We start from the raw sequence: 56460 nt of genomic DNA, 5'->3' as shown, positions 1-56460 counted from the left end.
CGGGCCGAGCACGTCGCGCATCCAGTTCAGACGGTCGATCACGCTCTGGTCGTTGGCGCCCATGCGCAGGATCTTCGCCATCTGCTCGCTGAGGTTGGTGAAGGCGCGGTTGCCGTAAGTTTTGTTCTCGACGATGTGCATAAACATCGACGCGGAGGTGACGCCCGCCATCGACCCCACGCAGTCGTGCTCGTGGCACGGCGAGAAGGTGATCTCCCCGGAGGCCGCCAGCCGTGCCGCCTCTTCCAGATCCCTGGCTAAACCTTCAAACACCAGCGCCCCGGTGACCGCCCCTTTCATCGCCCCGCACATGTTCTCCCATGCCACCGGCGGACCGGCGTGCAGGATAGTGGTGCGGGTCATGCCTGGCACGACATTGATCGCCTGGTCATAACCCACCAGAACCGGGTGGGACTGAATAATGCGCTCAAGGGCAACCTTGTTAGCCGCGGCGATCTTCTCCGCCAGCGATTTTTCAGCCAGCTGATCGAGGGCTTCAACGACCTGCATATTGCCCTGCCCCGGCGGGGTCCAGTCGAGATGAGTGACCGGAACGTGCTGCTTCTTGAGATCGTCGCTGAACAGGGCGATGCCGACGTTAATCACATTCAGCGGCTGGTTAAATAAGGTGGTCATCAGGCTTTCTCTCCTTTGAAGACAAATTCACGTGCCAGTAATCCGGTGTTGGTGCTGCTGCTGGCCCAGATGACGCCCGCGTCGGTGAGCAGCTGGCACTGCTGCGCCAGAGACTGGGGATCCTGGTCGGTGCCAAGCACATAGCCGAGGATGACCAGCGGTCGGTTATCGGCTTTCGCGATCGCCTGCGCCTCCTGGATCGCCTCGATCATCACCCCTACCGGATCGTCATGCGATCCAAAGCCGAGGACGAAATCCATCACGATCACGCCTACCTCCGGATCGCGCGCCTCCTGCAACAGGCGGCTGATGCGGTTGGTCGGGTCGATCATCGGGTGCGGTTTGCCGTTGGTGAAATCGTCATCGCCGAAATCGAGGAAGGTATGGGCCTGGCTGACGTTGATGTCCTTCAGGCGTTTCGCCGGGTCCGGCTGGATGTTGCTCCAGACGTCGTCATATTTTTCCAGCGCGGCGAACATCGCTTCGTCGCACAGGGTACCGCCGCAGAACAGGCCGCGAATGTACTTCTGCTGCGGGGTCAGGTGGGCGCGCACCTCTTCAATCAGCGGCCAGTTGAGCGGGTGCAGATCGAGGGACTCTTTTTTGATCCCGGTGAGCAGCACCGCCTTCAGTGCCGCCTCTTTGGTACCGCGGGCAAACACTAATCCCGCTTCATCGGCTGGGGGTTCATTGCGGCCGAGGAAACAGACTACGACCGGTTTGCGGCAGGCACGGGCGCGGGCCAGCACCTTTTCCGCCACCGCAGGCGCAGGCGGTTTGGAGATCAGGGCGATGACCTGGGTGGCGTCGTCCGCTTCCAGCATGGCGATAGCATCCAGCATCATCAGGCCGCCGATTTTTTCGCTCAGGTCGCGACCCCCTGTGCCGATCAGCTGGGAGATGCCACCCCCGAACTCGTGGATGCGCGCGCTCAGCTCCTGGCTGCCGGTGCCGGAGGCGCCGACGATGCCAATCGACCCGCGACGGACCGCGTTGGCGAAGCAGAGCCCTGCCCCGTTAATGATGGCGGTACCGCAGTCCGGCCCCATCATCAGCAGCCCTTTTTCATGGGCCAGCTGCTTGAGCGCCAGCTCATCGTCGAGGGAGACGTTATCCGAGAAGAGCATTACGTTGAGGTTGTTCTCCAGCGCCTGGCGCGCCTCGCGGGCGGCAAAGGTGCCGTTGACCGAGATCACCGCCAGGTTGGCGTCCGGGCGGTGGGTTTTGGCGCTGGCGAGCGTGGCGTAGCGCGATTCGTGTGAGCCTGCGCTCTCTTTGCGGGTAAACAGGGCTTCGATGGCGGCCAGGGTGTCGTCGTTGGCGGCCTCGCCTTTAATGACGATCATCAGATCGCCGTTTTTGGCGTCTTCTAATTCCGGCGTCAGCAGGCCGAGATTTTTTAATACGCCTTTATTCATTTCGGTGGCCATAGCAACAAAAGCCTGCTCCACGCCGGGCAATTTGTTGGCTTTGGTGGAAACCGACATCAGCGAAACAGAATCAAAATAAGTGTTCTTTTTTATCACGATTTTGGTGGGCATTACGTCCTCCTGAATGCGGGCAAAAGGGGGCCACATCACGCCCGAAGGCATGACGGGAAGAGCTATTTTTATTTCAGGCCAGCGCGAAACGGCTAGCCGGGAGTATCAGGCGCCGGCGGCGATCAGCAGCTCGGCAATTTCGCTGAAGCCTTTTTCCCGCGCCAGTTCGAGGGGGGATTTGCCGTATTTGTCGGTCATATGCGGGTTGGCGCCGTGGTCGAGCAGTAGCTTCACGATCGCCTGCTGGCGAGGGCCGCCGTCATTTAACACAATGGCTTCGAGCAGCGGGGTCCAGCCGACAAAGTTGGTGTGGTTAACGTTGATGTCGGTGCGGGCCAGCAGCTCCTGCACCACCTCCAGATGCCCTTTCTCGCTGGCCGGGGTGATCCCCACCCCGCCAAAACGGGTCAGCCTGTCGAGATCCGGGTTGGCCGGTAGCACAAGACGCAGCAGGGTAAGATCGTTGGTCAGGCAGCTAATCAGGAACGGGTTGAAACAGGTCTGATCCTGCTGGTCGATATTTGCGCCAGCGGCAATCAGCCGCTCCACGCAGGAATAGTGTTTATTCAGGCTGGCGATAATAATGGCGGTTCTTTTCTGCCGGTTGGTGGCATTTATATCCACCCCTTTTTCCAGACAGGCGTTTAATGCCGCGACATTCCCCTGCTCGGCGGCTAACAGAAATTCAGTAACGAGTTCATTGCTGGACATATCCACACTCCGGGTTTTCCTTTCTGATGGAGTGAGCATAGCAATGGCCTGGTCAGAAAAGAATCCGCTTAAAAATGATTCATCGACAGCGAATTCATTGTTGAGTTAAATTTAACAGTCCGGTCAAAACGTGCGTCTGTGCAACCTTTTCCTTATGTTTTACCGCTTTTTAGGCCCTTAAGCTGCATTCTGCTTATGTTTACGCAGGCCTTGCGCTGCGCGGCTCGCAGCAAATTAGCAGAACTGTGACCGGCTTCAAATGAGTTGTAACCGCGTTGTTAAAATATGTTCAAAACTGATGGGTGCCGGGAGCCATAATATGAATTCCATCTTTACCGAAGAGAACCTGCTGGCGTTTACTACCGCGGCCCGCTTCAGCAGCTTCAGCAAAGCGGCTACCGAGCTGGGGGTCACCACCTCGGCCATCAGTTACACCATCAAGCGGATGGAGACCGGCCTCGACGTGGTGCTGTTTGTGCGTAACACCCGCAGCATTGAACTCACCGAATCGGGCTTTTACTTTTACCGTAAGGCGGTAGACCTGCTGAATGACTTCCACGCCATCAAGCGCGGGATAGATACCATCTCCCAGGGCATTGAGACCCGGGTGCGGATCTGCATCAACCAGCTGCTCTATACGCCGCGCCACACCGCCCGCCTGTTGCAGGTATTAAAGAAACAGTTCCCCACCTGTCAGATCACCGTCACCACCGAGGTGTATAACGGCGTCTGGGATTCGATCATCAATAATCAGGCGAACATCGCTATTGGCGCGCCGGATACCCTGCTGGACGGCGGGGGGATCGATTACACCGAGATTGGCGCGATCCGCTGGGTGTTTGCCATCGCCCCGGACCACCCGCTGGCCCTGGCTCCGGAGCCGCTGGCCGAGAGCCAGTTGCGCCTGTATCCCAACATTATGGTCGAAGACACGGCCCATACCATTAACAAGAAAGTGGGCTGGCTGCTGCACGGCCAGGAGGCGATCCTGGTGCCGGATTTTAATACTAAATGCCAGTGTCAGATTCTGGGCGAAGGGATCGGTTTTTTACCGGAACATATGGCGAGAGAGGCAGTCGAGGCGGGGCTGCTGGTAACGCGGCGCATTAATAACCCGCGCCAGGACTCGCGCATGCTGCTTGCCACGCAGCATGCGGCAACCGGTCTGGTCACCCGTTGGATCAAACAGCAGTTTGCGCCCCAGGGGGTGCTGACCGGGATCTACAGCGATTTACTGTGGCGGGATTAGCTGCGGCTTTGCACCCAAAACGCATGGATAAGGCCGGGGATGTAGCCCAGCAGCGTCAGGATGACGTTGAGGATAAAGGCCCAGCCAAACCCTTTGCCCAGCAGCACGCCAAGCGGGGGAAGCAGGATGGTAATTACGATACGCCAGAAACCCATAGATTCTCCATACAAGCAGTCAGGTCATTGTTAAAAAAGAGATTTTAACTTTAAGGGTAGCGAGTCTACGCACGGCTGCCAGCATTGGCGTGAAGTTTTACCCTCTTTTACCCTCTTTACACAGGTTTAGGCTGGCGATTAAGGGGTAATCCGCCCGCCGCGCTGTACCCCGGCCTGCGCCTGGGCTAAGCTCGGAATTCATCCATCATAAGGAGGTAACTATGTTTTCTGTTGGCGATCTCGTACAGCCGCGCATGGGCGGACCAAAACTTAAAGTCATCGAAGTGCATGAAGATCAGATTGTGGCGGTGCGGGCAGGTAACGAACAGGGAGATAAATACACCCTGAAAGCAGCGGATGTGGCGCTGTATAAAGAAGATGGCGATTTCGGCGTCTGCTAAGCGCCGGTGCTGCCGGGCGGCGTGAATCCGCCCGGTCTGCGCGCATTAAATCAGGAAATCATCCAGTGATTTACCCTCTGCCAGCGCTAGGGAGATCGGCTTCGGCGTACGGCCCTGGCCGGTCCAGGTTTTTTCAGTGCCATCGAGATCGGTATAGCGATATTTTGCAGCACGCGGTTTGCGCTTTTTCGGCTGCGCGCTGGCGCTCAGCAGCTCGGAACCCAGCAGGTCTTCTGCCGAAATACCGTCAGCTTTCATCATCTCCAGCAGAGCGCTAATTTTTTGCTGCTGCTCGGCACGTTGCTGTTCGATCTCAGCCTGCTCATTACGTTTTTCTTCCGTGACAATACGCAGCTTTTCGAGCATATCTTCCAGCACGTCCAGAGAGAATTCACGCGCCATCGCGCGAAGTGAACGGATATTATTAAGATTATGTAACATTGAAGTCATGTAATATGAAAACCTTTTCAAAGTCGTCTGAATAATCAATACCGGCTCATGGTAATTCATTTGTTTATAAACATCCAGACGATACCGCACGAAAATATAATTCAGGTCAAACAACAGGGAATTAAGAATATATAATGACGGTTATTTTCAGTTTTAATGATTTATTCAGGACCGCAGTTTAATCATTATTTATTACCACTGTGCTATTACCGGCATCAGTGGCTGAGCCGCCGCGGCGCGAAACGAATATTCATTCATCTGCATCGCATAAAACCAAATCATCAATCTCAGAGCTTTACGCTGCACAACATCATTTTAACAACATAACCGCCTTGCGACATGGACGTTTTTCCTTACCTGAACACAGGTCATGCCAGATGCGGAAAAACGCTACATTAAGTCGTTGTTTTAAAATACAAAAACAGAGAGTAACAAAGAAAATAACGCAGCACTGGCAAAACCGGTTCGTTTAGAGAATTTTACGGACAAAACGCCAGTAAATAAAAATTTATCGCTAATTGAGAGTTTCAATGTAGAGAGATACGCTATACACGAAAAACAAAGCAAACTAAAGCACTATCCCAACCCGCTTTAGCCTCGTTATCGTATCATCTTCAGGAGTCAGAACATGTTCTCACGGCAGTCTCGCCTGCGCCACGCTGTAGCGGACACATTTGCAATGGTGGTCTACTGTTCGGTGGTGAACATGCTGATTGAAATATTCCTCTCCGGAATGACCTTTGAGCAGTCACTTTCTTCACGTCTGGTCGCCGTGCCGGTGAACATCCTTATTGCATGGCCGTACGGTTTCTACCGCGATGCGGTGATGCGTTTTGCCCGCCGCTATTCATCTACCGTCTGGATGAAAAATCTGGCGGACGTGGTGGCCTATGTCACCTTCCAGTCGCCGGTATATGTCGCCATTTTATTAACGGTGGGCGCAGACTGGCACCAGATCGCCGCTGCTGTAAGCTCGAATATTGTGGTGTCGATGATGATGGGCGCCGTCTACGGCTATTTCCTCGACTACTGCCGACGTCTGTTTAAAGTGAGCCAGTACCAGCAGGTCAAGGCCTGAAACACGGCGACTGGCGAAAGCCAGTCGCGTCGTTATTGCGAGTCGCCAAACAGGCCTTTCAGAAAGCGTTCCAGCGCCATGCGGGAACTGAAACCATGCGGAATACCATAATGTTCCTGATTATTGCCCCCTAAATAGAGCGGGAACTGCTGGTAATGGTCGCTGGTTTTCATCTCTGAAGCAGGCTCCGCGAAGGAAAGACTTCTCTCTTTCAACGTCGGATGAATGATCAGCGCAGTGCGCCCCATGCGGGCTTCCCGGTTCACATAAACATAATTATCGCCACGACGATAACCGTATGCTTTTTGTGTTACCACATCCACCGTAAATCCCGCTTTTTCAAGTTCGCGCGCAACCTCATCGGGTCGTAAATACATATTCTTTCCTCGTTATCATTTCCTGCCGGGCAACCTTACCGTATTCAGCATTAGCAGTGCTTTCAGAAAAATCCATAAACGGCCTGATAAGCCGTGACCAGCTTCAGATATTAAAAAGGTGGTCTAAACTGTTTATTACCGCAAATTCAAGGGAGAATTGTATGTTTAGCCGATCAAACCGAAACGATGTTGAGGACGATGCTCAGGATATCCATAACGATGTCAGGAAATTAGCGGATACGCTGGAAAGCGTTTTGAAATCCTGGGGATCGGATGCGAAGGGCGAAGCGGAAGATGCGAGACGTAAGGCGCGGTCGCTACTGCGCGAAACCCGTGCGCGTCTTAATGGATGCTCCACCAGCAAACAGTCTGCCTGCGATGCCATAAACTGTGCGAACACCTTTATTCGCGAGAGACCCATGTGTGCGGTAGGTACCGTCGCCGCCGTCGGGATCTTCATCGGTGCGCTGCTCGCCCTGCGTAAGTAACGCCCGGCTCCAAACTGTGCTCTTCTACCCCAATGCCCTGCGGTGTTGGGGTTTTTCATTTTTATAAGCCATAGCCCCCCTTCCCGTAGCAGTTGTTACCGGCAGCAAATACGCTTGAATTTCCCATATCTTGTGTGGTTGAAAGTTTAGATAACTACATCTAGTATTCCTTTTAGCAAGACAGACTCCTGGTGACGCGTTCAATCGCGTTGAACTCCCATTTTAAATGGAAATACGAATCATGCGCATTATTATTTACACTCGTGACAACTGTGTGCAGTGCCATGCCACCAAACGCGCCATGGAGAGCCGGGGCGTGAGCTTCGAACTGGTGAATGTGGATCAGGTTGCCGACGCGGCAGAGAGGCTTAAAGCCCAGGGGTTCCGCCAGTTGCCGGTGGTGGTCGCCGGGGAGATGAGCTGGTCGGGGTTCCGTCCGGATCTGATTAACCGGCTGCCGCAGGCTGCACAGGCCGCCCGGGCATGAGCCTGCTCGTCTACTTCTCCAGCAGCTCGGAGAACACGCACCGCTTTATCGTGCGCCTCGGACTGCCCGCCGTGCGGATCCCGCTGAACGAGCGGGAGCGCATCCAGGTGGACGAGCCCTTTATCCTGGTGGTGCCCAGCTACGGCGGCGGCGGAACCGCCAGGGCGGTACCGCGCCAGGCGATCCGCTTTCTCAACGATCCCCATAACCGGGGGCTTATCCGCGGGGTGATCGCCGCCGGCAACCGTAATTTCGGCGATGCCTTCTGCCGGGCCGGGGATGTCATCTCACAAAAGTGCGGCGTGCCGTACCTCTATCGCTTTGAGCTGATGGGGACACAGCAGGACGTCGACAACGTGCGTAAAGGAGTAAACGAATTTTGGCAACGACAACCGCAGAACGCGTGATGCAGGGATCGCAGGATTTCCATGCCCTGAACGCTATGCTGAACCTGTACGATGGTGACGGGAAGATCCAGTTCAGCAAAGATCATGAGGCGGTGGACGCCTTTTTTAACGCCCATGTCCGCCCCAACAGCATGACCTTTGCCAGCCCGCAGGCGCGTCTGGACTACCTGCTCAGGGAAGGTTACTACGACCCACGGGTGCTGGCGCGCTATGAGAGCAGCTTTGTGCTGGCGCTCTTTGCCCATGCCCATGCCAGCGGTTTTCGTTTCCAGACCTTCCTCGGCGCCTGGAAGTTTTACACCAGCTATACGTTGAAAACTTTCGACGGAAAGTGCTATCTGGAGAGCTTTGAGGATCGGGTGGTAATGGTCGCCCTGACCCTGGCCCAGGGAGATGAAACGCTGGCACGCCAGCTGACGGACGAGATCCTTTCCGGGCGTTTCCAGCCCGCCACGCCTACCTTCCTCAACGGCGGCAAGGCGCAGCGCGGGGAGCTGGTCTCCTGTTTCCTGCTGCGTATTGAAGACAACATGGAGTCGATTGGCCGGGCGGTCAATTCGGCGCTACAACTTTCCAAACGCGGCGGCGGCGTGGCCTTTTTACTCTCGAACCTGCGGGAAGCGGGGGCGCCCATCAAGCGCATCGAGAACCAGTCCTCCGGGGTGATCCCGGTGATGAAGATGCTGGAAGATGCCTTCTCCTACGCCAACCAGCTCGGCGCGCGCCAGGGGGCCGGGGCGGTCTATCTTCATGCCCATCACCCGGACATCATGCGTTTTCTTGATACCAAACGCGAAAACGCCGACGAAAAAATTCGCATCAAAACCCTCTCCCTGGGGGTGGTGATCCCGGATATCACCTTCCGGCTGGCAAAAGAGAATGCCGATATGGCGCTCTTCTCCCCTTACGACGTGGAGCGCATCTACGGTAAGCCGTTTGGCGATGTGGCGGTGAGCGAGCTGTATGACGAGATGGTGGCAGATACGCGGATCCGCAAAAAAACCCTCAACGCCCGGGAGTTCTTCCAGCGGCTGGCCGAGATCCAGTTTGAGTCCGGTTATCCCTACATCATGTACGAGGACACGGTCAACCGCGCCAGCCCCATTGCCGGGCGCATCAATATGAGCAACCTCTGCTCGGAGATTTTGCAGGTTAACAGCCCTTCAACCTATGACGAGAACCTGGACTACGCCCGTATCGGGCACGATATCTCCTGCAATCTGGGCTCGCTGAATATTGCCCATACTATGGACTCGCCGGACTTTGGCCGCACCGTTGAGACCGCGGTGCGCGGCCTGTCGGCGGTGTCGGAGATGAGCCACATCCGCAGCGTGCCGTCGGTGGAGGCCGGCAATGCCGCCTCGCACGCCATTGGGCTGGGGCAGATGAATCTGCACGGCTATCTGGCGCGGGAGGGCATTGCCTATGGCAGCCCGGAGGGGCTGGATTTCACCAACCTCTACTTCTACACCATCACCTGGCACGCGCTGAACACCTCAATGATGCTGGCCCGTGAAAAAGGGCAGCGATTCGCCGGTTTTGAGCAGTCGCGTTACGCCAGCGGAGAGTACTTTAACCTGTACCTCAGCGGCGACTGGCAGCCAAAAACGGAAAAAGTGCGGGCGCTGTTTGCCCGCGCCGGGGTCCGCCTGCCAACGCGGGCGATGTGGCAACAGCTGCGCGACGACGTGATGCGCTACGGCATCTACAACCAGAATCTGCAGGCGGTACCGCCTACCGGGTCGATCTCGTACATCAACCATGCCACCTCAAGCATTCACCCGATTGTGTCGAAAATCGAGATCCGCAAAGAGGGGAAAACCGGGCGCGTCTACTACCCTGCCCCGTTTATGACGAATGAGAATCTGGATCTTTATCAGGATGCCTATGAAATCGGCCCGGAAAAAATTATCGATACCTACGCCGAGGCGACAAAACATGTCGATCAGGGGCTGTCGCTGACGCTCTTCTTCCCGGACACCGCCACCACCCGCGACATCAACAAAGCGCAGATCTATGCGTGGAAGAAAGGGATCAAGACCCTGTACTACATTCGCCTGCGCCAGCTTGCGCTGGAAGGCACCGAAACAGAAGGCTGCGTGTCCTGCGCGCTGTAAGGAGAGAGCATGAAACTGTCCCGGGTTCACGCCATTAACTGGAACAAGATTGAAGATGACAAAGATCTGGAGGTATGGAACCGCCTGACCAGTAACTTCTGGCTACCGGAAAAGGTGCCGCTGTCGAACGACGTTCCGGCGTGGCAGACCTTAAGCCAAGAAGAGCAGCAGCTCACTATCCGCGTCTTTACCGGCCTGACGCTGCTCGACACGGTGCAGAATACGGTGGGCGCACCGGCGCTGATTGACGATGCGCTGACCCCGCACGAAGAGGCGGTGATGTCGAATATCAGCTTTATGGAGGCGGTGCATGCCCGCTCCTACAGCTCCATTTTCTCGACGCTTTGTCAGACCAAAGATGTGGATGCCGCGTACCGCTGGAGCGAAGAGAGCGTTACGTTGCAGCGTAAAGCCCAGCGGGTACTGGAACATTACCGCGCCGACGAACCGCTGAAGAAGAAGATCGCCAGTGTCTTTCTGGAGTCGTTTCTCTTCTACTCCGGTTTCTGGCTGCCGATGTACTGGTCGAGCCGGGGCAAGCTCACCAATACTGCGGATCTGATTCGGCTAATCATCCGGGATGAGGCCGTACATGGATATTATATTGGCTATAAGTATCAGAAAGGGCTGGAGAAAGTTAGCGAGGCCGAACGCGAGGCGTTGAAAGGTTTTGCGCTGGATCTGCTGATGGATCTGTATGATAACGAGCTGAACTATACCGACGAGCTCTATGCCGGAACGGGCTGGGAGGAGGATGTGAAAGCGTTCCTCTGTTACAACGCCAACAAAGCGCTGATGAACCTCGGCTACGAGGCGCTCTTCCCGCCGGAAATGGCGGAGGTAAACCCGGCGATCCTCGCCGCGCTCTCGCCGAATGGTGACGAAAACCATGATTTTTTCTCCGGGTCGGGATCGTCCTATGTCATGGGAAAAACGGTGGAGACAGAAGACCTGGACTGGGATTTTTAAGTGAAATAAATCGGTTTTCAATGCGAAATATATCACTTAATGTCTGACAAATATCTCTTCGTGATCTACGCTGTAATTCTCCGGTCATATTCGCCTGAATCACATCGATTCAGGCGAAATTTCCCATCCGCACGGTAAAAATCTCAAAAAAATTCATTTCCCGCTCAGCCCTTATCTCATGGGAAATTGAGCGATATTGCCTGCGTGCAAACCACGGCAAAATTCATGCCACAAGCGCCGCAAGGGTTGTCTCAGATTCTGAGTATGTTAGGGTATGGCCTGCTTATTATTTCACTGGTAACGCTATCGATTTAAATAAATAACGGGACATTCTTTATTGCATGGCAATTAAATTAGAAGTTAAAAACCTCTACAAAGTATTTGGCGAGCACCCGCAGAGGGCTTTCAAATATATTGAAAAAGGTCTCTCAAAAGAACAAATTCTGGAAAAAACCGGGCTATCGCTTGGCGTTAAAGACGCCAGTCTGGCCATTGAAGAAGGCGAGATATTTGTCATCATGGGATTATCCGGTTCGGGTAAATCCACTATGGTTCGCCTTCTCAATCGCCTGATTGAACCCACCCGCGGACAGGTGCTGATTGACGGCGTCGATATCGCCAAAATATCAGACGCCGAGCTCCGCGAGGTGCGCAGAAAAAAGATCGCGATGGTGTTTCAGTCGTTCGCCCTGATGCCGCATATGACGGTGTTAAATAACACTGCTTTCGGCATGGAATTAGCCGGCATACCGGCCAATGAGCGCCAGGAAAAAGCGCTGGATGCGCTGCGTCAGGTGGGGCTGGAAAATTACGCCCACGCATATCCGGATGAACTTTCCGGCGGGATGCGCCAGCGCGTGGGATTAGCCCGCGCATTAGCGATCAACCCCGATATATTATTAATGGACGAAGCCTTCTCGGCCCTCGATCCATTAATTCGTACCGAGATGCAGGACGAGCTGGTAAAACTGCAATCCCGACATCAGCGCACCATTGTCTTTATTTCCCATGACCTCGATGAAGCCATGCGAATTGGCGATCGTATTGCCATTATGCAAAATGGCGAAGTGGTGCAGGTGGGAACGCCGGACGAAATTCTGAATAATCCGGCAAATGATTATGTCCGCACCTTCTTCCGTGGCGTGGATATTAGCCAGGTATTTAGCGCCAAAGATATTGCCCGCCGCACGCCAAACGGCATTATCCGTAAAACACCAGGGTTTGGCCCGCGTTCGGCGCTGAAGCTGCTGCAGGATGAAGACCGGGAATACGGTTATCTGGTTGAACGCGGGAATAAATTTGTCGGTGTTGTCTCCATCGACTCCCTGAAAACCGCCCTTGGCGAAGGTCAGGGGATCGATGCGGCGTTAATCGACGCGCCACTTGCCGTGGACGCGGAAACGCCGCTCAGCGAGTTGCTCTCCCACGTTGGCCAGGCCCCCTGTGCGGTGCCGGTAATTGGAGACGAACAACAGTACGTCGGCATCATTTCAAAACGCATGCTGCTGCAGGCTTTAGATCGCGAGGGGGCAAACAATGGCTGATCAATCTAACCCGTGGGGTACTACAGAGGCGGCGGACAGCGCGGCGCAATCTGCTGACGCGTGGGGTTCTTCTACGCCAGCGCCCACCGACGGCGGTGGCGCTGACTGGCTGACCAGCGCTCCGGCGCCGGAACCAGAACATTTCAATATTATGGATCCGTTCCATAAAACCTTGATCCCGCTCGACCGCTGGGTGACGGAGGGGATCGACTGGGTGGTGACCCACTTCCGCCCTGTGTTCCAGGGGATCCGCGTCCCGGTGGACTACATCCTCAACGGCTTCCAGCAGCTGATGCTGGGGATGCCCGCTCCGGTCGCCATCGTGCTTTTCTCGCTGATTGCCTGGCAGTTTGGCAGCGCGGGAATGGGGATCGCCACGCTGATCTCGCTCATCGCCATCGGCGCCATTGGCGCGTGGTCCCAGGCGATGATCACCCTGGCGCTGGTGCTGACCGCCCTGCTCTTCTGCGTGGTGATCGGCCTGCCGATGGGGATCTGGCTGGCGCGCAGCCCGCGGGCGGCGAAAATTATCCGCCCGCTGCTGGATGCGATGCAGACCACCCCGGCGTTTGTCTACCTGGTGCCTATCGTGATGCTGTTCGGCATCGGCAACGTGCCGGGCGTGGTGGTGACCATTATCTTCGCCCTGCCGCCGATTGTGCGTCTGACCATTCTGGGCATCAACCAGGTCCCGGCGGATCTGATCGAAGCCTCGCGTTCGTTTGGCGCCAGTCCGCGTCAGATGCTGTTTAAAGTTCAGCTGCCGCTGGCGATGCCCACCATTATGGCGGGCGTAAACCAGACCCTGATGCTGGCCCTGTCGATGGTGGTGATCGCCTCGATGATCGCCGTGGGCGGTCTGGGTCAGATGGTGCTGCGCGGGATTGGTCGTCTCGATATGGGGCTGGCCACCGTCGGTGGCGTCGGGATCGTGATCCTCGCCATTATCCTTGACCGCCTGACCCAGGCTGTCGGTCGTGATGCACGCAGTCGCGGCAACCGTCGCTGGTATACCACCGGCCCTGTCGGGTTGCTTACCCGCCCATTCACAACGTCTAAATAAGGAACAACGATGCGACATAGCGTACTTTTTGCCACAGCGTTTGCCACCCTTGCCTCTACCAGCGCATTCGCTGCCGACCTGCCGGGCACCGGTATTACCGTGCAACCGGTCCAGAGCACCATCTCCGAAGAGTCATTCCAGACCGGGCTGGTCAGCCGGGCGCTGGAGAAGCTGGGCTATACGGTTAATAAACCCAGCGAAGTGGATTACAACGTCGGCTATACCTCCATTGCCTCGGGGGATGCCACCTTTACCGCCGTCAACTGGCAGCCGCTGCATGACGACATGTACACCGCCGCGGGCGGCGACAAAAAGTTCTACCGTGAAGGGACCTTTGTCTCCGGTGCGGCTCAGGGTTACCTGATCGACAAGAAAACCGCCGACCAGTACCACATCACCAATATTGAGCAGCTGAAAGATCCGAAGATTGCGAAGCTGTTCGATACCAACGGGGACGGCAAAGCCGACATGATGGGCTGCTCGCCGGGCTGGGGCTGCGAAGCGGTGATTAACCACCAGAACAAAGCCTTCGACCTGGCGAAAACCGTGGACGTCAGTCACGGGAATTACTCGGCGATGATGGCGGACACCATTGCCCGCTTTAAAGAGGGTAAGCCGGTCATCTATTACACCTGGACGCCATACTGGGTGAGCGACGTGCTGAAGCCGGGTAAAGATGTGGTCTGGTTGCAGGTGCCGTTCTCCTCCCTGCCCGGCGAGCAGAAGGATATCGACACCAAACTGCCTAACGGCATGAACTACGGCTTCCCGGTGAATACCATGCACATTGTGGCCAACAAAGCCTGGGCTGAGAAAAACCCGGCGGCGGCGAAGCTGTTCTCGGTCATGAAGCTGCCGCTGGCGGACATCAACGCCCAGAACGCGATGATGCATGCCGGCAAGTCATCTGAGGCCGATGTACAGGGCCATATCGATGGCTGGATCAAAGCCCACCAGCAGCAGTTTGATGCATGGGTAAATGAAGCCCTGGCGGCACAGAAGTAACGCTACTCTGCTCCCCTCTTCCGGAGAGGGGAGCAGACCGCACGATCCATCACTCAACAACTCCCCGCCTCCTCACTTCATCCGTTATTATGGTTTACGAGAAAATAATCACTTAACTAATGATTTCGAAACCAAATGACAAAAACAACTCAAGGGCTTAGCCCCGCGCTTATTCTGCTGATGTCAGTGGCAACCGGTCTGGCGGTCGCCAGCAATTACTATGCGCAACCCCTGCTGGAAACCATCGCCCGCAACTTCTCGCTCTCGGCAAGCTCGGCCGGTTTTATCGTTACCGCCGCCCAGCTGGGGTACGCCGTTGGTCTGCTGTTCCTCGTCCCGCTGGGGGATATGTTTGAACGCCGGGCGATGATTGTCTCTATGACGCTGCTGGCCGCGGGCGGGATGTTGATCACCGCCTCCAGCCAGTCGCTGAGCATGATGATCCTCGGCACCGCCCTGACCGGTCTTTTCTCGGTAGTGGCGCAGATACTGGTGCCGCTCGCCGCCACCCTCGCCTCGCCGGAAAAACGCGGTAAGGTGGTGGGCACCATTATGAGCGGCCTGCTGCTGGGGATTTTACTGGCGCGTACCGTTGCGGGCTTACTGGCGGGTATCGGCGGCTGGCGCACCGTGTACTGGGTCGCCTCGGTGCTGATGGTGGTAATGGCGCTGGCGCTGTGGCGCGGCCTGCCAAAGGTGAAGTCAGAAACCCATCTCAACTATCCGCAGCTGCTGGGCTCCGTCTTTAGCCTGTTCATAAAGGATAAACTGCTGCGTACCCGGGCGTTGCTGGGCTGTTTCACCTTCGCCAACTTCAGCATCCTCTGGACCTCGATGGCCTTCCTGCTGGCCTCTCCGCCGTTTAACTATTCCGAAGGGGTGATCGGTCTGTTTGGTCTGGCCGGGGCTGCCGGTGCGCTGGGGGCGCGTCCTGCGGGTGGCCTGGCGGACAAGGGCAAATCGCACCTCACCACCACCGTCGGTCTGGTGATGCTGCTGCTCTCCTGGGCAGCAATCTGGTACGGACATGTCTCGGTGCTGGCGCTGATTGTCGGCATCCTCGTGCTCGACCTGACCGTGCAGGGGGTGCATATCACCAACCAGACCGTGATTTACCGCGTCAAGCCGGATGCCCGTAATCGCCTGACGGCCGGGTATATGACCAGCTACTTTATCGGCGGTGCGGCCGGGTCGCTCATTTCGGCCTCGGCGTGGCAGCATGCCGGCTGGACGGGCGTGTGTGCGGTCGGGTCGGTGATGGCGCTGCTTAACCTGCTGGTCTGGTGGCGCGGTTATCACCGTCAGGAGGCTATTCAATAAGGTTTACATAAGTTTGGGGCTCTCAGGGTGTTAAGGAGCCCCTCAGTCTGTTAAGGTACGCAATCATTTATACCGAAAATTTTTATGTGGGTAATATATTAGAATACCGCATGAATAGCTTACGCCTGATGACCCATCCCCGTTTTGCCAGCGTTACCCCCTCTTTTCTGTGCTTACCGGGTCACGGATCAACCCGGCTCTTGATGACAGTGAAATTCGTCTTGCGGATTTTATCTGCACAAATAATTCATTTACATTATTTGTCACTGTCGTTACTATATCGGCTGTAATTAATGAGGTTATGCCCAAATGGATAGTTCGTTTACGCCCATTGAACAAATGCTTAAATTTCGCGCCAGTCGCTATGCAGATTTCCCTTATCAGGAGATCCTGTTAACGCGTCTCTGCATGCACATGCAGGGTAAACTGCTGGAAAATCGCAATAAAATGCTGAAAGCTCAAGGGATTAACGAGACGTTATTTATGGCGTTGATTACGCTGGAGTCTCAGGAAAATCACAGCATTCAGCCTTCGGAGCTGAGTTGCGCGCTGGGTTCGTCCCGTACCAATGCGACCCGTATTGCCGATGAGCTTGAAAAACGTGGCTGGATTGAGCGCCGCGAAAGTGACAACGACCGCCGTTGTCTGCACCTGCAACTGACCGAGAAAGGTCACGAATTCCTGCGCGAGGTACTCCCACCTCAGCACAACTGCCTGCATCAACTCTGGTCGTCTTTAAGTAACGCAGAGAAAGATCAGCTCGAGCATATCACCCGTAAGCTGCTCACCCGTCTGGACCAGATGGATGAAGATGGCGCTGTTCTTGAGGCGCTGCGCTAACGCGACGACACGCTCCAAAATCCAGATTAATAAGAAAACCGTCAGGCCAGCATCTCATCGTGCTGGCCTTTCTGATAACAGGTCGGCTCAGCCGATGTGAAATAATAAGATCGTGGAGAACAACATGAGCGCAAATGCGGAGAACACAACCCCGCAGCAACCGGTCAACAAGAAAGGCAAACGCAAGCGCGCCCTTCTGCTGCTGACCTTGCTCTTTATTATCATTGCCGTGGCATATGGGATCTATTGGTTTTTAGTACTGCGTCATAGTGAAGAGACGGATGACGCGTATGTGGCAGGGAACCAGGTTCAGATTATGGCGCAGGTGTCGGGCAGCGTGACGAAAGTCTGGGCTGACAATACCGACTTTGTGCAAAAAGGTGACGTGCTGGTGACGCTCGATCCGACCGATGCCCAGCAGGCGTTTGAAAAAGCGCAGACTGAGCTGGCGTCAAGCGTACGTCAGACCCGCCAGCTGATGATCAACAGCAAACAGCTGCAGGCCAATATTGACGTGCAGAAAACCGCCCTCGCCCAGGCCCAGAGCGACCTCAATCGTCGCGTCCCGCTGGGTTCGGCCAACCTGATTGGCCGCGAAGAGCTGCAACACGCCCGTGACGCGGTCGCCAGCGCGCAGGCTCAGCTGGATGTGGCCCTTCAGCAATATAACGCCAATCAGGCGATCGTGCTGAATACCACGCTCGATCAACAACCGGCGGTAAAACAGGCGGCGACCGAAGTCCGTAACGCCTGGCTGGCACTGCAGCGTACCAAAATCGTCAGCCCGATGACCGGCTACGTTTCCCGTCGTTCCGTGCAGCCTGGCGCGCAGATCACCTCCTCCACCCCGCTGATGGCGGTGGTGCCGGCAACCAAGCTGTGGACTGACGCCAACTTCAAAGAGACCCAGCTGGCGCATATGCGTATCGGCCAGACCGCCACGGTCGTCAGTGACATCTACGGCGACGACGTGAAGTACACCGGTAAAGTGGTGGGGCTGGATATGGGGACCGGCAGCGCCTTCTCGCTGCTGCCTGCGCAAAACGCCACCGGGAACTGGATCAAAGTGGTTCAGCGTCTGCCGGTGCGTATCGAGCTGGATGAGAAACAGCTGGCGGACCATCCGCTGCGTATTGGCCTCTCCACGCTGGTGACGGTGGACACCTCCAACCGTGACGGCCAGATGCTGGCAAACCAGGCACGTTCGAACCCGGCCTACGAAAGTAATGCCCGCGAGATCAGCCTTGAGCCGGTGAATAAACTGATCGATGAGATCGTGAAGGCAAACGCCGGTTAATCCGAAGGTGAGCGTTATGCAGCAGCAAAAACCGCAAAAACCGTTGGAAGGGGCGCAGCTGGTCATCATGACCATTGCGCTTTCGCTGGCGACATTCATGCAGGTGCTGGACTCCACCATCGCGAACGTGGCGATCCCGACCATCGCCGGGAACCTTGGCTCATCCCTGAGCCAGGGGACATGGGTAATCACCTCATTCGGGGTGGCGAATGCGATCTCCATCCCGATTACCGGCTGGCTGGCAAAGCGTGTCGGGGAAGTGAAACTGTTCCTCTGGTCAACGATCGCCTTCGTGCTGGCCTCCTGGGCATGTGGCGTCTCCAGCAGCCTGACCATGCTCATCTTCTTCCGCGTGATCCAGGGGATTGTGGCCGGGCCGCTGATCCCGCTGTCGCAAAGTCTGCTCCTGAACAACTATCCGCCTGCCAAGCGCTCCATTGCGCTGGCGCTGTGGTCGATGACGGTGATTGTCGCCCCGATCTGCGGCCCGATTCTGGGCGGTTATATCAGCGATAACTATCACTGGGGCTGGATCTTCTTTATCAACGTGCCGATTGGCGCCCTGGTGGTACTGCTGACCCTGCAGTCGCTGCGTGGCCGCGAAACCCGCACTGAACAGCGGCGGATTGATGGCGTGGGGCTGGCGCTACTGGTGCTGGGCATCGGTAGCCTGCAGATCATGCTCGACCGCGGGAAAGAGCTGGACTGGTTCGCCTCGCAGGAGATCATCGTTCTGACTGTTGTGGCGGTGGTGGCGCTCAGCTTCCTGATTGTGTGGGAGCTGACGGACGACAACCCGATAGTCGATTTGTCGCTATTTAAATCACGCAACTTCACTATAGGTTGTTTGTGTATCAGCCTCGCCTACATGCTTTACTTCGGCGCCATTGTTCTGCTGCCGCAGCTGTTGCAGGAGGTGTACGGATATACCGCCACCTGGGCAGGGCTGGCGTCGGCGCCGGTCGGGGTGATCCCGGTCCTGCTGTCGCCGATCATCGGCCGCTTCGCCCATAAGCTGGATATGCGACGCCTGGTGACCTTCAGCTTCATCATGTATGCGGTGTGCTTCTACTGGCGCGCCTATACCTTTGAACCGGGCATGGACTTTGGCGCCTCCGCGTGGCCGCAGTTCATCCAGGGGTTTGCAGTGGCCTGCTTCTTTATGCCACTGACCACCATCACCCTCTCCGGTCTGCCGCCAGAAAGGATGGCAGCGGCGTCCAGCCTGTCGAACTTTATGCGTACGCTGGCGGGCTCTATCGGCACCTCGATGACGACGACCATGTGGACCAACCGGGAGTCGTTGCACCATGCTCAACTGACCGAGTCGGTGAACGTGTTCAATCCGCAGGCGCAGGAGATGTACAGCCAGCTACAGGGAATGGGCATGACCGAGCAACAGGCATCCGGGTGGATAGCACAGCAGATCACCGCCCAGGGGCTGATAATTTCGGCTAACGAGATCTTCTGGCTGTCGGCAGGTGTGTTCATTGTGTTACTGGGGCTGATCTGGTTTGCCAAACCGCCGTTTGGGGCGGGTGGCGGAGGGGGCGGCGCCCACTGACGTGTTTGCCTGAAAAGAAAAACGGATCTGCATGCAGATCCGTTTTTTTATGGCCGCGGTTACGGCTACTTAATCCCAATAATTTTAATCGTGATGATCGAGACTGTACCTGGCGGTACAAAACCGGGGACACCCGACTCACCATACGCCTGCTTCGCCGGGATATGGATTTTTGCCTCTCCGCCCAGGCCCAGCTTTTTCACTACCGTCTGGAACAGCGGCGGTAAATCTTTCACCCGACTGGCACGAATTTCATTCTTGGACATGACTTTACCGGTACCGAGCACTTCATCGATTTCGGTCATGATTTCATTTTTGTCGTTGATCAGGGGAGCTTCACCTTTTTTAATCACCCTGTAGACAGCGCCATCAGGTAGTCGCTTAGCCCCCTTCTCATTCGCCGCTTTTGTCATGATCGCTTTACTCTGCTTTTCATTTTCACTTTGCGTTGCGACAAACTGTTTTTTCTGTAACTGATCCAGTGACGTCAGCTCTTTCGAAAGCGTGGCTTCTGCCAGCTGTAGCTTGTTAGTCACCTTATCGTTAAAGCCCTGCATAAAGGCGTTAAGATCGAGTTTTTTACTCAGACCGTCCAGCTTGGCTTTCTCACGCTCTGCCGCATCACCATACCATGCACCGATTGCGTAGCTGGTCTTCGTATCTTTTGACGCCGTCTTATCAATCTTCACCTGCTGCACAGGCGCAACGTCTTTTCCAGCCTTAGCCTGAGTCTCCTTTAACTTCTGGTTTTCGGCCGTCAGCGCTGTAAGAGAGCTATTCTGCGTTTTATATTTCTCCTCAAGCGAGGCGTTTTGCCTCTGTAGCTCTGCCAGCTGCTTTTTCAGTTCCGCGGTCTCTTTACCTGCGGTCGCCAGCTGCGCGCTGCTTTTCTCTTTCTCAATGCCCGTATTGCTTTTATGTAAAGAGAGCAGGGATTCCTGAGAAGCGATAACTTTTTTAGCATCTTCAAGCTGCTTCAGCACAATATCGGACTTCGTTTTTTCACTGCTGAACTGCTTTTCCTGCTCGGCCAGACGGGTTTCCAGCGTCGCTTTTTGCAGGTTCAGTGCCGATAGCTGCGCTTTTAACGTGTCGAGCTCTTTGACCACACCGGTGCTTTTATCACCGCTCGCTTTAAGGGTAGCCAGCTGCGCATCCAGCACTTGCCGCTGCGCCTGCAGTTCTGCGAGCTGTTTGGTCAGGACGGCATTTTTCTCACGCGTCTCTTTCAACGCAATCAGCTCCGTTTCCAGCGCCTTTTTCTGCGTCTTCAGATCGCTCAACTCTTTGGCCAGCGCGGCGCTCTTTTCATCGGCGGTCTTCAGCGCGGCAAGTTGGCTTTCCAGCGCCTTTTTTTGCGCCTGCAGATCGGTCAGCTCTTTTGTGAGCGTCGCATTTTTATCAATGGCCTGTTTCAGTGTCGCCAGTTGAGTTTCCAGCGCTTTCTTCTGCGTTTGCAGATCGGTCAGCTCTTTAGTGAGCTTCTCTTTCTCGCTCCCGGCATTGCTTTTTTGCATTGCCAGCAGTGACTCGTGAGAAGCCAGGACTTTTTTGGTATCTTCAAGCTGGCTCTGCGCGATGGCGGATTTCGCCTTCTCACTGTTGAACTCTTTCTCAAGCTCGGCCAGCCGCTTTTCCAGCACGGTTTTTTGCTGGTTCTGTGTGGACAGCTGAGTTTTCAGGGCATCGATCTCACCCGTCAGGACAGTGCTCTTTTCAGAGTGAGTTTTAAGAGAGGCCAGCTGGGTATCCAGCGCACTCTTCTGCGCCTGCAGATCGGCCAGCTGTTTGGTCAGCGCGGCGCTCTTTTCATCGGCAGCCTTCAGCGCGGTAAGTTGGGTTTCCAGCGCCTTTTTTTGCGCCTGCAGATCGGTCAGCTCTTTAGTGAGCTTCTCTTTCTCACTTCCGGCGCTGCTTTTTTGCGTTGCCAGCAGTGACTCCTGAGAGGCGAGGACTTTTTTAGTATCTTCGAGCTGGCTTTGCGTAATGGCGAATTTCGCCTTTTCACTGTTGAACTCTTTCTCAAGCTCGGCCAGCCGCTTTTCCAGCGCGGTTTTTTGCTGGTTCTGTGTGGACAGCTGAGCTTTCAGGGCATCGATCTCCCCCGTCAGGACAGTGCTTTTTTCAGAGTGAGTTTTAAGAGAGGCCAGCTGGGTATCCAGCGCATTCTTCTGCGCCTGCAGGTCGGCCAGCTGTTTGGTCAGCGCGGCATGCTGCGCGTCGGCTTTACGCAGTTGTTCCGCCAGTTCCGCGTTTTTTTGTTTCTCGATGTCAGCAGACGTTGGCAATGCCGCAATGAGGCTTTCGACAGCAAGTTTTTGCGCACTGCCATCCGGTTGCGGTTTAAGCCGGGCGAGAGCCTGCTCCTTTTCCGCAACGCGATCCTTTTCATGGGCAACCGCCTGTTCCAGAGAGGCTTTCTCTCTTTCTAAAACACTTAGCTGTTTATTTAACGCGGTAATGGTGGAGTTGGCCTGGCGAAGCGCGTCGTTAAGACGCGTAATTTTTGCCGGGTCTATCCCGGCAGCCTTGTCACTTTTAACGGCACTGGCACGGGGTACCGGATCAGCAGGCTTACTCGCCTGCGATTGGGGAAGATCCACTGCCGCCTTCTGGGGAGTTGCAGCGGTTTCAGAGGCAATAAAGGGGTTAGTTTTCTCCTGGCCGATAATTTTTTCATCATCCAGACGCTTTAATAAATCCGTACCAACTGCAAGCGCCTTTCCGCCTGATAATAACAATCCGCAGTACAGTGCTGCGCTAAAGAATTTATTCATAACTTATTCATTTCATTAGCACGGTTCATCATGTTGGTATAGACCGTATTACGAATCCTTACGCATACCAGCGATAATTTTTTATTAATTTCGGTGAGCATAACCTCCGAAGCATTACCATCCACCAGGGATTTATTCGATTCGTAAATTTTATAGTTTTTATTAATATTATCGAATTGCTTACGGTAGGATTCATAGGCTACGGGGTCGAGCTTCTGTAACGCGGAAAACTCCTGATAGCATTGCACTTCCTGCTTACGTTCAGCAGGTGCTTTCGCGATAGGCGTCGTAACGCTTCCAGATCCGCATGCAGACAAAAAAAGAGTAGAAAAAAGGATGGCGGCACCTGTCAAATAAACTTTCATAAATCCCTCTGATTTTTATCTATTCCATGAAATATCAACGCACCCATAATTACAATGAATGCGTATTAATACATCATCCATAGATATAATATATAATTAACCATCATGCGTTGGCTGCAATAATAGTCACAAAGAGAGGGATGCACAACGAGAGATAATTTTTTAGGAATTTATAAATAAACAAGGCAGAAGGGAGTAAAATTACCCAGCTCACGCTTTGTTGAGAGCCGGGTAATGAACTAGATGTGCAGTTCCTGCAGCTTCTCTTTTGGCAGCGCCAGTTCGTCGTTGCTGTTAACGCGAACGTCACGCTCAAGAATGTGGCGGGCAATATCCTGTGCTTCTTCCAGAGAGTGCATCTGATATGTGCCGCACTGGTAAACGTTGAGTTCCGGGATCTGGTTCTGCTCTTTCACCTTCAGCACGTCAGCCATCGCCGCTTTCCAGGCCTCAGCAACGCGGGTCTCTTCCGGCACCCCAATCAGGCTCATGTAGAACCCGGTACGACAACCCATAGGCGAAATATCGATGATCTCAACGCCGTTACCGTTCAGGTGATCGCGCATGAAACCGGCAAACAGGTGCTCCAGAGTGTGAATGCCTTTTTCCGGCATCACTTCTTTATTCGGTACGCAGAAACGCAGGTCGAATACCGTGATCGTATCGCCGTGCGGGGTATGCATGGTCTTCGCAACGCGTACAGCAGGTGCTTCCATACGGGTATGGTCGACAGTAAAGCTATCTAATAACGGCATACGTCACCTCCGATAGTGATTTTTTTTTAAAAATAATGAACTCTTCAATTCAACGCGAGTCTGAGTATATGAAAGACGCGCATTTGTTATCATCATCCCTGTTCTTCAGAGATGTTATTTTGGCCACAGCGATGTGGCCTTTTTCTTTTCTGTCAGCCTTGTTTCGCCAGAAACTCAGCAAACGACTCTGTATCCGCCGCCTCAATCTCAGCCTGACGCACCATTGATGCTTCGCGTTCAGCAGCAAACTCGGCTTCGGTAAGCACTTCCAGCGGCTCCTGCAGCAGCATATCGCGATACTCCGCCGCCAGCGCACGACCGGTGCCACCAATACCCCGATCAATCATAGAACGCAGAATGCGTGCCGAAAATGTCAGCTCCGGATTATCAAAACTTTCGACCAGCTGATCGCACACCTGCTGATACTCATCACCACCATAAACACTATCCAGCGTGTGGGCGACACGTTTGAGATCGCGGAACAGATCTTTCCCCACCTGCTGCAGCGGGAACTGTGCCGTCTGGCAACCGATGCCCAGCGTCAGGCCTGGTTTGCGCCCTTCGAGGATCACCCGGTTCCAGTTAGTGCGGGTGCACAGCAGTTCGTCAGAACTCATTTCCGGCGCATCGGCCAGCACGCACCAGACCATAAACAGATCGAGGAAGCGTACCTGCTGCTCGTCCACGCCAATTGGCGAGAACGGGTTGATATCCAGGGAACGTACTTCGATGTACTCAATCCCACCGCGCTGTAACGCATCCGATGGAGTTTCTCCGCTGCGCGTGACGCGTTTCGGACGGATAGGCGCATACAGTTCGTTTTCAATCTGTAAAACGTTACTGTTGATTTGCAGGCGCTTACCGTCTTTCTCAAGACCGATCTCTTCGTAGGCTTCCGACGGGGTTTTGATCGCCCGCTTCAATCCTGCCACATACTCATGCAGATCGTTAAACGTAATTCCGAGATTGCTTTGCGACTTATTGGTATAACCCAGGTCGCTGAGACGCAGGGAGGTCGCGTACGGCAGGTAGTACATGCCGCATTCGGTTTTCTCAAACGGCAGCGTGGTCGGTTTGCCCTGCAGGAAAGAGGAGCAAATCGCCGGAGAAGCACCAAACAGATACGGGATGACCCAGCCGAAGCGATAGTAGTTACGAATCAGGCGGAAATAGCCTGCGGAGATCGCCTCTTTATCCGTTTCGCCGCACTTCGCCTGCCAGAATGCCATCGGCAAGGAGAAGTTATAGTGCACGCCAGAAATCGTCTGCATCAGCGCGCCGTAGCGATTTTTTAATCCTTCGCGATAGAGCGTTTTCAGACGACCGATATTGGACGTGCCGTACTGCGCCAGTTCAATATCCTGCCCCTGCGCGATATAGCAAGGCATACTCAGCGGCCACATCCGCTCATCACCCAGATTACGAGCGCTGTAGCGATGAATGTCACGCATGATTTTCAGCATGTGGTCAATTTCGCCGTCGACCGGCGTAATAAACTCAAGCAGTGCTTCGGCGAAATCAGTGGTGATCCATTTATGGGTCAGCGCCGAACCCAACGCCTGTGGATGGCCCGTCGTTGCGAGACTGCCATCTGCTTTAACGCGCAGCGTTTCGCGCTCAAGACCGCGCTGAATACCCTTCAGAGCCTGAGGGTGGTTTTCCAGCCAGGCCAGTGCCTGTGATACGTCCGGGATCAATTCGACCTCCCGCCTGTCAAAATCATTTTATTTAGCATAATTGTAATGGTTTCTGGTCACAAACAGTCCAATTAGTGCCACCACGTCATGCCCTGCAAAGTTGCAACCGCTACAAGAATGTAGCGCAACGCCTTGCCAAGGCATAAAAAAAAGAGCACAGGCCCCCAGGGGATGCGCATCCATCCCGCCAGCAGGCACAGTAAATCACCGATTACCGGCATCCAGCTTAATAAAAGCGTGGCAGCCCCATAGCGTTTTAGCCAGCCGACTGCCTTTTCCTGCCAGCGCGACGTTTTGCGTAGCGGAAAGAATCGCCCAAGAATAACGTTAGTCAGCCCTCCAAGGCTATTACCCATTGTTGCTATTAACACGAGCAACCACGGCTGACTGACGCTGGACAAGAGCATCGCCACCAGTACCACCTCGGAATTTCCGGGAAGGATCGTAGCGCTTAAAAAACTGCTGGCGAATAATGAGGCGAGTGACAGTGCGTCACTCACAGTAAGCGAACATCCACCGCGGCCATACCGGCGTCTCGCGCCGCCTGAATACCGAAATCGGCATCTTCAAACACGACACACTTCGCGGGAGGGACTCCCATCAGCTCTGCGCAAAGCAGAAAGGTGTCAGGTGCAGGTTTATGGTTTTTAACGTGATCGGCCGCGACCACGGCAGAGAAATAGTGGCGCAGGTTAAGATGGTTGAGCAGCGCTTCGGCGATAGCGCTTTCACTGCCCGTACCAACGGACATAGGACGTCGCCCGTGCCACGCCTTCACCACCTCGATTAAGGGCAAAGGACGCACGGTGTCCAGCAGCATGGCTTTTACCGCATCGGTTTTTTCACGCGCGAGCAGGTGCGGGTCGAGATCGGCCTGATTCAGTTCAATCACGGCCTGTGCTATACGCCAGGTAGGAGATCCGTTGAGGGCAATCATCGCCTGTAAGTCGAAACGCATTCCGTAACGGCCAAGGACCTCAGTCCAGGCTTTACGATGCGTAGGCTCGGTGTCCAGGATGGTGCCATCCATATCGAAGATCAAACCGTCATACTGTGCGTACATCGTGCTCTCGCTAAACGATTAACAAAGCATTACTTTATCGTAAATGGCGGTTTTTGTCGCTGACAGTGAAGATGATTGCTGACGAAACGTCGAAGGAATAAACAATGAGGGAGAATATGGTGCATCCGGGAGGATTACTCGGCGTTGCCTCGCCCTCCGGGTCGTTGCTGAAGCAACGTTATCCTCCCTGGTGCTGACGATTGATTCGCAGACCATGAAACAACAGCCTGGCTGTTATCTCTGAGAAGATGGTGCATCCGGGAGGATTCGAACCTCCGACCGCTCGGTTCGTAGCCGAGTACTCTATCCAGCTGAGCTACGGATGCATCGGGATTTACTACTGTACTACTCGATACTCATATCACTTCGAAAGCAATATGAAGTAATAGATGGTGCATCCGGGAGGATTACTCGGCTGCGCCTTGCCCTACGGGTCGTTGCTGAAGCAACGCTATCCTCCCTGGTGCTTGCGATTGACTCGCAGACCATGAAACAACAGTTTAGCTGCTATCTCGGAGAATATGGTGCATCCGGGAGGATTCGAACCTCCGACCGCTCGGTTCGTAGCCGAGTACTCTATCCAGCTGAGCTACGGATGCATCGGGATACTGCTTTGAGATGTAGTAAATGGTGCATCCGGGAGGATTCGAACCTCCGACCGCTCGGTTCGTAGCCGAGTACTCTATCCAGCTGAGCTACGGATGCATCGGGATTTACTACTGTACTGCTCGATATTCATATCACTTCTAAAGCAATATGAAGTAATAGATGGTGCATCCGGGAGGATTCGAACCTCCGACCGCTCGGTTCGTAGCCGAGTACTCTATCCAGCTGAGCTACGGATGCAAAATGGCGGTGAGGCGGGGATTCGAACCCCGGATGCAGCTTTTGACCGCATACTCCCTTAGCAGGGGAGCGCCTTCAGCCTCTCGGCCACCTCACCACACAACGCCTCTTTCGAGTGCTTCGAGTAACTCGCTAAGAGCTTCTCGTCGCTGCGTGGCGCATATATTACTTTCTGGGACTTATAAGTCAAACAATTTTCCACAAGCTTTTATCGTTTGCACAATTCACAGGCAATTCGGACGTAAAACCCGCAAAGAGAGTGTTTTATAAACGTATTTTGCCCCTCTTTCTGCACTCTTCTGCATGAAGAACGGTGAATTTGGACGAAGTAAAAGAGATGAGAGTGGTCAAAAACAGAGCGAACGAAACAGAACGATAACTTTAAGGAAGGAGAATGTCAGGAGGGGTGCGTCTCGCCAGAGAGCGAGACGCGATAATATCAGTAACTTGACTGCTGGGATTTTTCAGCCTGGATACGCTGGTAGATCTCTTCACGATGAACAGAGACTTCCTTAGGGGCGTTCACACCAATACGTACCTGGTTACCCTTTACCCCTAAAACTGTCACGGTGACCTCATCCCCAATCATGAGGGTCTCACCAACTCGACGAGTCAGAATCAGCATTCTTTGCTCCTTGAAAGATTAAAAGAGTCGGGTCTCTTGTATCCCGGCATTATCCATCATATAACGCCAAAAAGTAAGCGATGACAAACACGTAATGTGTAGGTAGTCACGGCATCACAATCTGTTAAACGTAAGTTTAGCCGATATACACAAACTCAACCTGACTTTATCATTATCGATAGCGTAGAGCGCAGTACGCCATAACAGTGTCGTTATGGCGTCTGATTACGCTTTGTAATTATTACAGTTTCGAACTTACCCAGCTTTCTACGCTGGCCAGCGCTGCCGGGAGGGCCGCTGCGTCCGTACCACCGGCTTGCGCCATGTCAGGACGACCACCGCCTTTACCGCCCACTTGCTGAGCGACCATACCAATCAGCTCCCCTGCTTTCACACGGTCGATCACGTCCTTAGATACGCCCGCAATCAGAGAAACCTTACCTTCCGCTACCGTAGCCAGAACGATAACCGTTGAACCGAGCTGGTTCTTCAGATCGTCGACCATGGTACGAAGCATTTTCGGCTCAACGCCCGTCAGCTCGCTGACCAGCAGTTTAACGCCTTTAATTTCAACCGCTTTGCTGGAGAGGTTTGCGCTCTCCGCAACCGCAGCCTGCTCTTTCAGCTGCTGGAGTTCTTTTTCCAGTTGGCGGGTACGTTCCATCACACTGCGCACTTTCTCGCCCAGGTTCTGGCTGTCGCCCTTCAGCAGCTGGGCGATGTCGTGCAACTGATCGCTCTCAGCATGCAGGCTGGCAATCGCGCCTTCACCAGTGACCGCTTCGATACGACGAACGCCTGCCGCGGTACCGGATTCGGACACGATGCGGAACAGACCGATGTCGCCCGTACGGCTGGCGTGCGTACCACCACACAGCTCGGTGGAGAAGTCACCCATGCTCAGCACACGCACACGGTCGTCATACTTCTCGCCGAACAGGGCCATTGCGCCTTTGTTCTTCGCCGCCTCGAGATCCATGATGTTGGTTTCGATCGGCAGGTTACGACGGATCTGGGCGTTAACCAGATCTTCCACCGCGCGAATTTCTGCCGGTTTCATCGCTTCAAAATGGGAGAAGTCGAAACGCAGCACTTTGTCATTTACCAGCGAGCCTTTCTGCGCAACGTGCGTACCCAGAACCTGGCGCAGTGCGGCATGCATCAGGTGCGTCGCGGAGTGGTTCAGACGAATACGTGCGCGGCGCGCTTCGTCAACAATAGCCTGAACGCCCTCGCCCACTTTCAGTTCGCCGGATGCCAGCGTCCCCTGGTGGCCAATTGCCTGACCATATTTCTGCGTGTCGCTGACGGCAAAGCTGAAACCATTGCTTTTCAGTTCGCCTTTATCTCCAACCTGGCCGCCTGATTCTGCGTAGAACGGCGTCTTGTCCAGAACCACAACGGCAGTCTGGCCCGCGCTGATGCTCTCCACGGCTTTGCCGTCAACAAACAGGGCAGTCACTTTGCCGTTGGTTTCCAGATGCTCGTAACCTTCAAATTCGCTGCTGCCATCAACGCGGATCATGGCGTTGTAATCGGCACCGAAACCGCTGGATTCACGCGCACGACGGCGCTGCTCTTCCATTGCCGCTTCGAAGCCCGCTTCGTCAACTTTAATATTGCGCTCGCGGCAAACATCAGCCGTCAGGTCAACCGGGAAACCATAGGTGTCGTACAGACGGAAGGCGGTTTCGCCATCCAGGGTGTCGCCTTTCAGCTTCGACAGCTCATCGTCCAGCAGAGTCAGGCCACGTTCCAGCGTACGGGCAAACTGTTCTTCTTCGGTCTTCAGAACCTGCTCAACCTGCGCCTGCTGACGTTTCAGCTCTTCGCCCGCGGCGCCCATCACGCCAATCAGTGGCCCCACCAGCTTATAGAAGAAGGTCTCCTTCGCGCCCAGCATGTTGCCGTGACGGATCGCGCGGCGAATGATACGGCGCAGCACGTAGCCGCGGTTTTCATTCGATGGGATCACGCCGTCAGCAATCAGGAACGCACAGGAGCGGATGTGGTCGGCAATCACGCGCAGGGATTTGTTGCTCAGGTCGGTTGCGCCAGTCACATCGGCAACGGACTTAATCAGAGTGCTGAACAGATCGATGTCGTAGTTGGAGTTAACGTGCTGCAGTACCGCGGCAATACGCTCCAGGCCCATACCGGTATCCACGGATGGCTTCGGCAGTGGCTCCATAGTACCGTCGACCTGACGGTTGAACTGCATGAAGACGATGTTCCAGATCTCAATGTAACGGTCGCCGTCTTCTTCTGGGCTACCCGGAGGGCCGCCCCAGATGTGGTCGCCGTGATCGTAGAAGATTTCGGTGCAAGGACCGCACGGACCGGTGTCGCCCATCTGCCAGAAGTTGTCAGACGCGTACGGGGCGCCTTTGTTATCGCCGATGCGAATAATGCGTTCGCGCGGGATACCGACTTCTTTTTCCCAGATTTCATAGGCTTCATCGTCGGTTTCGTAGACGGTAACCCACAGACGCTCTTTCGGCAGGTTGAACCAGTTTTCACCGGTCAGCAGTTCCCATGCGTACTGGATAGCGTCATGTTTGAAATAGTCGCCGAAGCTGAAGTTACCCAGCATCTCGAAGAAGGTGTGGTGACGTGCGGTATAACCGACGTTTTCCAGATCGTTATGTTTACCACCCGCACGTACGCAACGCTGCGAGGTGGTCGCGCGGGAATAATTACGCTTGTCGAGACCAAGGAAGACATCCTTGAACTGGTTCATCCCGGCGTTGGTAAAGAGTAAAGTTGGATCGTTGTTCGGTACCAGGGAGCTGCTGGCAACAACCTGATGTCCCTTACTATGGAAAAAATCGAGAAACGCCTGTCGGATCTCAGCGGTGCTCTTGCTCATAATTATCCTGAAATCAAGCTAACGAAATGTCACAGCGGGTCACTACGCAACCGTTGTTGGACGGACCAGCTACTGTAAAAAGTGGGAATAAGATAAGTTTTCTTTGGAGGGAAGTAAAATCCCGCATGCGTTCAATCGGTAAAATTACGCCAGATATCCTGTATATCCTCCATCAGGAAACCGCGGTAGAGCAAAAAGCGCTGGATTTTGACTTTTTCTGAAAATTCACGCGGCAGCGGTTCGCCGTATTTTCGCACCGCCTGTTCCCGTGCCAGCGCGCACCAGTCAATCTCGCATTCACGCATCGCGCGTTCTGTGATTTCCCGTGGGATACCTTTCTGATTAAGCTCCTGGCGGATACGCGCCGGGCCATAACCTTTACGGCTGCGGCTGGCAATAAAGCGCGCCACAAAGCGGCTATCGTCCAGATAGTTATGCTCGTAACACCAGGCAATAACGCGATCATAATCTTCCGCGGTCGCGTCGATTTGTTCCGGGCCGTTTTTGCTCATGACCGGCGCCATGAGTTTGCGGCGCAGCTCCTGTTCGCTATGGTCGCGCACACTCAGTATGCGTACCGCGCGATCAAGCAGACGGTTCCAGGCGGGGCGTCGGGGGGATGATTCACTCATAAAGCACCTGCTGAAAAACAAATGCAAAAAAGGGCCGCAATCGCAGCCCTTTTATTACATCAAGTGATTAGAAATCTTCGTTGGTTTCTTCTACGTCTGCGTCATCCGCAGTGAAGTCAGGCTTAGCATCCTGATTATTGAGAAGCAGATCGCGTACCTTCTTCTCAATCTCTTTCGCTGCCGCCGGGTTCTCTTTCAGCCAGGAGATAGCATTCGCTTTACCCTGACCGATCTTGTCGCCGTTGTAGCTGTACCATGCGCCCGCTTTCTCAATCAGCTTCTCTTTCACGCCCAGGTCAACCAGTTCGCCGTAGAAGTTGATGCCTTCGCCATAGAGGATCTGGAATTCAGCCTGTTTGAACGGTGCAGCAATCTTGTTCTTCACAACCTTCACGCGGGTTTCGCTACCCACCACGTTTTCACCGTCTTTAACGGCACCGATACGGCGGATATCCAGACGCACGGAGGCGTAGAATTTCAGCGCGTTACCACCGGTGGTGGTTTCCGGGTTACCGAACATCACACCAATCTTCATACGGATCTGGTTGATGAAGATCAGCAGCGTGTTGGACTGCTTCAGGTTACCGGCCAGCTTACGCATCGCCTGGCTCATCATACGTGCCGCGAGGCCCATGTGAGAGTCACCGATTTCGCCTTCGATTTCTGCTTTTGGCGTCAGCGCTGCTACGGAGTCAACGATGATTACGTCAACTGCGCCAGAGCGCGCCAGTGCGTCACAGATTTCCAGCGCCTGCTCACCGGTATCCGGCTGGGAGCAGAGCAGGTTGTCGATATCAACACCCAGTTTACGTGCGTAAACCGGATCCAGCGCGTGCTCAGCATCGATAAAGGCACAGGTTTTGCCCTCGCGCTGTGCAGCAGCCACAACCTGTAAGGTCAGGGTGGTTTTACCGGAGGATTCTGGCCCGTAGATCTCTACGATACGACCCATAGGCAGGCCGCCAGCACCCAGTGCAATATCCAGAGAAAGCGAACCGGTGGAGATAGTTTCTACATCCATGGAACGATCTTCACCCAGGCGCATGATGGAACCTTTACCGAATTGCTTTTCGATCTGGCCCAGTGCTGCCGCCAACGCTTTCTGTTTGTTTTCGTCGATAGCCATTTTTTCCTCTCATGCCGGGTGAAACAACTGCGCTTCACCTTGGATTTCTGTTCTGTTGCAGCAATTATACTGTATGCTCATACAGTATCAAGTGTTTTGTAGAAATTGTTGCCAGAGCGTTTTTAACGCATAAACGGTGGCCTGACGACGCACGCTTTCACGGTCACCGCTGAAGCATTCCCGGCGGGTAATCCCCTCGCCTTGCGCTGTCGCAAAGCCAAACCACACTGTTCCAACAGGCTTTTCTTCGCTGCCACCGTCCGGCCCGGCGATACCACTAATAGAGATAGCATAGTCCGCCCGGGCGGCACGCAGGGCGCCAATCGCCATCTCAATGACCACCGGTTCACTGACCGCGCCATGCTCAATAAGCGTGGGTTCACGTACGCCGATCATCTGCGCTTTCGCTTCATTACTGTAGGTGACAAAACCGCGTTCAAACCAGGCGGAACTGCCCGCGATATCGGTGATAGCTTTCGCTACCCAGCCACCGGTACAGGACTCAGCCGTGGTGACCGTGGCACCGCGCTGTTTCAGCGCCTGCCCTACCCTCTCACTGAGCTGCATTAATTCATGGTCAGTCATCTCGTTTTGTCTCCATAAAAACGTGCAGCACAAGATAGCACTTTAGTCGGTAGATATGAGGATGAGGGGGAGGTTTTACGAGGGGGATTCAGAAAAAATAAACCTGGCCATCCGGCCAGGAGTGAAACATGAGTGGCATAAGCCACTCATGTTTTCAGGCGTTAACTGAACGGCGAGGCCGCTCGTGCCTGGGCCACCGCCAGCCCCAGCTGCCAGACCGCCATCGCATAGTGCGTGCTGTGGTTGTAGCGGGTGATGGTGTAGAAGTTCGGCAGACCGTACCAGTACTGATAGCCGGTACCAATATCCAGACGCAGCAGGCTCACCTGCTGATTGCCGTTCAGCGGCTGCTGCGGCGTAAGCCCGGCAGAGGTCAGCTGCGCCGCGCTGTAGCGGGTTTTAAAGCCGTTCTCCAGCCCCGGTGCCTGGCCGTTAGCCATAATCGCGACCGGTTGGCCTGGCGTCCAGCCATGCTCTTTAAAGTAGTTGGCGACGCTGCCAATAGCATCTTCAGGATCCCACAGGTTGATGTGCCCGTCCCCGTTGAAATCAACCGCATACTGCTTATAGGAGGAGGGCATAAACTGGCCGTAGCCCATCGCCCCGGCAAAGGAACCTTTCAGATCCAGCGGGTCATCCTGTTCGTCGCGGGCCATCAGCAGGAAGGTTTCCAGCTCGGAGGAGAAGTACTCCGCCCGGCGCGGGTAGTTAAAGGAGAGGGTCGCCAGCGCATCAAGGATGCGGGTTTTACCCATCACCCGGCCCCAGCGGGTCTCCACGCCGATAATCCCGACGATGATCTCCGGCGGCACGCCGTAAACCTGCTGGGCACGGGTCAGCGCATCCTGATACTGATTCCAGAACGCCACGCCATTCTGCACGTTGTCCGGGGTAATAAACTGTTTGCGATAGCGCAGCCATGCACCGTTCGGCCCGGCTGGCGGCTGGGTGGTCGGCGCCTGACGATCCATCAGTCGCAATACATAATCCAGACGTTTCGCCTGGGAGAGGATCTCCTGCAACTGGGCTTTGTTAAAGCCGTGCTTGCTCACCATTTTGTCGATGAACTGTTCCGCCGCAGGGTTATTGGCAAAGTCGCCCCCCATCTGCATCACATTATGCTGAGGCTCCAGCAAGAAGCCGCCGGAAGGGGCGCCTGCCGTTTGCTGGACCTCTTCGGTCTTCGGTTTACTACTGCAGGCGGAGAGCAGAATAAGCGCAGGGAGTAGCGCTGCGTAACGACGCTTGAACATGACACATCCATTCACGAATTCGATAAGTGGCAAGTATGGTAAAGCATCCGGGACACCTCAAGGAAGGGGCGCACACGCACCCAGCAAAATCTTTACGCTGCCTAAAGGTAAATTCGGTCTCTTCTCCACCACGCCGCCGTCACCTTTTCTATTATCTTTCAAAATAATCATTTTTTCTTTCATTGTGAGATCTGTTTAACACTTTAAAACCTTTCAAAGTGATTATTATTACTCCGCCAGAGCGAACTTACCCTACAGGAGAAAATAATGATAGAAACCATCACCCACGGCGCCGAGTGGTTTATCGGGCTGTTCCAAAAAGGTGGCGAGGTCTTCACCAGCATGGTCACCGGCATTCTGCCGCTGCTGATCAGCCTGCTGGTGATCATGAATGCGCTGATCAACTTTATTGGCCAGCAGCGGATCGAAAAGCTGGCCCAGCGCTGCGCGGGTAATCCCATCTCCCGCTATCTGTTGCTGCCCTGCATCGGCACTTTTGTGTTTTGTAACCCCATGACCCTGAGCCTCGGGCGCTTTATGCCCGAACGCTACAAGCCGAGCTACTACGCGGCGGCGTCCTACAGCTGCCACTCCATGAACGGTCTGTTTCCGCACATTAACCCCGGCGAGCTGTTTGTCTATCTGGGGATCGCCAGCGGCCTGTCCACCCTCGGCCTGCCGCTCGGCCCGCTGGCGGTGAGCTACCTGCTGGTCGGCCTGGTGACTAACTTCTTCCGCGGCTGGGTGACCGATCTCACCACCGCCATTTTCGAAAAGAAAATGGGCATTCAGCTTGAACAGAACGTCCAGCTTAAGGGAGCTACAGCATGAGCCGGATCCGCATTGAGCAAGGCACGGGTGGCTGGGGCGGCCCGCTGGAGTTCGACGCCACCGAAGGCAAAAAGATCGTCTATATCACCGCGGGCACCCGCCCGGCTATCGTCGACAAGCTGCGCGAACTCACCGGCTGGGAAGCGGTGGACGGTTTTAAAGAGGGCGAGCCGCCGGAAGCGGAGATCGGCGTGGCAGTGATTGACTGCGGTGGCACCCTGCGCTGCGGCATTTACCCAAAACGGCGCATTCCCACCGTCAATATTCATTCGACGGGGAAATCCGGCCCGCTGGCGCAGCATATCGTGGAGGACATTTACGTCTCAGGCGTAAAAGAAGAGAACATCACGCTGGTAGACGGGGCTGCACCAGCCAAAAAGCATGCGCCGCGGGAGTACGACACCAGCAAAAAGATCACCGAGCAGAGCGACGGTCTGCTGGCAAAAGTCGGGATGGGAATGGGCTCTGCGGTTGCCGTCCTGTTCCAGTCCGGGCGCGACACCATCGATACGGTGCTGAAAACTATCCTGCCGTTCATGGCCTTCGTCTCGGCGCTGATCGGCATCATCATGGCCTCCGGCCTCGGAGACTGGATCGCCCACGGCCTGGCTCCGCTGGCCAGCCATCCGCTCGGGCTGGTGACCCTGGCGCTGATCTGCTCCTTCCCGCTGCTGTCGCCGTTTCTCGGCCCCGGCGCGGTCATCGCCCAGGTCATTGGCGTGTTGATTGGCGTGCAGATTGGGCTGGGCAATATTCCCCCGCACCTCGCCCTGCCCGCGCTGTTCGCCATTAATGCCCAGGCCGCCTGTGACTTTATTCCGGTGGGGCTGTCGCTGGCTGAAGCGCGCCAGGAGACCGTGCGCGTCGGCGTCCCTTCGGTGCTGGTAAGCCGCTTCCTGACCGGTGCGCCAACGGTGCTGATCGCCTGGTTCGTCTCCGGCTTTATTTATCAATAAGAGGAATTCCTGATGACCGTGATTTACCAGACCACCATTACCCGCATCGGCCAGAGCGCCCCGGATGCGCTGAGCGACCAGATGCTCATCACCTTTCGTGAAGGGGCCCCGGCGGATATCGAAGAGTTCTGTTTTATCCACTGCCACGGCGAGCTCAATGGCGAGCTGAAGGCCGGAAACCAGCTGGAGCTGGGCGAAACGCGCTATGCCGTCACCGCTGTGGGCGACGTGGCCGAACAAAACCTGCGCGAGCTGGGCCACATCACCCTGCGTTTCGACGGTCAGCCCCAGGCGGAGTACCCCGGCACGGTTCACGTGGCGGGCCCGGTTCCACAGGCTGTTACCCCAGGCTGCACATTAAAATTTGTTGCGTAATTAAGGAGAGAAATATGAGTCAGGTTGCCGTTGTCATTGGTGGAGGACAAACCTTAGGGGAGTTCCTCTGCCGTGGGCTTGCCGCAGAGGGTTACCGCGTGGCGGTAGTCGATATCCAGAGTGAAAAGGCCGCCCGCGTGGCGGACGCCATCAACACCGAATTCGGTAACGGGATGGCCTGGGGATTTGGCGCCGACGCCACCAGCGAGCAGAGTGTGCTGGCTCTCGCCCGCGGCGTGGACGAGATTTTTGGCCGCACCGATCTGCTGGTCTACAGCGCCGGGATCGCCAAAGCTGCGTTTATCAGCGACGTGGAACTGGGGGATTTCGACCGTTCATTGCAGGTGAACCTGGTGGGCTATTTCCTCTGCGCCCGGGAGTTCTCGCGCCTGATGATCCGCGACGGCATTGCCGGGCGCATCATTCAGATCAACTCCAAATCCGGCAAGGTGGGCAGCAAGCACAACTCGGGCTACAGCGCGGCCAAGTTTGGCGGCGTGGGGCTGACGCAGTCCCTGGCGCTGGATCTGGCGGAATATGGCATCACCGTGCATTCCCTGATGCTCGGCAATCTGCTGAAATCGCCGATGTTCCAGTCCCTGCTGCCGCAGTACGCCACCAAACTTGGCATTAACGAAGATCAGGTGGAGCAATACTACATCGATAAAGTGCCGCTGAAGCGCGGCTGCGACTATCAGGACGTGCTGAATATGCTGCTATTTTATGCCAGCCCGAAAGCCTCTTACTGCACCGGGCAGTCGATTAATGTCACCGGTGGACAGGTGATGTTCTGATCGAGCCTAAATGCCCGGTGGCGCTTCGCTTACCGGGCCTACAAACCCCGAACCGTCGGCCGGGCAAGCGTAGCGCCGCCCGGCAATAGCACAGGAGCTAAACATGGTCACCACCCTGATCACCGTCGCCGTTATCGCCTGGCTGTGCCAGCTGGCACTCGGCGGCTGGCAAATCCATCGTTTTAACCGCGCCTTCGACGCCCTTTGCCAGAAAGGGCGCGTGGGCGTGGGCCGCTCCGGCGGTCGCTTTAAGCCGCGGGTAATTGTCGCCATTGCGCTGGATGATAACCACCGGGTCTGTGACTCCTTGATGATGCGTGGGCTGACGGTCTTTGCCCGACCGGTGAAAATTGCAGCGATTAACGGCACCGCGTTGCAGGAATTAGAGCCCGATGTGATCTTTCCCAATGATTCGCTCTGTCAGGATGCACTATCATTAGCGCTTAAATTGAAACATGGATAATTTCGTTGTGAACGTTATAAGCTTGCGAAATTATCATTTCGCAACCTAAGGAACTCAACGCCTATGAAACCCCGCCAGCGGCAGGCGGCCATACTCGACCATTTGCAAAAACAGGGAAAATGTTCGGTTGAGGATCTGGCCCACTACTTTGATACCACCGGCACCACAATCCGCAAGGATCTGGTGATCCTGGAAAACGCCGGGGCGGTGATCCGTACCTATGGCGGCGTGGTGCTGAATAAAGACGAGGCCGACCCGCCTATCGATCACAAAACGCTCATCAACACCCATCAAAAAGCGTTAATCGCTGACGCCGCGGTAAAATTTATCCATGACGGCGACTCCATCATCCTCGATGCAGGCAGCACGGTGCTGCAGATGGTGCCAATGCTGAGCCGCTTTAATAACATCACGGTGATGACCAACAGCCTGCATATCGTCAACGCCCTGTCCGAATTCGACAACGAACAAACCATCCTGATGCCCGGCGGCACCTTCCGTAAAAAATCGGCCTCGTTTCACGGCCAGCTGGCGGAGAACGCCTTCGACCATTTCAGCTTCGACCGCCTGTTTATGGGCACCGACGGCATCGATCTCAACGCGGGCGTCACCACCTTCAATGAAGTGTTCAGCGTCAGTAAAGCGATGTGCAACGCCGCCCGGGAGGTGATCCTGATGGCGGACTCGTCAAAGTTTGGCCGTAAGAGCCCGAATATTGTCTGTAGCCTGGAGAGCGTCGATAAGCTGATTACCGACGCGGGCATCGATCCGGCGTTTAAGAAAGCGCTGGAAGAGAAAGGAATCGACGTGATTGTAACCGGAGAGCGTGATGAGTGATTTTCTGTTAAATACGGGTCGCCAGACCCTGATGCTGGAACTGCAGGAAGCCAGCCGCCTGCCGGACCGTCTGGGGGAGGATTTTGTTCGCGCAGCCAATACCATTATTCACTGCGACGGGAAGGTGATCGTCTCGGGCATCGGTAAATCCGGGCATATCGGCAAAAAGATTGCCGCGACCCTTGCCAGCACCGGCACCCCGGCCTTTTTTGTCCATCCGGCTGAAGCCCTGCACGGCGACCTGGGGATGATTGAGAGCCGCGACGTGCTGCTCTTTATCTCCTACTCCGGCTCGGCAAAAGAGCTGGATCTGATCCTCCCGCGTTTGCAGGAAAAATCGGTCGCGCTGCTGGCGATGACCGGCAAATCCCGCTCGCCACTGGCGCTGGCGGCCAACGCCACGCTGGATATTTCGGTAGAGCGCGAAGCCTGCCCGATGCATCTGGCCCCGACCTCCAGCACCGTCAACACCCTGATGATGGGCGATGCGCTGGCGATGGCGGTGATGCAAGCCCGCGGCTTTAATGAAGAAGATTTTGCCCGTTCCCACCCGGCAGGCGCCCTGGGCGCGCGCCTGCTGAATAAGGTGCACCACCTGATGCGCACCAACGAGGCCATCCCGCAGGTCAAACTGAATACCAGCGTGATGGACGCGATGCTGGAGCTGAGCCGTACCGGGCTGGGGCTGGTGGCGGTCTGCGATGATGACCAGCAGGTAAAAGGGGTCTTCACCGACGGCGACCTGCGCCGCTGGCTGGTGGACGGCGGTAAACTGGAAATTGCCGTCAGCAAAGCCATGACCGCCGGTGGCCTGACGCTGAATGCCGACAGCCGCGCCATTGAAGCCAAAGAGCTCTTGATGAAGCGCAAAATCACCGCCGCGCCGGTGGTGGATAGCCATGGCCGCCTCTGCGGTGCCATCAACCTCCAGGATTTCTACCAGGCAGGCATTCTCTAACCCTTAAGACCCAGACGTTTCGCCAGCCGGTGCAGGTTGGCGACGTCGGTCTCCAGCGTCCTCGCGCTCGCCGCCCAGTTGCGGCTGTTCTGCTCCAGCGCCCGGACAATCATCTGGCGCTGAAACGCCTCCGTCGCCTCACGCAGGTTCTGATTCTCAACGCGCGGCGTCTCTGGCGTCACCACGGGTGTGCTCTCATCATGCAGGGCAAAGTGCTGCGCGTGGAGCACCACTTCATCCCCTGCCCGCGCCGCCCGGGCCAGCACCACCGCCCGATGAATGGCATGTTCCAGCTCGCGCACGTTGCCCGGCCAGGCGTAGCTCAGCAGATGCGCCCGGGCGCCGGGGCTTAGCACCACCCGGGATAACCCCATCCGCAACCGGCACTGTTCACAGAAATAACCCGCCAGCAGCACCACATCTTCGCCACGCTCGCGCAGCGGCGGCACCGAAAGCGGAAACACACTCAGGCGGTGGTACAGATCGGCCCGGAAATTCCCGGCTAACACCTCTTCGCGCAGATCGCGGTTGGTGGCGGCCAGCACCCGCACGTCGACCCGCAGGCTGCGGTCGTCACCCACGCGCTGGATATCGCCATACTGCAACACGCGCAGCAGCTTGGCCTGCAATGCCAGCGACAGTTCCCCAATCTCATCCAGGAACAGCGTACCATTATCGGCCATCTCAAACTTGCCGCTGCGGTTGCTGATGGCCCCGGTAAACGCCCCTTTGACGTGACCAAAGAGCTCGCTCTCCGCCACGCTTTCCGGCAGCGCGGCGCAGTTGAGATAGACCAGCGGATTCACCGTCCGGGGAGAGGCCTGATGAATGGCTTTTGCCACCAGCTCTTTACCGGTGCCGGTCTCCCCTTCGATCAGCACGTTCAGGTCGGAGGCGGCGACAATCTCAATCTCTTTTTTCAGGCTCACCATGCCCGGCGAGAGGCCAATCATCTCGGTGCTTTGTACCTGCTCAAATCCCGTCGGGCGGGTGGAGAGGGTGTTCTGGCTCTCGAGCTGCTCAATCAGCAGGGCATTATTCAGCGCCCCGGCGGCCAGGGCGGCAATCAGCCTCAGCTCTTCGTCGCTGAAGGTGTCGAACTGGTCCGGCGACATGCCGTCGAGGGTCAGCGCGCCAATCAGGTTCTGCCCGGCAAACAGCGGCAGGCCGATACAGGCGTGCACCTTCAGGCTCTCCTGACCGGGGATCAACCCGTCGTAGGGATCGGGCAGGTCGCTGTCGGCCGGGAAGCGCACCACATCCCCGGCGCGAGCGATGGTCTCCAGCCGCGGATGGCCCTCCAGGGTAAAGCGCCGCCCCAGCACATCCTGCGCCAGCCCGTCGATGGCCAGCGGGATAAACTGCCGCCCTTCGTAGCGCAGCAGCGCCGAGGCATCGCACTCCAGCACGTGACGCAGGGTGGAGATCAGCCGCTGAAAGCGATCCTGATGGCCGATGCCGCTCTGCAATTCAATGGCGATTTTCGCCAGCACCTCTACAGAAAAACTCATTCTCGCCTCGTTGTCATTTTGACAATACGTAGTGTCATATTGACTATACCAGACACAGTCAAATTGACTACCATTAAAGTGCCGTTATTTTTAAAATCATTATAAATTAATAACTTAAAAAGTTGGCACGCACCCTGCAATAGGTATGACATCTTTCATTTAATTGCGCTGTATTAAGTTGAGGTTGCTATGTCTATTCTGGTTAAAAACAATATTCATTGGGTTGGTCAACGTGACTGGGAAGTACGTGATTTTCACGGAACGGAGTACAAAACGCTGCGCGGTAGCAGCTATAACAGCTATCTCATCCGGGAAGAGAAAAATGTCCTGATCGATACCGTGGATCATAAATTCAGCCGCGAATTTGTGCAGAACCTGCGCAGTGAAATCGACCTGGCCGATATCGACTACATCATCATCAACCATGCGGAAGAGGACCACGCCGGGGCGCTGACCGAGCTGATGTCCTGCATCCCGGACACCCCGATCTACTGCACCGCCAACGCCATCGACTCCATCACCGGCCATCACCACCATCCGGAGTGGAACTTCAACGTGGTGAAAACCGGTGACTCACTGGATATCGGCAACGGTAAACAGCTGATCTTCGTGGAAACCCCGATGCTGCACTGGCCGGACAGCATGATGACCTACATGACCGGTGACGCGGTGCTCTTCAGTAATGACGCCTTCGGCCAGCACTACTGCGACGAACGTCTGTTCAATGACGAAGTGGATCAGGCCGAGCTGTTTGAGCAGTGCCAGCGCTACTACGCCAACATCCTCACCCCGTTCAGCCGTCTGGTGACGCCAAAAATTACCGAGATCCTCGGCTTTAACCTGCCGGTGGATATGATTGCCACCTCCCACGGTGTGGTATGGCGTGATAACCCTACGCAGATCGTCGAGCTGTACCTGAAATGGGCGGCGGACTATCAGGAAGACCGCATCACCATTTTCTACGACACTATGTCCAACAACACCCGCATGATGGCCGACGCCATCGCCCAGGGCATCAATGAAGTTGACCCGAACGTGGCGGTGAAGATCTTTAACGTCGCCCGCAGCGATAAAAATGAAATTCTCACGAACGTCTTCCGCTCAAAAGGCGTGCTGGTGGGCACCTCCACCATGAACAACGTGATGATGCCGAAAATTGCCGGCCTGGTGGAAGAGATGACCGGCCTGCGCTTCCGTAACAAACGAGCCAGCGCCTTCGGCTCTCACGGCTGGAGCGGCGGCGCGGTAGACCGTCTCTCCACCCGTTTGCAGGACGCGGGCTTTGAAATGTCGATGAGCCTGAAGGCGAAATGGCGCCCGGATCTCGATGCGCTGGAAGTCTGCCGTCAGCATGGCCGCGATATTGCCCGTCAGTGGGCGCTCGCTCCGCTGCCTGAAGCCAGCGTGAAAGCCCCTGAAGAAGCGCCGGAGAGCGCCAGCAGCGCAGAGTCCACCGCTGACCTCGGCCCCTGCATGCAGTGCAGCGTCTGCCAGTGGATCTACGATCCGACCCTTGGCGAGCCGCTGCAGGACGTCGCGCCAGGTACCCCGTGGAGCGACGTGCCGGACAACTTCCTCTGCCCGGAATGTTCTCTTGGTAAAGATGTATTTGAAGAACTGGCATCGGAGGCAAAATGAGCCACGGTATCGTCATCATCGGCTCGGGCTTCGCCGCCCGCCAGCTGGTGAAAAATATCCGTAAACAGGATGCGAACGTCCCGCTGACGCTTATTGCAGCGGACAGTATGGATGAGTACAACAAGCCAGACCTGAGCCACGTTATCAGCCAGAGTCAGCAGGCCGACGACCTCACCCGCCAGACGGCGGGTGAGTTTGCCGAACAGTTTAACCTGCGCCTGTTTCCTTACACCTGGGTCACCGACATCGACGCCGCAGCCCACGTGGTCAAAGGGAAAGACAAGCAGTGGTCCTATGACAAACTGGTGCTGGCAACCGGAGCCTCGGCCTTTGTGCCGCCGGTTGCAGGCCGCGAGCTGATGCTGACCCTCAACAGCCAGACGGAGTACCGCGCCTGCGAAAGCACGTTGCGTGACGCCCGACGGGTGATGATTGTTGGCGCGGGTCTTATCGGCAGCGAACTGGCGATGGATTTTTGCCGGGCCGGGAAAGAGGTCACTCTGGTTGACCATTCCGCCAGCATTCTCTCAGCGCTGATGCCCGCCGAAGTGAGCAGTCGCTTACAACACCGGCTGACCGATATGGGCGTGCATTTGCAGCTGAAATCCCAGCTGCAAAGCCTGACCCAAACCGATACCGGGATCTGCGCCCTGCTGGATCGGGATCGCTGCATTGAAGTCGATGTGGTGATTGCCGCCACCGGCCTGCGCCCGGAGATCGGGCTGGCACAGCGGGCCGGTGCAGAAACAGCTCGCGGCGTGAAGGTCGACAGCTATCTGCAAACCACCCGGCCCGATATTTATGCTCTGGGTGACTGCGCCGAAATTAATGGTCAGGTACTGCCGTTCCTGCAGCCGATCCAGTTAAGCGCCATGTATCTGGCGAAGAATCTGCTCGGGGCCAGTACGCCACTGAAACTGCCTGCGATGCTGGTGAAGGTCAAAACGCCGGAACTGCCGCTGCACCTGGCAGGCGAAACCCAGCGCCAGGATTTGAACTGGCAGATCGCCATCGAAGCCCAGGGGATGGTGGCGAAAGGGGCCGACAACGAGGGCAATCTGCGCGCCTTTGTGGTCAGCGAAGATCGGATGAAGGAGGCCTTCGCCCTGCTGAAAGCATTACCCGTTTAACCCTCAAACTCTTGTTCTTTTTCGTTGTATGCTTGTCACTCTTTGCCTTTCGCAGCCCCGGTGCCCGGGGCTTTTTTAATGCGGAACAGCTGTAAAACCGCGTCCTGTTTTAATCCTCTTTTCCGGCCTACTCTGTTGCGGTATTCCTTCACCGGAGACGACAAATGGCAAACTTCACCCAAGAAATAAACTGGCTTGCCGCCTGGTTCAGACAGGTAAAGCAACATGAACATATTCTATTTCGCTGGCTGTATCTCAGCCCGGAAGCGCGCGTTGAGCGCCTGCGCGAGCTTATGATGCCGGTCAGCAAGCGCTGATTGCCCGGCGGCGCTGCGCTTGCACGGGCCTACGGTTTTTGTAGGCCGGGTAAGGCGCAGCCGCCACCCGGCAAAACAAACCGCACTGTTTATTATCCCGCAAAAAGCCCTACACTCTTCGCAATGCCTTCGTCAGGGATGTCGCCATGCGCCAGCTTCAGAAAATCCGCCAGTATCAACGCCTCTCAGCCCATTACGGCTCAACGCCGCAGCTCACCACCATCACCGAGGTCGCCGAGGTGGCGCTCTGCAGCGAACGCCACGCGCGCACGCTGCTCCGCCAGCTTGCTGAAAGCGGCTGGCTAAGCTGGAAGGCGCAGCCGGGGCGGGGGCATCGCGCTACGCTGCACTGCCTGGTAACCACCAGCGAACTCAGCGCCCCGCTGATGCATGCCTGTCTGGAGAAAGGGGATTATCAGAGCGCGCTACAGCTGGCGGACGGCGATCCGGCCAGTCTGCACCACATCATCACCCCGTTCCTTGGCGGTAAATGGCTCAAGCACCAGCCGACGCTGCGCATTCCCTGGTATCGCCCGCTCACCTCCCTGCATCCGGCGCTGCATCGTCGGCGCGCCGAACAACATATTATCTGCGCGGTACACGCCGGTTTAACCCGTTATGAACCGGGCAAGGCGCAGCCGGTGGCCGACCTGGCGCACCACTGGGCCTGCTCTGACGACGGCCTGCGCTGGCATTTTTACCTGCGCAGCGGCGCGCACTGGCATAACGGCCAGCCGGTAAGCGATGACGATATTTTGAGCGCGGTGCAGCAGCTACTAAGCGATCCGGCCCGCAACAGCGGGTTACTGCATATCGACGCGGTGACCCTTGCCGCCCCGTGGTGTCTGGCGGTTTATCTGCATGCGCCGGACGCTCTGTTGGCGCATCGTCTCGCCCATCCGGTCTGTCGGCTGCCGCATCCCCGTCAGCCAGACGTGGGCGCCGGGCCTTTCACTATTGCCCGCCACCACTCCCATTTTCTGCGCCTTGAACGCCAGCCGTGGTACTTTGGTGCCCATCCGTTGCTGCATGCTATTGAGTTCTGGCGGACCGGCATGGCGACCGATAAAGCGGCATGGATAACGGTGGGAAAAGGTAACGCCCGGCAGGAAGCGGTCACCTCCACCAGCGGCGGTTTCGCCTGGCTGATGGTGAATGCGACGCTGCCCGCCGCGCTTGCTGCGTATCTGCGCCAGAGCTTGCGCATTCTGAATGAAGAGTGTTTTGCCCGGCGTGAAGATCTGCAGACGCACACCGAAATTCTTCCCGGATTACAGGTTCCCGACCTGCCCGCCCGGCCCGACATCACGCTGCCAACGCGCCTGACGCTGGTGTGCTACAACACGCCGGAACTGCGTGAACTGGCCGGGATATGGCGGATTCAGCTGCAACAGCGCGGCTGCGAGCTACACACCGACTGGAAAGATCGCGATGGCTGGTATGCCCCCGATACGCTGGCGGGTGCCGATCTGCTGCTGGGGGATCATCTGGCAACCGGGATGACCGGGTTTACGCTGGCGGAGTGGTTTATCTATGAACCGGCCTGGGCTACGGCGCTGGGGGAGGAGCGCTGGCAGCAAGAGAAGCAGCAGCTGATGCAGTACAGCGACAGCGAAGCGCGTTTTAACGCGCACCTGACGCCTTTTTTCCAGCGCCTGCTGGCGGAGGGCCGCTGCACGCCGCTGTTCCACTACCGCTACCGGATCAACGCCCTGGAAAACGTGCAGGATATGGTGCTGACCGCGGGCGGCTGGCTCGATTTTACCCGCGCCTGGCTGCCCCCGGCGGCCATATTGTGATCAGCGGTGCGGGCCGGGGATGACGGAATCACGCAGCATCAACTCTCCGGCGAAGGTCTGCCGGAAGGTGAAGTCTCCACCATCGAGCATAAAGATCAGGCGGCTGATGGTCTCTTTTACCATCTCTGTCACCGGGACGCGCACGCTGGAGAGGGCCGGTACCACGTAGGGCGCCATCGCAATGTCATCGAAACCCACCACCGACACCGCCTCCGGTACGGCGACCCCGCTGTCGTGAAGCTGCTTGATGGCGCCGATCGCCATATCGTCGTTACTCGCCACCAGCGCGGTAAAATGCTCGCCGCGCGCCAGCAGCGTCGCCACCCCTGCCGCGCCGCTGGCCGGGTGCCATTTACCCTCGACAATCAGCGACTCGCGCAGCGGAATGCGGTGCGCAGTAAGGGCCTCTTTGTAGCCCGAAAGGCGTTCAATCCCGGTGGGGGAATCGAGCGATCCGGTGATAAACGCGATATCGCGGTGGCCCTGCTCGATAAGGGTCGATACCGCCGCCTGGCTGGAGGCTTTATGATCTGACCAGACGCAGTGGCTGCTGTTTTTACGCAGGCGTCGGTTGAGCACGATCACCGGCTGGGCGTGTTTCTGGATGATCTCGTCCATCTCATCAACGCTAAGAAAACGCGGATAGATGATGATCGCATCGCAGCGCATATCCAGCAGGTACTGAATCGCCTCGCGTTCCTCATCGGCGCTGTGCTTACCGTCGGCGAGGATCAGCTGACGTCCCTTCTCTTCGGTCATTCTGGCGGCATGGAACAGCAGCTCGCTGAAATAGACCCCGTGGTAGAGGGTGTTGGTCACCACCAGCCCAAGGGTTTGCGTGCTTTTGGTCGCCAGGTTACGCGCCAGTAAATTAGGCCGATACCCGCTCTCTTCAATCGCCTGAAAAACCTTGTCTTTTGTCTCCTGGCTCACGTAGCCATTGCCCGAAAGCACCCGGGAAACCGTCGCCTTCGAGACCCCTGCCCGCTTCGCCACTTCCAGCATCGTGGTCATGCATCTGTTCCGTCTTAATCCCGTGAGCGGCAGTGTACTGCACCGCGTGAAAATTGTCGCAGCGTCTGTCACACGCTTTTTAACACGTCAGGTGATCGCCATCACGAATTTAAAAAATGGCTAAAACGTGATCTTGTTAGATTCCAGGAAACTCTTCATGATTTTGTGGAACCGGTTTCCTATATAAGTTTCATCGCTCACCCCGATGAAGACGTACCTTACTGATAAAACAGGATACAACCCGATGGCCAAAAATTATGCTGCGCTGGCGAATGCCGTTGTCAGCGCGCTCGGCGGCAAAGAGAATATCGTCGCGGTCACCCACTGCATGACCCGCCTGCGCTTCGTGGCAAAAGACGAAAGCCTGATCGACAGCGCGACGCTGAAAAGCATCAGCGGCGTGCTGGGCGTCGTGCGCAACGACAACCAGTGCCAGGTGATCATCGGCAATACCGTTTCCCAGGCGTACCGCGAGGTGGTCAACCTGCTGCCCGCCGACATGCAGCCTGCCGCGCCCCAGGGGCCGCAAAAGCTGACCCTGAAACGCATTGGCGCGGGCATCCTTGATGCCCTGATCGGCACCATGTCACCGCTGATCCCGGCGATCATCGGCGGTTCAATGGTCAAGCTGCTGGCGATGATCCTCGAGATGACCGGCGTGCTGACCAAAGGCGATCCGACGCTGACGATCCTGACCGTAATCGGCGACGGCGCGTTCTTCTTCCTGCCGCTGATGGTGGCTGCCTCTGCGGCCGTGAAATTCAAGACCAACATGTCGCTGGCGATCGCCATTGCGGGCGTGCTGGTCCACCCGAGCTTTATTGAGCTGATGGCGAAAGCGGCGCAGGGCGAGCACGTTGAGTTCGCGTTTGTGCCGGTGACGGCGGTGAAATATACCTATACGGTGATCCCGGCCCTGGTGATGACCTGGTGCCTGTCCTATATCGAACGCTGGGTAGACAAAATCACCCCGGCGGTGACGAAAAACTTCCTCAAGCCAATGCTGATCGTGCTGATTGCCGCCCCGCTCGCCATCGTCCTGATTGGGCCGCTGGGGATCTGGATCGGTAGCGGCATCTCCGCGCTGGTTTACACCATTCACGGCTATCTGGGCTGGCTCTCCGTCGCCATCATGGGCGCGCTGTGGCCGCTGCTGGTGATGACCGGGATGCACCGCGTCTTTACGCCTACCATCATTCAGACCATTGCCGAAACGGGCAAAGAGGGGATGGTGATGCCGTCAGAAATCGGCGCCAACCTCTCCCTCGGCGGTTCGTCGCTGGCGGTCGCCTGGAAAACCAAAAACCCGGAACTGCGCCAGACGGCGCTGGCCGCCGCAGCTTCTGCCATCATGGCTGGCATCTCTGAACCGGCGCTTTACGGCGTGGCGGTGCGCCTGAAACGACCGCTCATTGCCAGCCTGATCAGCGGCTTTATCTGCGGCGCCGTGGCCGGAATTGCAGGGCTTGCCAGCCACTCGATGGCGGCGCCGGGCCTGTTTACCAGCGTCCAGTTCTTCGACCCTGCTAACCCGATGTCCATCGTCTGGGTATTTGGGGTAATGGCCCTGGCCGTGGTGCTCTCTTTCGTGCTGACCCTGATTCTGGGCTTTGAAGATATCCCGGTAGAAGACGAAGCAGAAAAAGCGCGCGCGCTGCAATCCGCACCGGTTCAGGCCAAAGAAGCACAAGCATAAATTTATAGCGAGGTAAGAATGTCAGTTTTTCCACAAGGATTTTTATGGGGCGGCGCACTGGCCGCTAACCAGAGCGAAGGCGCATACCGCGAGGGCGGCAAGGGCCTGACCACCGTCGATATGATCCCCCACGGCGCAAATCGCCTGGCGGTGAAAGTCGGCAAGGAAAAACGCTTTTCGCTGCGTGACGACGAGTTCTATCCCAGCCACGACGCGATCGATTTTTACCATCGCTATAAAGAAGATATCGCCTTAATGGCCGAGATGGGCTTCACGGTATTCCGGACCTCCATTGCCTGGAGCCGTCTCTACCCGAACGGCGACGAACCACTGCCTAATAAAGAAGGGATTGCCTTTTACCGGGCGGTGTTCGAGGAGTGCAAAAAGTACAATATCGAACCACTGGTGACCCTCTGCCACTTTGACGTGCCGATGCATCTGGTGACCGATTACGGCTCCTGGCGCAACCGCAAGATGGTCGATTTCTTTGCCCGCTACGCCCGCACCTGCTTCGAAGAATTTAACGGGCTGGTGAAATACTGGCTCACCTTCAACGAGATCAACATCATGCTGCACAGCCCCTTCTCCGGTGCCGGGCTGGTGTTTGAGGAAGGTGAAAATGAGGATCAGGTGAAGTATCAGGCCGCCCACCATGAGTTGGTTGCCAGCGCGCTGGCAACCAAAATTGCCCACGAGGTGAACCCGCAAAACCAGGTGGGCTGCATGCTGGCGGGCGGTAACTTCTACCCATACTCCTGCAAGCCAGAAGATGTGTGGACGGCATTAGAAAAAGATCGTGAGAACCTGTTCTTTATTGACGTGCAGGCCCGCGGCCGCTACCCGGCCTACTCTGCTCGCGTGTTCCGCGAAAAGGGGGTGGTGATTGTCAAAGATCCGGGCGATGACGCGCTGCTGAAGAACACCGTCGATTTTGTGTCGTTCAGCTATTACGCCTCGCGCTGCGCCTCGGCGGATATGAATGCCAACAACACCAGCGCGGCCAATATCGTGAAATCCTTGCGCAACCCGCATATTGAAGTCAGCGAGTGGGGCTGGGGCATTGACCCGCTGGGCCTGCGCATCACCATGAACATGATGTACGACCGCTACCAGAAGCCGCTCTTCCTGGTAGAGAACGGCTTAGGCGCGAAGGATGAGATTGATGCCAACGGTGAGATTAACGACGACTACCGCATCAGCTACCTGCGGGAGCATATCCGCGCGATGGGCGATGCCATAGAAGATGGCATTCCGCTGATCGGCTACACCAGCTGGGGCTGTATCGATCTGGTGGCCGCCTCCACCGGCGAGATGAGCAAGCGCTACGGCTTTATCTATGTCGATCGTGATGATGCGGGCAACGGCACCCTTGAACGCAAACGCAAAAAATCGTTCTGGTGGTACAAGAAAGTGATTGCCAGCAACGGTGCAGATTTAGATTAACCTGCCTTTCTGCCGGGCGGCGCGCTGCTTGCCCGGCCTACTCTTCCGATCAAAATCAATAGTTTCATGGCGTTACTATAGTTCATTGACACCATGAATATATCATTGTATAAAACCCCGCCACAATAAATGATATTCATTCTCAGCCATGCTCCCGGGCTGTCATCAATAAATTAATGAAGGATAGCGTTTCATGAAAAAGATCATCAGTGCATTAGGCTTGCTGATCGCGACAGCCGGTTCTGCTTTTGCAACCACCTACCCTCTGACGATCGAGAACTGCGGCTATAAAGAGACCTTCACCAAAGCGCCGGAGCGCGTGGTCGCACTGGGCCAGAACACCGTAGAAATTCTCCTACTGCTGGGCCTGCAGGATAAGGTCGCCGCCAGCGCCTTCTGGCCGACCAAAGTGTTGCCTGAACTCGCTGAAAAGAATGAAAAAGTGAAATTGCTGACCGTCGAGATCCCGACGCTGGAGTCTATCCTTGCGCAAAATCCGGACTTCGTTCCGGCCCAGCTGCCGCTACTGCTGGGGCCAGAGAGTAAAGTCGCCAAACGCGAAGATCTGGCTACCGTCGGCGTCAACAGCTATATGTCGCCGGGCATGTGCGCCACCAAAAAAGATATCGGCGATATGTACGGCAGCCGCCAGAAGCTGTGGGATATGACCTTCCTGTATAAAGAGATCGAAGATTTCGCCAAAATCTTTAACGTCGAAGATCGCGGCCAGGCGTTGATTGCCGATTTTAAAAAGCGTGAAGCCGATCTGCGGGCTGAATTCAGCAAAAACAAAAAAGACCTCTCATTCGTCTTCTGGTTCTCCAGCTCCTCCCCCTCTTCTGATGCCTACGTCGGCGGTAAAAACAGCGCCTCCGGCTTTATCGCTAACGTGCTGGGCGGCCACAACGCCATCACCTCTGAAACGGAATGGCCAACCGTCGGCTGGGAGAGCATTATCGCGGCCAACCCGGACGTGATCGTGGTCTCCAGCCTCGACCGTAACCGCTGGGCGCTGGATAACGCCGAGGAAAAAATCAAATTCCTGAAAAGCGATCCCGCCGTCAGCCAGCTCGACGCGGTGAAAAAAGGCCACATCGTGGTGATGGACGGCCAGGCGATGAACCCGACCATCCGCACCCTCTACGGCGCGGAGCAGATTGGTGAACAGCTCAGAAAAATGGAACTGAATTAATGACCGCAGTGGTACAACAGACCCGCCTGAACTGGCTATTGCCAGCTTCGGGTTTCCTGGCGGTGGTCGCGCTGCTGCTGGTTATCGCTTTTGGCGTCAGCGTGGGGGAGTTGTCGATCCCCCTGCAGAGCGTGTTCTACGCCGTTACCAATAAAATGGGCTTAACCGAGGTGCCGCTCAATCGCATCTATGAGAGCGTGATCTGGGACTTTCGCCTGAGCCGGGCGCTGGTGGCGGCCTGCTGCGGTGCGGGTCTGGCTATCTGCGGCGCGGTGCTGCAAAGCCTGCTGAAAAACGCCCTCGCCGAACCTTACGTCCTGGGGGTATCCGCCGGGGCGTCAACCGGTGCGGTCTCCGTGGTCGTGCTGGGCATTGGCAGCGGTACCGTGACACTTTCCGCCGGGGCCTTCGCCGGCGCTTTTACCGCCTTCGCGTTTGTGGCCCTGCTGACGAACGGTGCCCGCGGCGGCAGCGAACGCACCATCCTTGCCGGGGTGGCCGCCTCGCAGCTGTTTAACGCCATCACCGCCTGGACCGTCAGCACCTCAGCCAGCGCCCAGCAGGCGCGCGACGTGATGTTCTGGCTGCTGGGCAGCTTTAGCGGCGTGAGATGGCCCAAGTTTCAGATGGTGCTGGTCGCGGTGCTGGTCGGTCTGGCTGTCTGCCTGTATTACGCTCGCGCGCTAGATGCCTTCACCTTCGGCGACGATGCCGCCGCATCGCTGGGGATCGCCGTCCCTTGGGTGCGCCTGATCCTGTTTATCGTTACCGCACTGATGACCGCCACCATCGTCAGTATGGCGGGCTCCATCGGCTTTGTCGGCCTGGTGGTACCACACATGATGCGCTTCTTCTTTGGTCCGCTACACCGCACGCTGCTTATCGCCAGCGCGCTGGCGGGTGCCATCCTGATGGTGCTGGCGGATATCGCCTCGCGCCTGCTGATCGCCCCGCAAAGCCTGCCGGTCGGCGTCGTTACCGCGCTGCTGGGCGTCCCGTTCTTTGCTGTGATTATCTACCGTTCAAGGAATAAGTGATGAGCATCACTGCTGAAAATATCACCTGGAAGGTGGGTAAAAAGGTCATCGTCGACAATGTCTCGCTGGCGGTATCTCAGGGGCAGACCGTCGGCCTGCTGGGGCCAAACGGTTCAGGCAAATCCTCGCTGCTGCGGATCCTGGCCGGTTTACGTCGCCCCCATAGCGGCACCGTCGCGCTGGATGGCAAAAGCATCAGTGGCATCCCGAAAAAGCAGCTCGCCCGGCGGGTAGCCTTTGTGGAACAGCACGGCATGACCGACGCCAACATGCGCGTGCGGGACGTGGTAAAGCTGGGACGTATTCCGCACCACTCCCCTTTCTCCGGCTGGACGGCGCAGGATGACGAAACGGTAAACCAGGCGCTGAAGACGGTGGATATGCTGCATCACAGCGAGCAGGGCTGGCTGAGTCTCTCCGGCGGCGAGCGCCAGCGGGTGCACATCGCCCGGGCGCTGGCGCAAATGCCAACCGAGATCCTGCTGGATGAACCCACCAACCACCTGGATATTCATCATCAGATGCAATTGATGCAGTTGATCAGCCAGCTGCCGGTCACCAGCATTGTCGCCATTCACGATCTTAACCACGCCTCCATGTTCTGCGATGCGCTGATCGTGATGCAGAAAGGGCGCGTTGTCGCCAGCGGTACGCCGCAGGCGATCCTGACCGAAGAGCTGCTGTGGGAGATATTCCGGGTGAAAACCCGCATTGAGCTCTCCCCCGATCATGGCAAAAAACATATTCACTTCCTCGTCTGAGGCGAGGTAACAGGTGCTATCTATTCGCCCCGCGACGCAACTCTGGCCGCCCGTCTTACTGGGCAGCCAGTTTGTTTTCAACATCGGTTTTTACGCCGTCGTCCCTTTCCTGGCGATTTTTTTACGCGACGATATGCTGCTCTCCGGCGGCGTTATCGGGCTGGTGCTCGGGCTGCGGACCTTCTCCCAGCAGGGGATGTTTATCGTTGGTGGCGCTCTCTCCGACCGCTACGGCGCGCGCATCATTATTCTTTGCGGCTGCGTTGTACGAGTGGTGGGCTATCTGCTGCTGGCCTTCGGTTACAGCCTGCCGGTCATTATCGCCGGAGCGTGTCTCACCGGGATCGGCGGGGCGCTTTTTTCCCCTTCCATCGAAGCGTTACTGGCCAAAGCCGGAACCCGCAGCGAGGCGCAGGGAAAACGCAGCCGCGCCGAGTGGTTCGCCCTCTTTGCGGTGTGCGGCGAGTTGGGAGCGGTGCTTGGTCCGGTGGCGGGAGCCCTGCTCACTGGTCTGGGCTTTCGGCAGGTGGCGCTGGCCGGGGCCGCGGTCTTCGTGGTGGCGCTGATTGTACTGTTCTTCTGTTTACCTTCAGGCTCAGCAAAAAACCAGCCGCTGCAGGTTACCCCCTGGTGGACCACCTTTCGCCAGCCGCGGTTCGTGGCGTTTATCATCGCCTGGAGCAGCTGGCTGTTAAGCTATAACCAGCTCTATCTGGCGCTCCCGGTGGAGATCCAGCGTGCCGGGGGCAGCGAGAAAGATCTTGGCCCGCTGTTTATGCTGGCCTCGGGGCTGGTGATCCTCTTTCAGCTCCCGCTGGCGCGTTTTGCCCGTCGGGTGGGCGCGGTGCGGGTCCTGCCGGTGGGTTTTCTGCTTATCGCCGCCGCGTTTCTGAGCGTCGCGCTCTTTGCCTCTTCAACGCCGGGCGCGGGGTTGCTGCGCCTGCTGCCTGCGGCCTGTTTTGTCACGCTGCTAACCACCGGCCAGATGCTGCTGGTGCCAGCGGGCAAAGATGTGGTGCCGTGGTTTGCGAGTGAATCGACTTTAGGTGCGCACTATGGCGCACTGGCTACCGCTGGGGGCTGCGCGGTGCTGGCGGGAAATTTATTGCTCGGTAATCTGCTTGATCGGGCGCTGACGCCTTCCGCCGGGGCGATCGTTCCGTGGCTGGTGTTGGCGGTGTTTCCACTGTGCAGCGCTATCGTCATGATCGTTATCTGCCGCCCGATGCGCAGGCCGCGCACCTGAGAGGTTACTTTTTCGGGCGGTACTTTTCCGGCAGCTCTGGCACCGGGCGGCGATCGTCAATCAGATGGCGAATCGTCAGAATCGGGTGACGCCAGAGCATGCGCGGCCCCGCCCAACGCATGACCTGCTTCATCTCTTCACGCTTAGCGGGCTGGTAGCAGTGGACCGGGCACTGCTTGCAGGCCGGTTTCTCTTCACCAAACACGCATTTATCCAGCCGCTTGTCGGCATACGCATTCAGCGCTGCGTAGTGTCCCGCCTCTTTAGATGCCTGCGGGCACTGCTTTTCATAGAGCGCGATCATCTTGCGGATGGTCTCTTTTTCGCGCGCGATCCGTTTTCCTGCCATAGTCTGATACCTAATAATAAGTTGTATTTATAATACCCTTTTCAGGCTGGATATTCAGCCCGATTTCATATTTTACATTTCGTTTTCTGAAGACGCTTCGCAGTTCTGCGTTTGTCTCAGGTTCATTTTACTGGCATTTTATACAGGTGTTTTTATCACCTGATCCTTGCCTGAGAAAAAGGAGTTTCTATGTCAGATATCAGCATTTCCAGACCCAGCCGTCAGCTCACTGTGGGTTATTTCAGAAAGCGCCATGAGGATCGCAAGACCAAGATCCCAACACGCTACAGCGTACACGCCGCGCTGAGTTTAAAAGGCGACTGGCTGGAAGAGGCCGGTTTTAAAACCCATTCCCGGGTGCGGGTGCTGGTGGAACAGGGAAAACTGGTGATTGAGCTGGTCGGCGAAGAGCCGGACTAAGGCGGTGACATTTTGCTGCGCCGGGCCATTTTTTCATGCGACAATAGCGGCAATACACGACCCTAACGTCGCCTGAACAGCACTGTTTTCAAAGAAATGGACATCATCACTCCATGACCACTACTGACAATTTCGACGCCCACACCCCCATGATGCAGCAGTACCTGAAGCTGAAAGCTCAGCATCCGGAGATCCTGCTCTTTTACCGGATGGGCGACTTTTACGAGCTGTTTTATGACGATGCGAAACGCGCCTCGCAGCTGCTCGACATCTCCCTGACCAAACGTGGCGCCTCGGCAGGTGAACCCATCCCGATGGCCGGTATTCCACATCATGCGGTAGAGAACTACCTGGCGAAGCTGGTTAACCAGGGTGAATCGGTCGCCATCTGCGAACAGATTGGCGATCCGGCCACCTCGAAAGGCCCGGTTGAGCGCAAAGTGGTACGCATCGTCACGCCTGGCACCATCAGCGATGAAGCGCTGTTACAGGAGCGCCAGGATAACCTGCTCGCCGCCATCTGGCAGGAGAGCAAAGGTTTCGGTTACGCCACGCTGGATATCAGCTCCGGGCGTTTTCGCCTGAGCGAACCGGCCGACCGCGAAACCATGGCGGCCGAACTGCAACGCACCAATCCGGCGGAGCTGCTGTATGCCGAAGATTTCGCCGAAATGGGGCTGCTTGAGGGGCGTCGCGGTCTGCGTCGCCGTCCGCTGTGGGAATTTGAAATCGACACCGCGCGCCAGCAGCTCAATCTGCAATTTGGCACCCGCGATCTGACCGGCTTTGGCGTAGAAAACGCGCCGCGCGGCCTGTGCGCCGCGGGCTGTCTGCTGCAGTACGTAAAAGATACCCAGCGCACCGCCCTGCCACATATCCGCTCCATTACGATTGAACGTCAGCAGGACAGCATCATTATGGATGCCGCCACCCGCCGCAATCTGGAGATCACCCAGAACCTGGCCGGCGGTGTGGAGAACACCCTCGCCTCGGTGCTCGACAGTACCGTCACCCCAATGGGCAGCCGTATGCTGAAACGCTGGCTGCATATGCCGGTACGCGATATTGCCACGCTCACTGCGCGCCAGCAGACCATTGGTGCCCTGCAGGATCGGTACAGCGACATTCAGCCGGTATTGCGTCAGGTCGGCGATCTGGAACGTATTCTGGCACGACTGGCGCTGCGCACCGCACGCCCGCGCGATTTAGCCCGCATGCGCCATGCCTTCCAGCAACTGCCGGAACTGCGCAGCCAGCTGGCGGAGGTTGACTGCGCCCCGGTGCAAAAGCTGCGCGAGGCGATGGGCGAATTTAGCGAACTGCGCGAACTGCTGGAAAAAGCCATCATTGAAGCCCCGCCGGTACTGGTGCGTGACGGCGGCGTGATTGCTCCGGGCTACA

Annotated in this window: 56 protein-coding genes and 5 tRNA genes (2 of these 61 only partly in view); 34 read left to right on the top strand and 27 right to left on the bottom strand. The window is 56.4% G+C overall.

The window, feature by feature from the left end; genetic code table 11:
• The 3 genes from DVA43_RS23670 to DVA43_RS23660 form a co-directional block, all read right to left on the bottom strand.
• On the bottom strand, positions 1 to 636 hold the beginning of the coding sequence (locus tag DVA43_RS23670) for a DUF1116 domain-containing protein (protein ID WP_210406688.1). Its footprint begins 780 nt before the window's first position; the window shows 636 of its 1416 coding nt (coding positions 1-636); its start codon is at positions 634 to 636; the stop codon falls past the left edge of the window.
• On the bottom strand, positions 636 to 2177 hold the full coding sequence (fdrA, locus tag DVA43_RS23665; RefSeq protein WP_114316954.1) for an acyl-CoA synthetase FdrA: 1542 nt from the start codon (positions 2175 to 2177) through the stop codon (positions 636 to 638). Before fdrA ends, DVA43_RS23670 begins: the two co-directional genes overlap by 1 nt.
• A 105-nt stretch (positions 2178 to 2282) precedes the next feature.
• Positions 2283 to 2888 (bottom strand): ankyrin repeat domain-containing protein, encoded by a 606-nt coding sequence (locus DVA43_RS23660; protein WP_114316953.1) that lies wholly within the window; start codon positions 2886 to 2888, stop codon positions 2283 to 2285.
• Between the two features lie 319 nt (positions 2889 to 3207).
• On the opposite strand from DVA43_RS23660, the gene DVA43_RS23655 reads away from it, so the two are divergent.
• Positions 3208 to 4137, top strand: a complete 930-nt coding sequence (locus DVA43_RS23655) for a LysR substrate-binding domain-containing protein (protein WP_103822643.1) — start codon at positions 3208 to 3210, stop codon at positions 4135 to 4137.
• On the opposite strand, the gene DVA43_RS23650 is transcribed toward DVA43_RS23655, so the two are convergent.
• Positions 4134 to 4292 carry a YqaE/Pmp3 family membrane protein gene (locus tag DVA43_RS23650; RefSeq protein ID WP_103822644.1) on the bottom strand — a complete coding sequence of 53 codons (159 nt, stop codon included), beginning with the start codon at positions 4290 to 4292 and terminating at the stop codon, positions 4134 to 4136. The two genes, DVA43_RS23655 and DVA43_RS23650, sit on opposite strands and share 4 nt — an antisense overlap.
• 221 nt (positions 4293 to 4513) lie before the next feature.
• On the opposite strand from DVA43_RS23650, the gene DVA43_RS23645 reads away from it, so the two are divergent.
• On the top strand, positions 4514 to 4693 hold the full coding sequence (locus tag DVA43_RS23645) for a hypothetical protein (RefSeq protein ID WP_114316952.1): 180 nt from the start codon (positions 4514 to 4516) through the stop codon (positions 4691 to 4693).
• A gap of 45 nt (positions 4694 to 4738) precedes the next feature.
• Here DVA43_RS23645 and stpA read toward each other — a convergent pair whose 3' ends face one another.
• Positions 4739 to 5143, bottom strand: coding sequence for a DNA-binding protein StpA (gene stpA / locus DVA43_RS23640; protein WP_103822955.1), 405 nt, complete (start codon positions 5141 to 5143; stop codon positions 4739 to 4741).
• Positions 5144 to 5771: 628 nt separating this feature from the next.
• On the opposite strand from stpA, the gene alaE reads away from it, so the two are divergent.
• Positions 5772 to 6221 carry an L-alanine exporter AlaE gene (gene alaE, locus DVA43_RS23635; RefSeq protein WP_114316951.1) on the top strand — a complete coding sequence of 150 codons (450 nt, stop codon included), beginning with the start codon at positions 5772 to 5774 and terminating at the stop codon, positions 6219 to 6221.
• A gap of 32 nt (positions 6222 to 6253) precedes the next feature.
• On the opposite strand, the gene DVA43_RS23630 is transcribed toward alaE, so the two are convergent.
• Positions 6254 to 6598 (bottom strand): DUF2002 family protein, encoded by a 345-nt coding sequence (locus DVA43_RS23630; protein ID WP_039030004.1) that lies wholly within the window; start codon positions 6596 to 6598, stop codon positions 6254 to 6256.
• A 161-nt stretch (positions 6599 to 6759) separates the two neighbouring features.
• On the opposite strand from DVA43_RS23630, the gene DVA43_RS23625 reads away from it, so the two are divergent.
• The 12 genes from DVA43_RS23625 to emrB all read left to right on the top strand — a co-directional run bounded on the left by DVA43_RS23625 (position 6760) and on the right by emrB (position 19699).
• Positions 6760 to 7086, top strand: a complete 327-nt coding sequence (locus DVA43_RS23625; protein WP_103822647.1) for a DUF883 family protein — start codon at positions 6760 to 6762, stop codon at positions 7084 to 7086.
• 241 nt (positions 7087 to 7327) lie between these two features.
• Positions 7328 to 7573, top strand: coding sequence for a glutaredoxin-like protein NrdH (gene nrdH, locus DVA43_RS23620; RefSeq protein ID WP_180209177.1), 246 nt, complete (start codon positions 7328 to 7330; stop codon positions 7571 to 7573).
• The gene (gene nrdI, locus DVA43_RS23615; RefSeq protein WP_114316950.1) at positions 7570 to 7980 is read left to right on the top strand and encodes a class Ib ribonucleoside-diphosphate reductase assembly flavoprotein NrdI; all 411 of its coding nucleotides are present in this window, start codon (positions 7570 to 7572) and stop codon (positions 7978 to 7980) included. The genes nrdH and nrdI overlap by 4 nt, the downstream gene beginning before the upstream one ends.
• Positions 7953 to 10097 carry a class 1b ribonucleoside-diphosphate reductase subunit alpha gene (gene nrdE / locus DVA43_RS23610; protein ID WP_114316949.1) on the top strand — a complete coding sequence of 715 codons (2145 nt, stop codon included), beginning with the start codon at positions 7953 to 7955 and terminating at the stop codon, positions 10095 to 10097. Before nrdI ends, nrdE begins: the two co-directional genes overlap by 28 nt.
• Before the next feature lie 9 nt (positions 10098 to 10106).
• Positions 10107 to 11066, top strand: coding sequence for a class 1b ribonucleoside-diphosphate reductase subunit beta (gene nrdF, locus DVA43_RS23605; RefSeq protein ID WP_114316948.1), 960 nt, complete (start codon positions 10107 to 10109; stop codon positions 11064 to 11066).
• Between the two features lie 341 nt (positions 11067 to 11407).
• Positions 11408 to 12610 carry a glycine betaine/L-proline ABC transporter ATP-binding protein ProV gene (proV, locus tag DVA43_RS23600; protein WP_114316947.1) on the top strand — a complete coding sequence of 401 codons (1203 nt, stop codon included), beginning with the start codon at positions 11408 to 11410 and terminating at the stop codon, positions 12608 to 12610.
• The gene (gene proW / locus DVA43_RS23595; protein ID WP_114316946.1) at positions 12603 to 13673 is read left to right on the top strand and encodes a glycine betaine/L-proline ABC transporter permease ProW; all 1071 of its coding nucleotides are present in this window, start codon (positions 12603 to 12605) and stop codon (positions 13671 to 13673) included. Before proV ends, proW begins: the two co-directional genes overlap by 8 nt.
• A 9-nt stretch (positions 13674 to 13682) precedes the next feature.
• On the top strand, positions 13683 to 14678 hold the full coding sequence (gene proX, locus DVA43_RS23590) for a glycine betaine/L-proline ABC transporter substrate-binding protein ProX (RefSeq protein ID WP_114316945.1): 996 nt from the start codon (positions 13683 to 13685) through the stop codon (positions 14676 to 14678).
• 135 nt (positions 14679 to 14813) lie between these two features.
• On the top strand, positions 14814 to 15998 hold the full coding sequence (locus DVA43_RS23585) for an MFS transporter (protein ID WP_114316944.1): 1185 nt from the start codon (positions 14814 to 14816) through the stop codon (positions 15996 to 15998).
• A 309-nt stretch (positions 15999 to 16307) separates the two neighbouring features.
• Positions 16308 to 16838, top strand: coding sequence for a transcriptional repressor MprA (gene mprA / locus DVA43_RS23575; protein ID WP_039029994.1), 531 nt, complete (start codon positions 16308 to 16310; stop codon positions 16836 to 16838).
• A gap of 124 nt (positions 16839 to 16962) precedes the next feature.
• Positions 16963 to 18135 (top strand): multidrug efflux MFS transporter periplasmic adaptor subunit EmrA, encoded by a 1173-nt coding sequence (gene emrA / locus DVA43_RS23570; protein WP_114316942.1) that lies wholly within the window; start codon positions 16963 to 16965, stop codon positions 18133 to 18135.
• Between the two features lie 16 nt (positions 18136 to 18151).
• Complete coding sequence (gene emrB / locus DVA43_RS23565; RefSeq protein ID WP_114316941.1) at positions 18152 to 19699, top strand: multidrug efflux MFS transporter permease subunit EmrB; 1548 nt, start codon at positions 18152 to 18154, stop codon at positions 19697 to 19699.
• 65 nt (positions 19700 to 19764) lie between these two features.
• On the opposite strand, the gene DVA43_RS23560 is transcribed toward emrB, so the two are convergent.
• From DVA43_RS23560 to DVA43_RS25270, 18 genes are all read right to left on the bottom strand, one after another.
• Positions 19765 to 22476, bottom strand: a complete 2712-nt coding sequence (locus tag DVA43_RS23560; protein ID WP_114316940.1) for an FKBP-type peptidyl-prolyl cis-trans isomerase N-terminal domain-containing protein — start codon at positions 22474 to 22476, stop codon at positions 19765 to 19767.
• Positions 22473 to 22841 (bottom strand): hypothetical protein, encoded by a 369-nt coding sequence (locus tag DVA43_RS23555; RefSeq protein ID WP_146052340.1) that lies wholly within the window; start codon positions 22839 to 22841, stop codon positions 22473 to 22475. Before DVA43_RS23555 ends, DVA43_RS23560 begins: the two co-directional genes overlap by 4 nt.
• Positions 22842 to 23080: 239 nt before the next feature.
• A complete protein-coding gene (gene luxS / locus DVA43_RS23550; RefSeq protein WP_103822661.1) occupies positions 23081 to 23596 on the bottom strand; it encodes an S-ribosylhomocysteine lyase in 516 nt (171 codons plus the stop codon).
• A 152-nt stretch (positions 23597 to 23748) separates the two neighbouring features.
• Positions 23749 to 25293: a glutamate--cysteine ligase gene (gshA, locus tag DVA43_RS23545; RefSeq protein WP_114316939.1), complete on the bottom strand. Its 1545-nt coding sequence runs from the start codon at positions 25291 to 25293 to the stop codon at positions 23749 to 23751.
• 71 nt (positions 25294 to 25364) lie between these two features.
• Entirely contained in the window at positions 25365 to 25793 is a 429-nt protein-coding gene (locus DVA43_RS23540; RefSeq protein ID WP_103822663.1) for a YqaA family protein, read from the bottom strand.
• The gene (yqaB, locus tag DVA43_RS23535; protein WP_114316938.1) at positions 25790 to 26356 is read right to left on the bottom strand and encodes a fructose-1-phosphate/6-phosphogluconate phosphatase; all 567 of its coding nucleotides are present in this window, start codon (positions 26354 to 26356) and stop codon (positions 25790 to 25792) included. Before yqaB ends, DVA43_RS23540 begins: the two co-directional genes overlap by 4 nt.
• 249 nt (positions 26357 to 26605) lie before the next feature.
• Positions 26606 to 26682 (bottom strand) — tRNA-Arg (locus DVA43_RS23530).
• Positions 26683 to 26878: 196 nt separating this feature from the next.
• Positions 26879 to 26955 (bottom strand) — tRNA-Arg (locus DVA43_RS23525).
• Between the two features lie 29 nt (positions 26956 to 26984).
• Positions 26985 to 27061 (bottom strand) — tRNA-Arg (locus DVA43_RS23520).
• 64 nt (positions 27062 to 27125) lie between these two features.
• Positions 27126 to 27202 (bottom strand) — tRNA-Arg (locus DVA43_RS23515).
• Between the two features lie 4 nt (positions 27203 to 27206).
• A tRNA-Ser gene (locus tag DVA43_RS23510) sits at positions 27207 to 27299 on the bottom strand.
• 342 nt (positions 27300 to 27641) lie between these two features.
• Positions 27642 to 27827, bottom strand: coding sequence for a carbon storage regulator CsrA (gene csrA / locus DVA43_RS23505; protein ID WP_000906486.1), 186 nt, complete (start codon positions 27825 to 27827; stop codon positions 27642 to 27644).
• A gap of 241 nt (positions 27828 to 28068) precedes the next feature.
• Positions 28069 to 30696 (bottom strand): alanine--tRNA ligase, encoded by a 2628-nt coding sequence (gene alaS / locus DVA43_RS23500; protein ID WP_114316937.1) that lies wholly within the window; start codon positions 30694 to 30696, stop codon positions 28069 to 28071.
• A 131-nt stretch (positions 30697 to 30827) separates the two neighbouring features.
• A complete protein-coding gene (recX, locus tag DVA43_RS23495; RefSeq protein WP_114316936.1) occupies positions 30828 to 31328 on the bottom strand; it encodes a recombination regulator RecX in 501 nt (166 codons plus the stop codon).
• 67 nt (positions 31329 to 31395) lie between these two features.
• Entirely contained in the window at positions 31396 to 32454 is a 1059-nt protein-coding gene (gene recA, locus DVA43_RS23490) for a recombinase RecA (RefSeq protein WP_103180881.1), read from the bottom strand.
• An 87-nt stretch (positions 32455 to 32541) separates the two neighbouring features.
• The gene (gene pncC / locus DVA43_RS23485) at positions 32542 to 33039 is read right to left on the bottom strand and encodes a nicotinamide-nucleotide amidase (RefSeq protein ID WP_114316935.1); all 498 of its coding nucleotides are present in this window, start codon (positions 33037 to 33039) and stop codon (positions 32542 to 32544) included.
• A 161-nt stretch (positions 33040 to 33200) separates the two neighbouring features.
• Positions 33201 to 34292 carry a lytic murein transglycosylase B gene (mltB, locus tag DVA43_RS23480; protein WP_114316934.1) on the bottom strand — a complete coding sequence of 364 codons (1092 nt, stop codon included), beginning with the start codon at positions 34290 to 34292 and terminating at the stop codon, positions 33201 to 33203.
• Between the two features lie 57 nt (positions 34293 to 34349).
• Positions 34350 to 34475 (bottom strand): hypothetical protein, encoded by a 126-nt coding sequence (locus DVA43_RS25270; protein ID WP_256387101.1) that lies wholly within the window; start codon positions 34473 to 34475, stop codon positions 34350 to 34352.
• 84 nt (positions 34476 to 34559) lie between these two features.
• Here DVA43_RS25270 and DVA43_RS23475 point away from each other — a divergent pair, with 84 nt between their 5' ends.
• From DVA43_RS23475 to gutQ, 7 genes are all read left to right on the top strand, one after another.
• Entirely contained in the window at positions 34560 to 35123 is a 564-nt protein-coding gene (locus DVA43_RS23475) for a PTS glucitol/sorbitol transporter subunit IIC (RefSeq protein ID WP_114316933.1), read from the top strand.
• Positions 35120 to 36079 carry a PTS glucitol/sorbitol transporter subunit IIB gene (locus DVA43_RS23470; RefSeq protein WP_114316932.1) on the top strand — a complete coding sequence of 320 codons (960 nt, stop codon included), beginning with the start codon at positions 35120 to 35122 and terminating at the stop codon, positions 36077 to 36079. Before DVA43_RS23475 ends, DVA43_RS23470 begins: the two co-directional genes overlap by 4 nt.
• A 12-nt stretch (positions 36080 to 36091) precedes the next feature.
• Positions 36092 to 36454: a PTS glucitol/sorbitol transporter subunit IIA gene (gene srlB, locus DVA43_RS23465; protein WP_114316931.1), complete on the top strand. Its 363-nt coding sequence runs from the start codon at positions 36092 to 36094 to the stop codon at positions 36452 to 36454.
• A gap of 14 nt (positions 36455 to 36468) precedes the next feature.
• Positions 36469 to 37248 carry a sorbitol-6-phosphate dehydrogenase gene (srlD, locus tag DVA43_RS23460; protein WP_103180887.1) on the top strand — a complete coding sequence of 260 codons (780 nt, stop codon included), beginning with the start codon at positions 36469 to 36471 and terminating at the stop codon, positions 37246 to 37248.
• A 103-nt stretch (positions 37249 to 37351) separates the two neighbouring features.
• The gene (gene gutM, locus DVA43_RS23455) at positions 37352 to 37711 is read left to right on the top strand and encodes a transcriptional regulator GutM (RefSeq protein WP_103180888.1); all 360 of its coding nucleotides are present in this window, start codon (positions 37352 to 37354) and stop codon (positions 37709 to 37711) included.
• Positions 37712 to 37774: 63 nt separating this feature from the next.
• Positions 37775 to 38548 carry a DNA-binding transcriptional repressor gene (locus tag DVA43_RS23450; protein ID WP_103180889.1) on the top strand — a complete coding sequence of 258 codons (774 nt, stop codon included), beginning with the start codon at positions 37775 to 37777 and terminating at the stop codon, positions 38546 to 38548.
• The gene (gene gutQ / locus DVA43_RS23445; protein ID WP_114316930.1) at positions 38541 to 39506 is read left to right on the top strand and encodes an arabinose-5-phosphate isomerase GutQ; all 966 of its coding nucleotides are present in this window, start codon (positions 38541 to 38543) and stop codon (positions 39504 to 39506) included. Before DVA43_RS23450 ends, gutQ begins: the two co-directional genes overlap by 8 nt.
• On the opposite strand, the gene norR is transcribed toward gutQ, so the two are convergent.
• Complete coding sequence (gene norR, locus DVA43_RS23440; RefSeq protein WP_114316929.1) at positions 39503 to 41017, bottom strand: nitric oxide reductase transcriptional regulator NorR; 1515 nt, start codon at positions 41015 to 41017, stop codon at positions 39503 to 39505. The genes gutQ and norR overlap by 4 nt on opposite strands.
• A gap of 189 nt (positions 41018 to 41206) precedes the next feature.
• Here norR and norV point away from each other — a divergent pair, with 189 nt between their 5' ends.
• The 4 genes from norV to DVA43_RS23425 all read left to right on the top strand — a co-directional run bounded on the left by norV (position 41207) and on the right by DVA43_RS23425 (position 45901).
• Complete coding sequence (norV, locus tag DVA43_RS23435) at positions 41207 to 42655, top strand: anaerobic nitric oxide reductase flavorubredoxin (protein ID WP_114316928.1); 1449 nt, start codon at positions 41207 to 41209, stop codon at positions 42653 to 42655.
• Complete coding sequence (norW, locus tag DVA43_RS23430; RefSeq protein ID WP_114316927.1) at positions 42652 to 43785, top strand: NADH:flavorubredoxin reductase NorW; 1134 nt, start codon at positions 42652 to 42654, stop codon at positions 43783 to 43785. Before norV ends, norW begins: the two co-directional genes overlap by 4 nt.
• Before the next feature lie 164 nt (positions 43786 to 43949).
• Positions 43950 to 44102 (top strand): hypothetical protein, encoded by a 153-nt coding sequence (locus tag DVA43_RS24775; RefSeq protein WP_168194677.1) that lies wholly within the window; start codon positions 43950 to 43952, stop codon positions 44100 to 44102.
• Between the two features lie 146 nt (positions 44103 to 44248).
• Positions 44249 to 45901 (top strand): SgrR family transcriptional regulator, encoded by a 1653-nt coding sequence (locus DVA43_RS23425; protein WP_114316926.1) that lies wholly within the window; start codon positions 44249 to 44251, stop codon positions 45899 to 45901.
• On the opposite strand, the gene DVA43_RS23420 is transcribed toward DVA43_RS23425, so the two are convergent.
• Positions 45902 to 46915, bottom strand: a complete 1014-nt coding sequence (locus DVA43_RS23420; RefSeq protein WP_114316925.1) for a LacI family DNA-binding transcriptional regulator — start codon at positions 46913 to 46915, stop codon at positions 45902 to 45904.
• Positions 46916 to 47159: 244 nt separating this feature from the next.
• Here DVA43_RS23420 and ascF point away from each other — a divergent pair, with 244 nt between their 5' ends.
• The 6 genes from ascF (at position 47160) to DVA43_RS23390 (ending at position 54290) form a co-directional block, all read left to right on the top strand.
• Positions 47160 to 48611, top strand: a complete 1452-nt coding sequence (ascF, locus tag DVA43_RS23415; RefSeq protein ID WP_114316924.1) for a PTS cellobiose/arbutin/salicin transporter subunit IIBC — start codon at positions 47160 to 47162, stop codon at positions 48609 to 48611.
• 18 nt (positions 48612 to 48629) lie between these two features.
• Complete coding sequence (locus tag DVA43_RS23410) at positions 48630 to 50054, top strand: 6-phospho-beta-glucosidase (protein ID WP_114316923.1); 1425 nt, start codon at positions 48630 to 48632, stop codon at positions 50052 to 50054.
• Positions 50055 to 50247: 193 nt separating this feature from the next.
• Entirely contained in the window at positions 50248 to 51246 is a 999-nt protein-coding gene (locus DVA43_RS23405; protein WP_103180898.1) for an ABC transporter substrate-binding protein, read from the top strand.
• Positions 51246 to 52283 (top strand): iron ABC transporter permease, encoded by a 1038-nt coding sequence (locus tag DVA43_RS23400; protein ID WP_114316922.1) that lies wholly within the window; start codon positions 51246 to 51248, stop codon positions 52281 to 52283. Before DVA43_RS23405 ends, DVA43_RS23400 begins: the two co-directional genes overlap by 1 nt.
• Positions 52283 to 53044, top strand: coding sequence for an ABC transporter ATP-binding protein (locus tag DVA43_RS23395; RefSeq protein WP_103180900.1), 762 nt, complete (start codon positions 52283 to 52285; stop codon positions 53042 to 53044). Before DVA43_RS23400 ends, DVA43_RS23395 begins: the two co-directional genes overlap by 1 nt.
• Before the next feature lie 13 nt (positions 53045 to 53057).
• The gene (locus DVA43_RS23390) at positions 53058 to 54290 is read left to right on the top strand and encodes an MFS transporter (protein WP_114316921.1); all 1233 of its coding nucleotides are present in this window, start codon (positions 53058 to 53060) and stop codon (positions 54288 to 54290) included.
• 4 nt (positions 54291 to 54294) lie between these two features.
• Here DVA43_RS23390 and DVA43_RS23385 read toward each other — a convergent pair whose 3' ends face one another.
• Positions 54295 to 54639 carry a nitrous oxide-stimulated promoter family protein gene (locus tag DVA43_RS23385; protein ID WP_103822686.1) on the bottom strand — a complete coding sequence of 115 codons (345 nt, stop codon included), beginning with the start codon at positions 54637 to 54639 and terminating at the stop codon, positions 54295 to 54297.
• A gap of 189 nt (positions 54640 to 54828) precedes the next feature.
• Here DVA43_RS23385 and DVA43_RS23380 point away from each other — a divergent pair, with 189 nt between their 5' ends.
• Both DVA43_RS23380 and mutS read left to right on the top strand, forming a co-directional pair.
• Positions 54829 to 55059, top strand: a complete 231-nt coding sequence (locus DVA43_RS23380; protein ID WP_103180903.1) for a SymE family type I addiction module toxin — start codon at positions 54829 to 54831, stop codon at positions 55057 to 55059.
• Between the two features lie 113 nt (positions 55060 to 55172).
• Positions 55173 to 56460: the 5' portion of a DNA mismatch repair protein MutS gene (gene mutS / locus DVA43_RS23375; protein ID WP_114316920.1), read on the top strand. The gene runs 1274 nt beyond the window's last position; the window shows 1288 of its 2562 coding nt (coding positions 1-1288); the start codon lies at positions 55173 to 55175; its stop codon lies beyond the right edge, outside the window.

The organism is Leclercia sp. W6 (genome assembly GCF_003336345.1).
GTDB lineage: Bacteria > Pseudomonadota > Gammaproteobacteria > Enterobacterales > Enterobacteriaceae > Enterobacter.
This window is presented reverse-complemented; position numbering and strand designations above follow the sequence as displayed.

Coding starts and splice junctions, on each gene's coding strand:
- fdrA (WP_114316954.1), bottom strand. CDS start 2,177: ATGCCCACCAAAATCGTGATAAAAAAGAACACTTATTTTGATTCTGTT.
- DVA43_RS23660 (WP_114316953.1), bottom strand. CDS start 2,888: ATGTCCAGCAATGAACTCGTTACTGAATTTCTGTTAGCCGCCGAGCAG.
- DVA43_RS23655 (WP_103822643.1), top strand. CDS start 3,208: ATGAATTCCATCTTTACCGAAGAGAACCTGCTGGCGTTTACTACCGCG.
- DVA43_RS23650 (WP_103822644.1), bottom strand. CDS start 4,292: ATGGGTTTCTGGCGTATCGTAATTACCATCCTGCTTCCCCCGCTTGGC.
- DVA43_RS23645 (WP_114316952.1), top strand. CDS start 4,514: ATGTTTTCTGTTGGCGATCTCGTACAGCCGCGCATGGGCGGACCAAAA.
- stpA (WP_103822955.1), bottom strand. CDS start 5,143: ATGACTTCAATGTTACATAATCTTAATAATATCCGTTCACTTCGCGCG.
- alaE (WP_114316951.1), top strand. CDS start 5,772: ATGTTCTCACGGCAGTCTCGCCTGCGCCACGCTGTAGCGGACACATTT.
- DVA43_RS23630 (WP_039030004.1), bottom strand. CDS start 6,598: ATGTATTTACGACCCGATGAGGTTGCGCGCGAACTTGAAAAAGCGGGA.
- DVA43_RS23625 (WP_103822647.1), top strand. CDS start 6,760: ATGTTTAGCCGATCAAACCGAAACGATGTTGAGGACGATGCTCAGGAT.
- nrdH (WP_180209177.1), top strand. CDS start 7,328: ATGCGCATTATTATTTACACTCGTGACAACTGTGTGCAGTGCCATGCC.
- nrdI (WP_114316950.1), top strand. CDS start 7,570: ATGAGCCTGCTCGTCTACTTCTCCAGCAGCTCGGAGAACACGCACCGC.
- nrdF (WP_114316948.1), top strand. CDS start 10,107: ATGAAACTGTCCCGGGTTCACGCCATTAACTGGAACAAGATTGAAGAT.
- proV (WP_114316947.1), top strand. CDS start 11,408: ATGGCAATTAAATTAGAAGTTAAAAACCTCTACAAAGTATTTGGCGAG.
- proW (WP_114316946.1), top strand. CDS start 12,603: ATGGCTGATCAATCTAACCCGTGGGGTACTACAGAGGCGGCGGACAGC.
- proX (WP_114316945.1), top strand. CDS start 13,683: ATGCGACATAGCGTACTTTTTGCCACAGCGTTTGCCACCCTTGCCTCT.
- DVA43_RS23585 (WP_114316944.1), top strand. CDS start 14,814: ATGACAAAAACAACTCAAGGGCTTAGCCCCGCGCTTATTCTGCTGATG.
- mprA (WP_039029994.1), top strand. CDS start 16,308: ATGGATAGTTCGTTTACGCCCATTGAACAAATGCTTAAATTTCGCGCC.
- emrA (WP_114316942.1), top strand. CDS start 16,963: ATGAGCGCAAATGCGGAGAACACAACCCCGCAGCAACCGGTCAACAAG.
- emrB (WP_114316941.1), top strand. CDS start 18,152: ATGCAGCAGCAAAAACCGCAAAAACCGTTGGAAGGGGCGCAGCTGGTC.
- DVA43_RS23560 (WP_114316940.1), bottom strand. CDS start 22,476: ATGAATAAATTCTTTAGCGCAGCACTGTACTGCGGATTGTTATTATCA.
- DVA43_RS23555 (WP_146052340.1), bottom strand. CDS start 22,841: ATGAAAGTTTATTTGACAGGTGCCGCCATCCTTTTTTCTACTCTTTTT.
- luxS (WP_103822661.1), bottom strand. CDS start 23,596: ATGCCGTTATTAGATAGCTTTACTGTCGACCATACCCGTATGGAAGCA.
- yqaB (WP_114316938.1), bottom strand. CDS start 26,356: ATGTACGCACAGTATGACGGTTTGATCTTCGATATGGATGGCACCATC.
- csrA (WP_000906486.1), bottom strand. CDS start 27,827: ATGCTGATTCTGACTCGTCGAGTTGGTGAGACCCTCATGATTGGGGAT.
- alaS (WP_114316937.1), bottom strand. CDS start 30,696: ATGAGCAAGAGCACCGCTGAGATCCGACAGGCGTTTCTCGATTTTTTC.
- recX (WP_114316936.1), bottom strand. CDS start 31,328: ATGAGTGAATCATCCCCCCGACGCCCCGCCTGGAACCGTCTGCTTGAT.
- recA (WP_103180881.1), bottom strand. CDS start 32,454: ATGGCTATCGACGAAAACAAACAGAAAGCGTTGGCGGCAGCACTGGGC.
- pncC (WP_114316935.1), bottom strand. CDS start 33,039: ATGACTGACCATGAATTAATGCAGCTCAGTGAGAGGGTAGGGCAGGCG.
- mltB (WP_114316934.1), bottom strand. CDS start 34,292: ATGTTCAAGCGTCGTTACGCAGCGCTACTCCCTGCGCTTATTCTGCTC.
- DVA43_RS25270 (WP_256387101.1), bottom strand. CDS start 34,475: ATGAAAGAAAAAATGATTATTTTGAAAGATAATAGAAAAGGTGACGGC.
- DVA43_RS23475 (WP_114316933.1), top strand. CDS start 34,560: ATGATAGAAACCATCACCCACGGCGCCGAGTGGTTTATCGGGCTGTTC.
- DVA43_RS23470 (WP_114316932.1), top strand. CDS start 35,120: ATGAGCCGGATCCGCATTGAGCAAGGCACGGGTGGCTGGGGCGGCCCG.
- srlB (WP_114316931.1), top strand. CDS start 36,092: ATGACCGTGATTTACCAGACCACCATTACCCGCATCGGCCAGAGCGCC.
- srlD (WP_103180887.1), top strand. CDS start 36,469: ATGAGTCAGGTTGCCGTTGTCATTGGTGGAGGACAAACCTTAGGGGAG.
- gutM (WP_103180888.1), top strand. CDS start 37,352: ATGGTCACCACCCTGATCACCGTCGCCGTTATCGCCTGGCTGTGCCAG.
- DVA43_RS23450 (WP_103180889.1), top strand. CDS start 37,775: ATGAAACCCCGCCAGCGGCAGGCGGCCATACTCGACCATTTGCAAAAA.
- gutQ (WP_114316930.1), top strand. CDS start 38,541: ATGAGTGATTTTCTGTTAAATACGGGTCGCCAGACCCTGATGCTGGAA.
- norR (WP_114316929.1), bottom strand. CDS start 41,017: ATGAGTTTTTCTGTAGAGGTGCTGGCGAAAATCGCCATTGAATTGCAG.
- norV (WP_114316928.1), top strand. CDS start 41,207: ATGTCTATTCTGGTTAAAAACAATATTCATTGGGTTGGTCAACGTGAC.
- norW (WP_114316927.1), top strand. CDS start 42,652: ATGAGCCACGGTATCGTCATCATCGGCTCGGGCTTCGCCGCCCGCCAG.
- DVA43_RS24775 (WP_168194677.1), top strand. CDS start 43,950: ATGGCAAACTTCACCCAAGAAATAAACTGGCTTGCCGCCTGGTTCAGA.
- DVA43_RS23425 (WP_114316926.1), top strand. CDS start 44,249: ATGCGCCAGCTTCAGAAAATCCGCCAGTATCAACGCCTCTCAGCCCAT.
- DVA43_RS23420 (WP_114316925.1), bottom strand. CDS start 46,915: ATGACCACGATGCTGGAAGTGGCGAAGCGGGCAGGGGTCTCGAAGGCG.
- ascF (WP_114316924.1), top strand. CDS start 47,160: ATGGCCAAAAATTATGCTGCGCTGGCGAATGCCGTTGTCAGCGCGCTC.
- DVA43_RS23410 (WP_114316923.1), top strand. CDS start 48,630: ATGTCAGTTTTTCCACAAGGATTTTTATGGGGCGGCGCACTGGCCGCT.
- DVA43_RS23405 (WP_103180898.1), top strand. CDS start 50,248: ATGAAAAAGATCATCAGTGCATTAGGCTTGCTGATCGCGACAGCCGGT.
- DVA43_RS23400 (WP_114316922.1), top strand. CDS start 51,246: ATGACCGCAGTGGTACAACAGACCCGCCTGAACTGGCTATTGCCAGCT.
- DVA43_RS23395 (WP_103180900.1), top strand. CDS start 52,283: ATGAGCATCACTGCTGAAAATATCACCTGGAAGGTGGGTAAAAAGGTC.
- DVA43_RS23385 (WP_103822686.1), bottom strand. CDS start 54,639: ATGGCAGGAAAACGGATCGCGCGCGAAAAAGAGACCATCCGCAAGATG.
- DVA43_RS23380 (WP_103180903.1), top strand. CDS start 54,829: ATGTCAGATATCAGCATTTCCAGACCCAGCCGTCAGCTCACTGTGGGT.